Origin of the sequence: Amycolatopsis sp. WAC 04182 (assembly GCF_003947465.1) — a bacterium.
GTDB lineage: Bacteria > Actinomycetota > Actinomycetes > Mycobacteriales > Pseudonocardiaceae > Amycolatopsis.
This window is the reverse complement of record NZ_QHJJ01000008.1, coordinates 1-55,692: the sequence shown is the minus strand read 5'-3', so window position 1 is coordinate 55,692 and position 55,692 is coordinate 1. Positions and strand designations below refer to the sequence as shown.

General features: G+C 69.4%; 52 protein-coding genes (1 of these 52 only partly in view). 17 read left to right on the top strand and 35 right to left on the bottom strand.

Going from position 1 to position 55,692, the window contains the following annotated elements:
• The 3 genes from DMH01_RS35240 to DMH01_RS35230 form a co-directional block, all read right to left on the bottom strand.
• Positions 1–569 carry the start of an ABC transporter ATP-binding protein/permease gene (locus DMH01_RS35240; RefSeq protein WP_125682606.1) on the bottom strand. It extends 1,954 nt beyond the left edge of the window, so only the first 569 of its 2,523 coding nucleotides appear in the window; its start codon is at positions 567–569; the stop codon falls past the left edge of the window.
• Complete coding sequence (locus tag DMH01_RS35235; protein ID WP_125682604.1) at positions 569–1,267, bottom strand: TetR/AcrR family transcriptional regulator; 699 nt, start codon at positions 1,265–1,267, stop codon at positions 569–571. Before DMH01_RS35235 ends, DMH01_RS35240 begins: the two co-directional genes overlap by 1 nt.
• 133 nt (positions 1,268–1,400) lie before the next feature.
• A complete protein-coding gene (locus DMH01_RS35230) occupies positions 1,401–4,241 on the bottom strand; it encodes a LuxR C-terminal-related transcriptional regulator (protein WP_233621786.1) in 2,841 nt (946 codons plus the stop codon).
• 385 nt (positions 4,242–4,626) lie between these two features.
• Here DMH01_RS35230 and DMH01_RS35225 point away from each other — a divergent pair, with 385 nt between their 5' ends.
• Together DMH01_RS35225 and DMH01_RS35220 are read left to right on the top strand one after the other, a co-directional pair.
• Positions 4,627–5,217, top strand: coding sequence for a papain-like cysteine protease family protein (locus DMH01_RS35225; protein WP_034316771.1), 591 nt, complete (start codon positions 4,627–4,629; stop codon positions 5,215–5,217).
• Between the two features lie 4 nt (positions 5,218–5,221).
• The gene (locus DMH01_RS35220) at positions 5,222–5,974 is read left to right on the top strand and encodes a hypothetical protein (RefSeq protein WP_125682599.1); all 753 of its coding nucleotides are present in this window, start codon (positions 5,222–5,224) and stop codon (positions 5,972–5,974) included.
• A gap of 94 nt (positions 5,975–6,068) precedes the next feature.
• Here DMH01_RS35220 and DMH01_RS35215 read toward each other — a convergent pair whose 3' ends face one another.
• From DMH01_RS35215 to DMH01_RS35205, 3 genes are read right to left on the bottom strand one after another with little or no spacing between them, the layout of a single operon-like run.
• Positions 6,069–7,550, bottom strand: a complete 1,482-nt coding sequence (locus DMH01_RS35215; RefSeq protein WP_125682597.1) for an NAD(P)/FAD-dependent oxidoreductase — start codon at positions 7,548–7,550, stop codon at positions 6,069–6,071.
• The gene (locus DMH01_RS35210) at positions 7,547–8,395 is read right to left on the bottom strand and encodes an SDR family oxidoreductase (RefSeq protein ID WP_125682596.1); all 849 of its coding nucleotides are present in this window, start codon (positions 8,393–8,395) and stop codon (positions 7,547–7,549) included. The genes DMH01_RS35215 and DMH01_RS35210 overlap by 4 nt, the downstream gene beginning before the upstream one ends.
• Positions 8,392–9,327 (bottom strand): patatin-like phospholipase family protein, encoded by a 936-nt coding sequence (locus tag DMH01_RS35205; protein ID WP_233621785.1) that lies wholly within the window; start codon positions 9,325–9,327, stop codon positions 8,392–8,394. The genes DMH01_RS35210 and DMH01_RS35205 overlap by 4 nt, the downstream gene beginning before the upstream one ends.
• A gap of 48 nt (positions 9,328–9,375) precedes the next feature.
• Here DMH01_RS35205 and DMH01_RS35200 point away from each other — a divergent pair, with 48 nt between their 5' ends.
• Entirely contained in the window at positions 9,376–10,011 is a 636-nt protein-coding gene (locus DMH01_RS35200) for a TetR/AcrR family transcriptional regulator (RefSeq protein WP_125682594.1), read from the top strand.
• Positions 10,012–10,149: 138 nt separating this feature from the next.
• On the opposite strand, the gene DMH01_RS35195 is transcribed toward DMH01_RS35200, so the two are convergent.
• From DMH01_RS35195 to DMH01_RS35175, 5 genes are all read right to left on the bottom strand, one after another.
• The gene (locus DMH01_RS35195) at positions 10,150–11,103 is read right to left on the bottom strand and encodes a helix-turn-helix transcriptional regulator (RefSeq protein WP_125682592.1); all 954 of its coding nucleotides are present in this window, start codon (positions 11,101–11,103) and stop codon (positions 10,150–10,152) included.
• 94 nt (positions 11,104–11,197) lie between these two features.
• A complete protein-coding gene (locus tag DMH01_RS35190) occupies positions 11,198–12,019 on the bottom strand; it encodes a CoA ester lyase (RefSeq protein WP_125682590.1) in 822 nt (273 codons plus the stop codon).
• A complete protein-coding gene (locus tag DMH01_RS35185; RefSeq protein WP_125682588.1) occupies positions 12,016–12,804 on the bottom strand; it encodes a mesaconyl-C4 CoA hydratase in 789 nt (262 codons plus the stop codon). Before DMH01_RS35185 ends, DMH01_RS35190 begins: the two co-directional genes overlap by 4 nt.
• On the bottom strand, positions 12,801–13,955 hold the full coding sequence (locus DMH01_RS35180; RefSeq protein WP_125682586.1) for a CaiB/BaiF CoA-transferase family protein: 1,155 nt from the start codon (positions 13,953–13,955) through the stop codon (positions 12,801–12,803). Before DMH01_RS35180 ends, DMH01_RS35185 begins: the two co-directional genes overlap by 4 nt.
• A 17-nt stretch (positions 13,956–13,972) precedes the next feature.
• Entirely contained in the window at positions 13,973–15,121 is a 1,149-nt protein-coding gene (locus DMH01_RS35175; protein WP_125682584.1) for an acyl-CoA dehydrogenase family protein, read from the bottom strand.
• Positions 15,122–15,207: 86 nt separating this feature from the next.
• Between DMH01_RS35175 and DMH01_RS35170 the strand changes: the two genes are divergently transcribed.
• The 3 genes from DMH01_RS35170 to DMH01_RS35160 all read left to right on the top strand — a co-directional run bounded on the left by DMH01_RS35170 (position 15,208) and on the right by DMH01_RS35160 (position 18,342).
• Positions 15,208–16,155: a LysR family transcriptional regulator gene (locus tag DMH01_RS35170; protein WP_125682582.1), complete on the top strand. Its 948-nt coding sequence runs from the start codon at positions 15,208–15,210 to the stop codon at positions 16,153–16,155.
• Positions 16,152–16,934, top strand: coding sequence for an alpha/beta fold hydrolase (locus DMH01_RS35165; protein ID WP_125682580.1), 783 nt, complete (start codon positions 16,152–16,154; stop codon positions 16,932–16,934). The genes DMH01_RS35170 and DMH01_RS35165 overlap by 4 nt, the downstream gene beginning before the upstream one ends.
• A gap of 64 nt (positions 16,935–16,998) precedes the next feature.
• Positions 16,999–18,342 (top strand): MFS transporter, encoded by a 1,344-nt coding sequence (locus DMH01_RS35160; protein WP_125682578.1) that lies wholly within the window; start codon positions 16,999–17,001, stop codon positions 18,340–18,342.
• Between the two features lie 434 nt (positions 18,343–18,776).
• Here the strand turns inward: DMH01_RS35160 and DMH01_RS35155 are convergent, their stop codons facing one another.
• Entirely contained in the window at positions 18,777–20,012 is a 1,236-nt protein-coding gene (locus DMH01_RS35155) for an HNH endonuclease signature motif containing protein (protein ID WP_233621784.1), read from the bottom strand.
• 65 nt (positions 20,013–20,077) lie between these two features.
• A complete protein-coding gene (locus tag DMH01_RS35150) occupies positions 20,078–21,130 on the bottom strand; it encodes an NAD(P)/FAD-dependent oxidoreductase (RefSeq protein WP_125682576.1) in 1,053 nt (350 codons plus the stop codon).
• 81 nt (positions 21,131–21,211) lie between these two features.
• On the opposite strand from DMH01_RS35150, the gene DMH01_RS35145 reads away from it, so the two are divergent.
• On the top strand, positions 21,212–21,775 hold the full coding sequence (locus tag DMH01_RS35145) for a TetR/AcrR family transcriptional regulator (protein WP_125682574.1): 564 nt from the start codon (positions 21,212–21,214) through the stop codon (positions 21,773–21,775).
• On the opposite strand, the gene DMH01_RS35140 is transcribed toward DMH01_RS35145, so the two are convergent.
• From DMH01_RS35140 to DMH01_RS35115, 6 genes are all read right to left on the bottom strand, one after another.
• On the bottom strand, positions 21,772–22,767 hold the full coding sequence (locus tag DMH01_RS35140) for a TerC/Alx family metal homeostasis membrane protein (RefSeq protein WP_125682572.1): 996 nt from the start codon (positions 22,765–22,767) through the stop codon (positions 21,772–21,774). The genes DMH01_RS35145 and DMH01_RS35140 overlap by 4 nt on opposite strands.
• Before the next feature lie 39 nt (positions 22,768–22,806).
• Positions 22,807–23,721: a LysR family transcriptional regulator gene (locus DMH01_RS35135; protein ID WP_125682570.1), complete on the bottom strand. Its 915-nt coding sequence runs from the start codon at positions 23,719–23,721 to the stop codon at positions 22,807–22,809.
• A complete protein-coding gene (locus DMH01_RS35130; protein WP_125682568.1) occupies positions 23,718–24,899 on the bottom strand; it encodes a glycine C-acetyltransferase in 1,182 nt (393 codons plus the stop codon). The genes DMH01_RS35135 and DMH01_RS35130 overlap by 4 nt, the downstream gene beginning before the upstream one ends.
• Positions 24,899–25,930, bottom strand: coding sequence for an L-threonine 3-dehydrogenase (gene tdh, locus DMH01_RS35125; protein WP_125682566.1), 1,032 nt, complete (start codon positions 25,928–25,930; stop codon positions 24,899–24,901). Before tdh ends, DMH01_RS35130 begins: the two co-directional genes overlap by 1 nt.
• Before the next feature lie 70 nt (positions 25,931–26,000).
• The gene (locus tag DMH01_RS35120) at positions 26,001–26,681 is read right to left on the bottom strand and encodes a GNAT family N-acetyltransferase (protein ID WP_125682564.1); all 681 of its coding nucleotides are present in this window, start codon (positions 26,679–26,681) and stop codon (positions 26,001–26,003) included.
• A gap of 55 nt (positions 26,682–26,736) precedes the next feature.
• Positions 26,737–27,420, bottom strand: coding sequence for a TetR/AcrR family transcriptional regulator (locus DMH01_RS35115; protein WP_125682562.1), 684 nt, complete (start codon positions 27,418–27,420; stop codon positions 26,737–26,739).
• 88 nt (positions 27,421–27,508) lie between these two features.
• Between DMH01_RS35115 and DMH01_RS35110 the strand changes: the two genes are divergently transcribed.
• Complete coding sequence (locus DMH01_RS35110) at positions 27,509–28,264, top strand: sigma-70 family RNA polymerase sigma factor (RefSeq protein ID WP_125682560.1); 756 nt, start codon at positions 27,509–27,511, stop codon at positions 28,262–28,264.
• 6 nt (positions 28,265–28,270) lie between these two features.
• On the opposite strand, the gene DMH01_RS35105 is transcribed toward DMH01_RS35110, so the two are convergent.
• Positions 28,271–30,010 carry an ABC transporter ATP-binding protein gene (locus DMH01_RS35105; protein WP_233621783.1) on the bottom strand — a complete coding sequence of 580 codons (1,740 nt, stop codon included), beginning with the start codon at positions 30,008–30,010 and terminating at the stop codon, positions 28,271–28,273.
• A gap of 74 nt (positions 30,011–30,084) precedes the next feature.
• Between DMH01_RS35105 and DMH01_RS35100 the strand changes: the two genes are divergently transcribed.
• Positions 30,085–30,654 carry a TetR/AcrR family transcriptional regulator gene (locus tag DMH01_RS35100; protein WP_125682558.1) on the top strand — a complete coding sequence of 190 codons (570 nt, stop codon included), beginning with the start codon at positions 30,085–30,087 and terminating at the stop codon, positions 30,652–30,654.
• Between the two features lie 52 nt (positions 30,655–30,706).
• Complete coding sequence (locus DMH01_RS35095) at positions 30,707–31,576, top strand: CPBP family intramembrane glutamic endopeptidase (protein ID WP_125682556.1); 870 nt, start codon at positions 30,707–30,709, stop codon at positions 31,574–31,576.
• A 127-nt stretch (positions 31,577–31,703) separates the two neighbouring features.
• Here the strand turns inward: DMH01_RS35095 and DMH01_RS35090 are convergent, their stop codons facing one another.
• Positions 31,704–32,753: an NAD(P)-dependent alcohol dehydrogenase gene (locus tag DMH01_RS35090; protein WP_125682554.1), complete on the bottom strand. Its 1,050-nt coding sequence runs from the start codon at positions 32,751–32,753 to the stop codon at positions 31,704–31,706.
• 88 nt (positions 32,754–32,841) lie between these two features.
• On the opposite strand from DMH01_RS35090, the gene DMH01_RS35085 reads away from it, so the two are divergent.
• A complete protein-coding gene (locus DMH01_RS35085; protein WP_125682552.1) occupies positions 32,842–33,444 on the top strand; it encodes a TetR/AcrR family transcriptional regulator in 603 nt (200 codons plus the stop codon).
• Positions 33,445–33,533: 89 nt separating this feature from the next.
• Positions 33,534–34,889 carry an MFS transporter gene (locus DMH01_RS35080; protein ID WP_125682550.1) on the top strand — a complete coding sequence of 452 codons (1,356 nt, stop codon included), beginning with the start codon at positions 33,534–33,536 and terminating at the stop codon, positions 34,887–34,889.
• Between the two features lie 6 nt (positions 34,890–34,895).
• Here the strand turns inward: DMH01_RS35080 and DMH01_RS35075 are convergent, their stop codons facing one another.
• The 7 genes from DMH01_RS35075 to DMH01_RS35045 form a co-directional block, all read right to left on the bottom strand.
• On the bottom strand, positions 34,896–35,357 hold the full coding sequence (locus DMH01_RS35075; RefSeq protein WP_034316847.1) for an ATP-binding protein: 462 nt from the start codon (positions 35,355–35,357) through the stop codon (positions 34,896–34,898).
• 101 nt (positions 35,358–35,458) lie between these two features.
• Positions 35,459–36,070 (bottom strand): TetR/AcrR family transcriptional regulator, encoded by a 612-nt coding sequence (locus DMH01_RS35070; protein ID WP_125682548.1) that lies wholly within the window; start codon positions 36,068–36,070, stop codon positions 35,459–35,461.
• Positions 36,070–36,903: a class I SAM-dependent methyltransferase gene (locus DMH01_RS35065; protein WP_125682547.1), complete on the bottom strand. Its 834-nt coding sequence runs from the start codon at positions 36,901–36,903 to the stop codon at positions 36,070–36,072. Before DMH01_RS35065 ends, DMH01_RS35070 begins: the two co-directional genes overlap by 1 nt.
• A gap of 72 nt (positions 36,904–36,975) precedes the next feature.
• Entirely contained in the window at positions 36,976–39,237 is a 2,262-nt protein-coding gene (locus tag DMH01_RS35060; RefSeq protein ID WP_125682545.1) for a cation-translocating P-type ATPase, read from the bottom strand.
• Entirely contained in the window at positions 39,237–40,145 is a 909-nt protein-coding gene (locus DMH01_RS35055) for a hypothetical protein (RefSeq protein ID WP_125682543.1), read from the bottom strand. Before DMH01_RS35055 ends, DMH01_RS35060 begins: the two co-directional genes overlap by 1 nt.
• Before the next feature lie 45 nt (positions 40,146–40,190).
• A complete protein-coding gene (locus tag DMH01_RS35050) occupies positions 40,191–40,397 on the bottom strand; it encodes a heavy-metal-associated domain-containing protein (RefSeq protein WP_125682541.1) in 207 nt (68 codons plus the stop codon).
• A 235-nt stretch (positions 40,398–40,632) separates the two neighbouring features.
• Positions 40,633–41,118, bottom strand: coding sequence for a hypothetical protein (locus DMH01_RS35045; protein ID WP_125682539.1), 486 nt, complete (start codon positions 41,116–41,118; stop codon positions 40,633–40,635).
• A gap of 243 nt (positions 41,119–41,361) precedes the next feature.
• On the opposite strand from DMH01_RS35045, the gene DMH01_RS35040 reads away from it, so the two are divergent.
• Together DMH01_RS35040 and DMH01_RS35035 are read left to right on the top strand one after the other, a co-directional pair.
• Positions 41,362–42,099 carry a carbonic anhydrase family protein gene (locus DMH01_RS35040; RefSeq protein WP_158633277.1) on the top strand — a complete coding sequence of 246 codons (738 nt, stop codon included), beginning with the start codon at positions 41,362–41,364 and terminating at the stop codon, positions 42,097–42,099.
• Between the two features lie 110 nt (positions 42,100–42,209).
• Positions 42,210–42,650: a hypothetical protein gene (locus tag DMH01_RS35035; RefSeq protein ID WP_125682535.1), complete on the top strand. Its 441-nt coding sequence runs from the start codon at positions 42,210–42,212 to the stop codon at positions 42,648–42,650.
• Here DMH01_RS35035 and DMH01_RS35030 read toward each other — a convergent pair.
• From DMH01_RS35030 to DMH01_RS35015, 4 genes are all read right to left on the bottom strand, one after another.
• On the bottom strand, positions 42,622–45,525 hold the full coding sequence (locus DMH01_RS35030) for an AfsR/SARP family transcriptional regulator (protein ID WP_125682533.1): 2,904 nt from the start codon (positions 45,523–45,525) through the stop codon (positions 42,622–42,624). The genes DMH01_RS35035 and DMH01_RS35030 overlap by 29 nt on opposite strands.
• On the bottom strand, positions 45,525–46,187 hold the full coding sequence (locus DMH01_RS35025) for a response regulator transcription factor (RefSeq protein ID WP_125682531.1): 663 nt from the start codon (positions 46,185–46,187) through the stop codon (positions 45,525–45,527). Before DMH01_RS35025 ends, DMH01_RS35030 begins: the two co-directional genes overlap by 1 nt.
• Positions 46,184–47,350, bottom strand: a complete 1,167-nt coding sequence (locus DMH01_RS35020; RefSeq protein ID WP_125682529.1) for a sensor histidine kinase — start codon at positions 47,348–47,350, stop codon at positions 46,184–46,186. Before DMH01_RS35020 ends, DMH01_RS35025 begins: the two co-directional genes overlap by 4 nt.
• 119 nt (positions 47,351–47,469) lie before the next feature.
• On the bottom strand, positions 47,470–47,841 hold the full coding sequence (locus DMH01_RS35015; RefSeq protein WP_125682527.1) for an MmcQ/YjbR family DNA-binding protein: 372 nt from the start codon (positions 47,839–47,841) through the stop codon (positions 47,470–47,472).
• Between the two features lie 114 nt (positions 47,842–47,955).
• Here DMH01_RS35015 and DMH01_RS35010 point away from each other — a divergent pair, with 114 nt between their 5' ends.
• Genes DMH01_RS35010 through DMH01_RS35000 form a run of 3 tightly spaced genes read left to right on the top strand, consistent with a single transcriptional unit; the run spans position 47,956 to position 51,890 of the window.
• Entirely contained in the window at positions 47,956–49,164 is a 1,209-nt protein-coding gene (locus DMH01_RS35010) for an SGNH/GDSL hydrolase family protein (RefSeq protein WP_125682525.1), read from the top strand.
• 51 nt (positions 49,165–49,215) lie between these two features.
• A complete protein-coding gene (locus DMH01_RS35005; protein WP_125682523.1) occupies positions 49,216–50,601 on the top strand; it encodes an FAD-binding oxidoreductase in 1,386 nt (461 codons plus the stop codon).
• A 26-nt stretch (positions 50,602–50,627) separates the two neighbouring features.
• A complete protein-coding gene (locus tag DMH01_RS35000) occupies positions 50,628–51,890 on the top strand; it encodes a class I SAM-dependent methyltransferase (protein ID WP_125682522.1) in 1,263 nt (420 codons plus the stop codon).
• A gap of 5 nt (positions 51,891–51,895) precedes the next feature.
• Here the strand turns inward: DMH01_RS35000 and DMH01_RS34995 are convergent, their stop codons facing one another.
• The 3 genes from DMH01_RS34995 to DMH01_RS34985 form a co-directional block, all read right to left on the bottom strand.
• Positions 51,896–53,506 (bottom strand): thiamine pyrophosphate-binding protein, encoded by a 1,611-nt coding sequence (locus DMH01_RS34995; protein WP_125682520.1) that lies wholly within the window; start codon positions 53,504–53,506, stop codon positions 51,896–51,898.
• Entirely contained in the window at positions 53,503–54,279 is a 777-nt protein-coding gene (locus DMH01_RS34990) for a cyclase family protein (RefSeq protein WP_125682518.1), read from the bottom strand. The genes DMH01_RS34995 and DMH01_RS34990 overlap by 4 nt, the downstream gene beginning before the upstream one ends.
• Positions 54,280–54,348: 69 nt before the next feature.
• Positions 54,349–55,137: a tyrosine-protein phosphatase gene (locus DMH01_RS34985; protein ID WP_125682516.1), complete on the bottom strand. Its 789-nt coding sequence runs from the start codon at positions 55,135–55,137 to the stop codon at positions 54,349–54,351.
• Positions 55,138–55,692 lie beyond the last annotated feature (555 nt).

The window sequence follows — 55,692 nt, the reverse complement described above, 5'->3', positions numbered from 1 at the left end:
AGCGAGGTCGCGTCGAGGCGCGGCACCCAGTGCACGGTCAGCCTCGCGTGCTCCCCCAGCGGGATCAGGCGGTCGGTCTCGTCGTGCTCTTCGAGGTACAGCTCGATCGGGATGTCCGCCGGGACCACCGCGAGGATCGCGTTGATCGCGGGGATCGAGGCGGAGTCGCCGATCAGCAGGTAACCGGCCGGAGATTCGGCGGGGACCGAGAAGGAAGTGGATCCCAGCGACATCACCGGAACCTTCGCTCCGGGCCGCGCTTCTCGCAGCCACCGCGAGGCGGGTCCGGCAGGCTCGTGCAGGACGACGTCGATGGCGAACGTGCCGGCTTCCGGATCGGCCTCGGTGAGGGTGTACGCGCGCTGGAACTCCGTCGTGCCGCCTTCCGGATCCGGGAACCAGAACCGGAGCCAGGCCGTCGGCTCCACGACGACGTCCTCGAACAACGTCGGTGAGACGAACCGGACTCGCACGAAACGCGGCGTGATCTCTTCTGTTCCGACGACGGTCGCTTCGTGGTCTCTGGCTCCGAAACCCCGCATCACCGCGCCTTGGAACCCGCGCGCCATCACAGACCCTCCCCCGTGGCCGCCAGATCGGCCACCATCTCGGCGACCGGCCTGCCCGGCGGACAGGACCCGATCAACCCGCGGATCGACGCGGTCAGCAGCAGCCGCACGTACTCGGGCCGTGGCACCTCCGGCAACGCGGCGGACGGCCCGGCGAGCCGGTCGTCACGGGACAACCGGTCGCGGACGGCCTGCCGCTCCCGGTCCAGCCCGTCGCCGTCGGCCTCCTCCGCGGCCGTGCTGTTCTCCTCGGACGCGGTCATCGCGATGGTCAGCGACGCGACGGCGCCGCTGAGCACGATCGCGGCGGCGGGCTCGTAACCCCGGCGGACGAGGGCGTCGACCTCGGTGTTCAGCAGGCGTTGACCACCGTCACCGCGGGGGAACAGCACCTGCAGGTACGTGACGAGGCCAGGATGCTCCAGCACGAAGGCCCGCATCTGCAGGGCGAAGGACAGCAGGTGCTGTTCGAGGTCGTGCCGCGGATCGTCGCGGAGCCGCAGCTCGGCCAGGATGCTCTCGCCGACCAGCCGCTCCAGCCCCCACCGGCCGTCGACGTGCCGGTACAGGGCGGTCGCGGTCACCCCCAGCCGGACCGCGACCGCCTTGACACTGAGCCGGCGCATCCCCAGCTCACGACCGGCGCGCAGGATGTCGTCCCGCGCGATCGTCGCCGGACGGCCACCGATCTTCGGCATTTCGCCCCTTCGCGACCGAGGAAAGTTATAGGGGGAAACTAAGGGTGGGCTTAGTTGGTGTCAAGACACAGTTCGGCCGGTGGCCGGAAGCTGCCAAGGGGTTGCCGGCGGAGCATGCACTTGAGGAATGGCGTCAGGCGGTGGTGAAACCCTCGCCTTTCGGGGCACCGAGCAGATCCTCGGTCAGGACGGTGCGCGAAGGCAGGCCCAATTTGCGGAGCGCCCGTCCGATGTGGATCTCGACCGTCCTCGGGGACAGGAACAGCCGCTGGCCGATCTCCCGGTTCGTGAGATTCCGGGCGGCGAGCCGGGCCACTTCGAGTTCCCTGGGCGACAACGCTTCGCCGTACCCTTTGCGGCCGCGCCGGGGCATCTCCGGATCGCACCGCCGCAGCGAACGACGACAGCGGAGGGCGTCCACGGCGGCGCCGAGCTTCGCGTACGTCGTCTCCGCGGTGGTGAAGGACGCGACGGCACGCGCGCGCTCCCCGGCTTCGGAGAAACATCCGGCCGCGAGTTCGCCGGCGTAGGCGGCGAAATACGGGAGAGGCAGCGTGCTGTAGGCCTGCGCGGCACCGAGCAGCAGATCACCGGCGGCGAGCGTCTCGCCACGTGACTGGGTGAGCATGCCCCGGCACAGCAGCGCCGACGCGTTCGCGACCGGGGCGTCCTTGCCGTCGATCCCCTGCCGGTACTCCGCGAGGAGTTCCCGCGCCTCGACGTGCTGTCCCAGCCCGAGCATGGTGCGTACGGCGAACGGCATCAGTTCGGCCGCCCAGACCCAATTGTTCTTGCGGCGCACGGTTTCCAGGCCGAACTCGGCGAGGCGCCCTGCCGCCTGCAGGTCCTTGCCCGCCTGATGGACCGCCACTCGGCCCGCGTACGCCGAAGCCTGCACCGGGACGCTGCCCGCGGATAGCGCGAAGGCCGCGTCGAAACTGCGCAGTGCCGCCGTCGGCCGGTGCTGCCCGTACTCGTACCAGCCGAGCACCAGCAGCGGCTCGGCCGCCAGCGAACCGTCCTTGTCGACTCGCGTCAGCATCGCCCGCGCCTTCTCCGCGACGCTCGCCCACTCCCCCATCGCGAGGTCCAGCCGCAGTTCCGTGCCGTCGGCCAGCGCGTCGAGATAGGGCTGGTGGTCGTCACGGATCAGTCGCCGCGCCGTCGTGAGATAGGCCCGCGCCACCGGGTAGTGCCCGTTCCACGCCACCGCGTCGGCCAGGTTGATGTAGGTGCGGGCCACCTGGCGGCAGACCTCGGCCGATTCCGGGGCCCGCGGCAGGTCGGCGACCTCGTCCCAGACCTCCGGATCGGCGATCTGCATCCGCGCCGAAAGCCGGTTCGCGGCGATCGCGGCGAGCAGCCCCGCATCGTGTTCGCCCTTGCTCACCTGTTCGGCCTCGTCGAGCCAGCGGAAGTTCTCCTCCACCGGGACGGTGCCGATATGCGGGAGCGCCAGGGTGACCAATCCCCTGGCGAGCAGCGCTTGCCGTCTGCCGAGATCGGCCGCGCCCAGTTCGATCTCGAGTCTGCCCGCCTCGACCTTGCCGACCTGATTGATCAGCACCTGTCCGAGATGGACCCGGATCTCGCCCCGCGCCGCCTTGCTCAGCGGCCATTCGCGCAGGATCTCCCGCAGCAGCCGCACCGTACCGGCGTGCGCGATACTGCGCGGCAGTTCCCTGCCGAGCCGGACGGCGAACGATTCGCGCGCGGTCCGAGGGAGCTCCGTGTCCCGCAAGGCCGCTTCGAGCAGACGGCTCGCTTCCTCCGTCCGGCCGTCTTCGATGGCGTTGTCGACCGCGACACCGGTCCACTGTGTCCACGCGGCGATGTCGCCGGCCAGCCGCGCGTGACGGGCGATGAGGGACGCGACGGGTTCGGCGCTCGCGGCGAGCCGGGCGGCGGCGCGCCCGTGCATCGCGCACCGCTGAGGTCCGGGAAGCAGCGCGTAAACCGCTTCGGCGATCAGCGGGCTTCCTGGGACATAGCGGCCGCGGCCGAGATCCCGCAGCAGTCCCGCCTCCACCGCTTCGGTGAGCGCGCCGGAGGTCTCCCCGGGCGACGATGCCGCGACCGCGCCCAGATCCGATTCCCCGGCGGGCGATCCCAGCACCGCGGCCGCGCGGACGACGTCTTGCGCGGCCGCGCCGATGGCCGCCATCAGAACGGAAACCCGGCTTCGCACGAGCGGCGGCACGGTCGCCGACGCCAGCCTGTCCGCCGTCAGCGCCTCGGCGGTGTCGCCGACACTCTGGACCAGAGCCGTCAGGTCGACGGCGATCCCGGACGTGCGCAGGTGCGCGGCTTCGGCGAAATCCGGTGCGCAGCGGCCGAAGGACGCGTCCAGCAGCGTCCGCACCTGGACCGCGGTGAACGCGGCGAGCGAGAAATACGCGGTGGTCCCGCCCGTCGGCGGGAATCGCCGCGGGCCGCCGGCTGCCGCGCTCACCACCACGCTCAGCGACGGCGCCGGGGACGCCGCGAGCCCGCGCAGAAACTCCCCTGTGCCGTCGTCGGCCGAGTGGACGTCGTCGAGCACGAGTACCGCCGGACCGCAGCCGGTCAGTACTTCGCGCACGGCGCGGAACTCCTGCTGCCGGACGGTCTCGGCGTCCGCGTTCTCCGGGAACGGCGGCAACCACGGGGACCATTCGGGGATCAGCCGTCGCAGGACACCCGTCACCGGCGAGAAACCGGCCGCGTGGGCGGCGGCGACGTCGCTCTTCCCGAGCAGCGCGGCGACCAACGGCGCCAACCGGTCCGGCCGGGCGAAGGAGCCGCACCGGGCGGACCAGACCACCCGCGACGCGATCCCGGGATGGGTGGCCAGTTCTTCGAGCAGGCGGCTGCGGCCCACACCCGGTTCGCCCTCGACGACGGCGACCGACGGCGGGCGCGAGGCGAAGCGCACCAGTTCGGCCAGTTCGGTGTCGCGGGCCACGAACACCGGTGCCGCACCGATCGTCGGCATGCTCGGGACCATACCGATCGGACACCCGCCGAAAGGCGGGAACACGAACAGTGACCGGGGTCCGCGCGCTTTCCGCTGGTCCACACCACGGGAGTCACGGTCTCTCTGCACCGTTAACTCGAACGGGCGACGCCGACCTGCGGTGACGGCGACCCCGCAACGGCAATACGGACCCTTAGGTATTGCCGCGAACCTTGCCACGGGCCCACCAGAGGGTGAATCTCAGACTATTCGCAGTGCCCCTCTGTCACTTCACCACAGCGCACGTCCCCTGCTCGCGCCGGTCGGTCACCCAGTCGGGTAGCCGAAGTCCCCACCTGTCCCTTACGGGTAGCCGCCCGCGCCTGCTTTCGCGTTCGACCATCCAGTTAGGAGTGTTCCGACGGTGAAGACCTCATTCAGGCGCGGGCTGGCCACCGCCTTCGCCGGTGTCGCCGCGTTGGTCGCCTTGCAGGCGCCCGCTTCCGCGGCTCCCGCCGTCACGGCGGCCACCACGATCCCGATCAGGATGCAGGCACAGGAGAAGAGCAACTGGTGCTGGGACGCCAGTGGCAACACGATCGCCGCGTGGTGGGGGCATTCCCTCACCCAGACGAAGTTCTGCCAGATCGCGCACAACGAGTCCGGAACGGACTGCGCGAACAACCAGGGCTACCTGAGCGATCAGCAGCGGGTGTTCCGCTGGCTGGGGTTCAGCAACGTCGGCACCTACAGTTCGTCCGGCCAGACGCTGAGCTTCGCCTCCATCAAGAGCCAGGTCGACGCGCGGCAGCCGATCGGCACCCGGATCGGCTGGCGCAACGGCGGCGGGCACATGCACGTGCTCTACGGCTACGACAACACCAACGGTGCGACGACGGTGTACTACGGCGACCCGTGGGGCTCGAGCCCCCGCTACAACCAGATGAGCTACAACGCCTACCGGTCCAACAACTCGTTCACCTGGACCCACACCGTCTACGGGATCAAGGACTGAAACCATGAAGCGAACCTTCCTCGGCGCCACGATCCTCGCCCTCGGACTGTCACTGGCGCTCGGCGGCCAGGCCTCCGCCGCCGACGCCCCCAGCGGCGCGCCCACCGCCGCCGACCTCGCCGCGGTGTCCACTGTGGTCACCAGCGACGCGACCACCCAACGGCTCGCCAAGGCGCAGTTCCCCGGCGCGGCCAAGGCGGACACGGCCGTCGCCGCCAGGACCGCCAAGGCCGATCCGCGGACACCGGTCGCGGTCTACCAGCCGACGGCTGCCTTCATCGCCGGCACTTCGTCCGTCCCGGCCGAACTCGCCTACGTCGCCACACCCGCCACCCTGGGCAACGGCGATGCCGCGACCGTGTGGTCGCAGCGCGAGGGCTCGGGGTGGTCGGTCTACAACGTCGCCTCGGGTGACGTCGAAAAGCGCCTCGCGGCGCGGGCAGGCAAGGGTTACCTCCTGAGTGAACCTCAGGCGGGCGCCTGGTACGCCGTCGACGGGGACACCGTGACGGTCCTCGATGGCTCGTCGGTGGCGAAGACCGGCGAGACGATGACGCTCGCCGCCTACCGCGAGGCCCTGCAGAACCGCTACGGCGACAAGCTGCCCGGCTCGACCTACGACCGCACCGGCGCCGCCGGCGGTTACGGTGCCGCTCCGGTGGGCGACACCGACGTGCCGTGGTGGCCGTACGCGCTCGGCGCGGTCTTCCTCGCCGCAGCGGGCGCGGCCGTGACTCTGCGGCTCCGCAAGCAGTAAGCGCCAGGGGCTGAAGGACGCTTTCCCCGCATGCGATGCAGGGAAAGCGCCCTTCACCTCGTGTTATGCGGTGAAGGACGCTTTCAGCCCGCCGCTAGGCGAAGGTGTAGTCCTCGATCGGGAAACTCCCGGCCTCCTTGATGGCGTTCAGCGTGGAGGACGGGCGGAGCAGCGTCGCCTCCCCGTGCGGGTTGAAGTAGTAGCTGTTCGCCGGGGCGCAGTTCCCGAGGGTGAAGATCGAGTCGCCGAGGCGTTCGGTCATCCGGTCGAGGAACGCGTCGTTGGCCTCCTGCGTGACCTCGAACTCCGTCGCGCCGCCCCGCCGCATGGCACCGAAGAGCCGGTCCATATGCCGCATCTGTGTCTCGATGGTGGTGAAATAGGACAGTCCCGAGTACGAATACGGGCTGTTGAGCGAGATGAAGTTGGGGAACTTGGGGATCGCCACCCCCTCGTAGGCCTGGAAACGGTTCTCCCGCCACCATTTCCCGAGGTTCCGGCCGTCACGGCCGATGATCTCGATCGCCGGGAAGTTCGCCTCCCACAGGTCGAATCCGGTCGCCAGCACCAGGACGTCGATCTCCCGCCGCCCGCCGACGGCGGTCTCGATCCCGGATTCGTCGATCTTCGCGATCGAGGTCGTCTCCAGGTGCACGTGGTCCTTGGTGAAGGCCGGGTAGTACTCGTTGGAGAACGTCGGGCGCTTGCAGCCGAACGAATAGCGCGGCGTCAGTTCCGCGCGCAGCCGCGGATCCCGCACCTGACGGCGCAGATGCGCCTGGCACCACAGCTTGCCGAGCCGGTTCGCCAGCGGCAGTTGCTTGTAGTGCAGGACACCGGACACCATCATCAGCTCCAGCAGCGCGGTCCCGGTCAGCCGGGCGGCCCGCTGGGTGAGCGGGACCGCGGCGAACGCCCGCCGGACCGCCTTGGGCACCGGGAAGTCCAGTTTGGGGCTCACCCAGATCGGCGTCCGCTGGTACACGGTGAGCTCCCGCGCGACCTTCGCGATCTCGGGGATCAGCTGGACCGCGGTCGCGCCGGTGCCGATCACCGCGACCCGCTTGCCCGCGAGGTCGTACTCGTCGTCCCAGGCGGTGGTGTGGATGACCTTGCCGCCGAACGTGCCGATCCCGGCGATGTCGGGTTTCTTCGGCTGGGAAAGGAAACCCGTCGCGGTGAGGAGGTACTTGGCGGTGACCGGCCCGCCCTCGGCGAGCGACACCGTCCAGTGCGCGTTCGCCTCGTCCCAGACCGCGCCGGTGACCACCGAACCGAACCGCATATAGCGCCTCAGCCGGTATTTGTCCGCGACGTGCTCGGCGTACCGCTTGAGTTCCGCGCCCGGCGCGAAGAGCCGCGACCAGTGCGGATTCGGCTCGAACGAATACGAGTAGGTGGCCGACGGGATGTCGACGGCCAGCCCGGGATAGCGGTTCACATGCCAGGTGCCGCCGAGGTCGGATTCGCGTTCGAGGATGAGCAGGTTGTCGTAGCCGAGCCGGTTGAGCTGGATCGCCGCGCCCATCCCGCCGAAACCGGCCCCGACGATGACGGCGTCGTACTGCGCGTTCATGCGTTTTCCTCCCGGTGGGTGTCCTGGTCCAGGCGGGCGCGGTAGCCGTCCCGCTCCGGTGAATCGGGCCGCAGGGCGCGGTCGTCGCGGACGAGCCGCCGGACCGCGTTGAGCGCCGGTTCGGGTGCCACGGCCGCGAGCGTGGCGAGCGCGCCGACGTAGCCGGGCACGGCGATCTCCGCCGCGCGGGTGCGGACGGAAGCCACGACGGCGTCGGCGATCCGGCCCGGTTTCACCTTGGGGATCGGCCGCATGTCGAGCCCCGAGGCGAGTGCGGTGTCCACCGCCGACGGCAGTACGGCGGAGACGCTCACGCCGTGCGGCGCGTACTCCAGCCGGGTCGCCGCGGTCAGCCCGACCACGGCGAACTTGCTGGCGTTGTAGATCGCCAGCCCTTTGACGGGGAACTTCCCGGCCAGCGACGCGACGTTGACGATGTGGCCGCGGCCGCGTTCCAGCATGCCGGGCAGGGCCAGCCGCATACCGTGGACGACGCCGAAGACGTTGACCTCCATGGTCGCCCGGTTCAGTGCGTCGGAAAGGTCGAGGAAACCGCCGTTCGGCATGATCCCGGCGTTGTTGACGAGCACCGTGAGCGGCCCGTTCGCCTGTTCGGCGGCACCGAGGAAGGCGGCGAACGAGGCCGGATCCGCGACGTCCAGGGAGTGCGCGGTGCCGCCGACGTCGGCGGCGGTCCGTTTCGCGGCTTCGAGGTCGAGATCGCCGATGGACACGCGCGCGCCCAGCGCGGCCATGCGTTCCGCGGTCGCGCGGCCGATGCCCTGTCCCGCACCGGTGATCGCCACGTGCGCACCGTCGAGGTCGAGCTCCGGGTACTTGCTCATGCGCGCACTCCCTCTCGTGCGAAGGCGTCGGCGACCAGGCCCGGCGCCGTCCTCAGGGCCGTGGCGAGCACGTGCTCGCGCCGCCGTCCGTCCATGAAGTTGGCGCCCATGGCGGCGAGATCGGCGGGCCCCGGTTCGATCCGGACCACCCGGACGCCTGCCGCGCGCAGCCGCCGTGTCTCGTCGTCGACCCGCCTGGTCATCGCCGTCCGCAGCAGGCGTTCCAACCGGGCCGGACCGCGTGCCGGTGCTCCGCCTTCGCTGCTCATCGGCGCGATGAGGACCACTTCGCCCACGTCGTGGCCGAGCAGGAGATCCGCCGAGGTCGGGGAGACCGTGCCGCCGTCGACCAGCGGCCGTCCGTCCACAACGGACGGTGGGAACCAGCCGGGGATCGCCCACGACGCGGCGATCGCCTCACCGAGGCGCGCGGGCGGCGCGTCCGGGGAGCCGAGCGCGATCCGCTTTCCCGTCGGATCCGCGGCCATCAGCCAGGTCGCCGGATGCGGGACCCAGCCCCCGGGCGCCAGCGCGTCGCCGAGTTCGCGCAGCCAGCCCGCGTCTCCCCTGCCGCGCGGCAGAAGGCCCGCGAGACCGGCGAGCGTGTCGACCTCCCGGCGCAGCGCGGCCCGGACCAGTCCTGCCGCCGGCCAGCGCGGATACGGCACCGGGGGCAGCCTGTTCGGCATCCGCGCGACGTGTGCGGCGACGACGGCGTCTCCGCCGGGTGCGCCGGCGACCGCGTCGAGGATCGCCTTCGCCGGGATGCCCGCCCCGAGCATGGCCACCGCCTCGGCCCCCGCCGAGGTTCCGACCAGGACGTCCGCCTCGCGGGGATCCCAGCCGAGCGCGTCGAGGACCGCGGCGGTCCAGGCGAAACCCAGGGTCCCGCCGCAGCCGAGCACCAGCGCTCTCGCGGAATGACGTGTCATTTCCGGAACGGTATGTCATTTGAACGCGCCGGGCAATAAGCTGGCGGGATGACGACGGAGACCCCGGTCAGCAGGGCCGCACGGAAGAAGCAGGAACTACGGCGCGAGATCGTGGAGACCGCGTTCGACTGCTTCGCCGAACGCGGCTACCACGCGACGGGGATCGCCGACATCGCCGCGCGGCTGGGCATCGGGCACGGCACCTTCTACCGGTACTTCCAGAACAAACGGGACATCGTCGACCACGTCATCACGGACCTGGTCGAGAAGGTGGTCGGCGCGCTGGCGGCGGACAACGCGCCGGACGCGGTCAACAGCCTCGCCGAGTACCGCAAGCAGAGTGCGCGGATCGGCGACGCGCTCGCCCGGATCTTCGGCAGCGACCCGCGGATGGCGCGGTTCCTCCTGCTCGAAGCGGCGGGTATCGACGCCGAAATGCGGGAGCGGGTGCTGGACTTCTACGAGACCGCCGCCGAACTGACCGCCGGCTACCTGCATCACGGCGTCCGCCTCGGCTATCTCCACGAGGACCTGGACATCGACTCCACCGCCCGCGCGATCAACGGGATGATCCTCGCGTCGATCCTGTCCGAACTGCGGGACCCGTCGCCGGAGCGGCAGGCCGCGATGAGCCGCGCGGTCCGCCGGGTCATGTACGACGGGATCGCGGCGGTGCCCCGCTGAGGCGACCGGCCGGCCGGCCCGGTCATGACGTACCGGTGAGCGGGGGCTGGGCCCACCGGTGGTCAGGATTCATGGAACAGGCTCCGGGCACCCGGCGCTAGCGGCGAAAACGCACACTCGCACCGACGAAAGCGAACGTCAGGGTCCCCGCAGGGTGCTGCTCGGCGATTCACCGAAGGCGGCGCGGTACTGCGCGCTGAACCGGCTGCCGTCCAGGAAACCCCATTTCGCCGCGACCCCGGTGACCGTCGTGCCATCGCCGGGCCCGGCGGCACGGAGCTCCGCTCGCACCTGCTCCAGCCGGACACGGCGCAGATACGCCATGGGGGTGGTGTCCAGATGCCGCCGGAACGCCAGCTGCAGGGCACGCACCGAGACCCGGCAGGCGCGGGCGATGTCGGCGACGCCGAGGTCGAGATCCGGATTCGTCTCCAGGAACGCGACACCGCGGCGCACGGTGTCCGGGACCCCGTCCCGCCGGTCGCACGGGCGGCCTTCGCCCTCGCCCGTGGTGAAGGTGTCCAAGGCCATGGCCGCCATCAGCCGGCCCACCGCGCCGAGCACCAGCGGCCCGCTCTCGACACCCGGTTCGGCGAACAGCCCGGTCACGTATTCGACCGTCTGACACCACCGTCGCGCCTTCTCCGCACTCACCGGCTGGTACCACAACCGTTCGACGACGGCGCCGTCCTGAGCCGGATCGGCCGCGGTGAACAACGCCAGGTCGATGCCGGTGACCTGTAGTCGCGTACCGTGCATGCGCGTCCGATAGTCGTGACCGGGATGCGGGCCGGCGAATACGTCCCCGGGGCCGAGCCTGCGGTCGTTGATGCCGTCGTCGATCTCGATTTCGCCGCCCAGCACCCTCAGCAGCACCATCCTGTCGAGTGGCTGGACGGCGACCTCCGTGGTCAACGTGTTGTGCAGGAAATCGAGATGCACGTCCCCGAGATCACAGCGGTTGTGCTCGAATCGGTAGTTTTCGACGCTGCCCCGGACCCGCAACCGGTTGTCGCGGTACGCCTCGGCGATCAGGGCGCACGCCTGCTCCGGATCGGCAGTCGCGAATTCCGTCAGTACCGGTTCGTGCATCAGACCATGCCTTCTTTCCGTTCGCCCGTAACGAAAAGTCCGCCGGCCGGAACGCTACCTCCACCCGGCGGGCCCTACCAGGGGCATATCGGCGTCATCCGGCTGGTCGGAACGGAGCACCCGCGCGATCGAGGATCGCCTTGGCCCGTGCTTCGACCGGCTTGTCGACCATCTGTCCGCCCGCCACGGCCACCGAGCCGTCTCCGGCGTGCGCGATCACGTCCCGTGCCCACTCGATCTCGCTCGCGGACGGGGCCAGCCCACGGTTCGCGGGGGCGACCTGGCGCGGATGCACGCACAACTTCCCGGTGAACCCGAGGGTCTTGGCGTGGCCGATATCCGCGGCGAGCGCGGCCTCGTCGTCGAGTGCCGTGGTGACACCGTCGATCGGGGCCGCCCGGCCCGCGGCGGCCGCGGCGACGACGAGCGCGGACCGCGCGTACCGCAACGCCTCGTGCGACCGGTGGTCGACACCGAGCTGCGCGGCCAGGTCCACGCTGCCGAAGGCGGGCCGCACCACCGCGTCCGCCCGGCAGACCTCCACCGCGAGCGCGATCCCGGCCGCCGTTTCCACCAGCGGGAGGATCGGGACACCCGGCAACCGCCCGGCGAGGGAATCGATCTCCGCGCGGTTCTCGGCTTTGGGCAGCATCACCGCGAACGCGCGTCCGATACTCGCGACATCCTCGTCGTACCAAGCGGTTCCGGCGGCATTGATCCGGACGACCGCCTGCCGGCCTTCCGCCAGCCACGCCCGGACGTGTTCGCGGGCGGCCTCCTTCTTCTCGGGCGCGACGGCGTCCTCCAGATCGAGGATGACGACGTCGGCACCGCTCGCCGCGGCCTTCGCGAACCGGTCCGGCCGATGTCCGGGAACGAACAGGAAGGTCTTCGCGCCGGCCAGGAACGCGTTCATCGGCCGAGGCTCCGCACCGTTCCGGTCGCCGTCCGTCGTCCATACCGATCACGCACGGCGGTGCCGGTCTCGTCCGCTCGCACGATCATGCCCTGATGGTCGAACAGCGGTGAGACGAGCCGGTAGTCGAAGGCCAGTCTCCCGCCACTCCCCCGGCGCCGGGCGGCTTCGGCCATCGCGAGCGCCTGCAACGGGCCGTGGGTGAGCAGCCCCGGATAGCCCTCGACGTCGCGGGCGTAATCGCGGTCGTAATGGATGCGGTGGGCGTTGTAGGTCAGCGCCGAGAAGCGGAACAGCAGCGTCGGCGAGACGTCGATCGCCCATTCGTCCTCGGCCACCGGCACTTCCGGCTCCTCGACGGGCGTTTCGGCCTGCCCGGAAGCGGCGTCACGGTAGACGATGTCCTGCTCCTCTTCGACCACGATTTCGCCGCCCTGGACGATCTTGTGGCCGGTCACGACGAAGGTCAGCCGTCCGGTGCGTCCCTGCTTCTCCTGTGTGGAAAGCACTTCCGTCTGCCGTTCGGCGGGCAGTCCGCACCGCAGCGGGCCGAGCGTCCGCACCCGTCCGCCCGCCCACATCCGACGGCGCCCCGGCTCCGGCGGAGCGGGGATCGTGCCCCGGACCGGATGCCCGTCCGGCCCCAGATCCGCCTGCGCGGGCCGGTCCAGCAGGTAGAACCAGTGCCACAGCAAGGGCAGGCCATCGCGGTCGAGATCCGGGGGCTCGACGCCGAGCAGCGACGCCAGCGCCTCCGCGGGGCCGGACTGCAGGATTTCCTTCACGTTCGCACCTCCTCGCGGGCACCGAACTCGGCCCGGATCGACTCGTTGTGCGCTCCCAGCGCGGGCACCGGCCCCATGACCGGTTCCCGGCCCGCGACCTCGACGGGCGGGAGCAGCGCCTCCAGCGTGCCGGCGGGGGTTTCCACCGTGCGCCACCGATTCCTCGCGGCCAGCTGCGGATGGCGGGTGAACTGCTCCGGCGTCCGCAACCGGGCGTTGGCGATCCCGGCGCGCTCCAGCAGGTCCCCGACCTCGTCCGCGGTCAGGCCGATGAAGGTGTCCTCCAGGATCGCGGTGAGTTCGCCGTCGTTGCCGACGCGGTCGTCGTTGGTCCGGAAGCGCGGATCGTCGACCAGTGCCTCCCGTCCCAGGACGTCCCGGCACAGCACGATCCACTCCCGTTCACTTTGGACACTCAGGAACACCCTGTCGTCACCGGTGCGATACGGGCCGTACGGCGAGATCGACGGATGCGCCGCCGCCGTGCGCCGGGGCGGTTCCTGGCCGTAACGGGAGAAATAGGCGGGCTGACTCATCCATTCGCCGAGCGAGTCGAGCATCGCGACGTGCAGGGTCGCTCCCTCACCGGTGCGCTCGCGGTCGTACAGCGCGGTGAGGACGCCGCTGTAGGCGTACATCCCGGTGGCGATGTCGGCGATCGAGATCCCCGCCTTGGCCGGTGTCTCCGGGGTTCCGGTGGACATCACGAGCCCGGTTTCGCACTGCACCAGCAGATCGTAGGCCTTCTTCGTCCGATATGGACCTTCCGGGCCGTAGCCGGAGATCGAACAGTGGACCAGTTCCGGACGGTCCGCGCGCAGCGTCCCGGCGTCGAGGCCGAGCCGTTCCACCGCGCCGGGCGCGAGGTTCTGCAGGAACACGTCCGCCTCGCCGATCATCGCGCCGAGCAGCGCCCGGTCCGCGGGTTCCTTGATGTCGAGTTCGACGCTTTCCTTGCCCCGGTTGAGCCAGACGAAGTAGCTCGACTGCCCGTGCACGGTGCGGTCGTAGTCACGGGCGAAGTCGCCGACGCCGCGGCGTTCGATCTTGATGACGCGCGCGCCGAGGTCGGCGAGCTGACGGGAAGCGAACGGAGCGGCGACGGCCTGTTCCAGCGCGACGACGGTGATTCCCTCGAGTGGTGGGCGCATACTGCCTTCCTCGGTGTTCAGGACGGGATGCGGTGCCGTTCGATCAGCTGGCGGGCGATCACGCCGCGCTGGATCTCGTTGGTGCCCTCGCCGACGATCATCAGTGGCGCGTCACGGAAATACCGTTCGACGTCGAACTCCGTCGAGTAGCCGTAGCCGCCGTGGATGCGGACCGCGTCGAGCGCGATCTCCATCGCGGCCTCGGAGGCGAACAGTTTCGCCATGCCCGCCTCCATATCCGCGCGTTCGCCCGAGTCGTAGCGTCGCGCCGCGTGGTGGGTCAGCTGGCGGGCGGCCTCGAGTTTGGTCGCCATGTCCGCGAGATGATTGCCGACCGACTGGTGCTGCCAGATCGGCTTGCCGAAGCTCTCGCGTTCCTGGGCGTAGCGCAGGGAATCCTCCAGCGCCGCCCGGCCGACGCCGAGTGCCCGGCAGGCGACCTGGATCCGGCCGATCTCCAGGCCCCGCATCATCTGGCCGAATCCGCGTCCTTCCACCCCGCCGAGCAGCGCCGTGACCGGCGCACGGAAGTCGTCGAAGGAGAGCTCGCAGCTCTCGACACCCTTGTAACCGAGTTTGGGCAGATCCCGCGAGACCTCGAAACCCGGACCCTTCTCCACCAGCAGGACGGAAATCCCCTTGTGCGCGGGTTCGGCGGCGGGATCGGTCTTGCACAGCAACGCGACCAGCTGGGACCGGCGCGCGTTGGTGATCCACGTCTTGCTGCCGTTGACCACGTACTCGTCGCCCTCGCGCCGCGCCGTGGTGCGGAGTGCCTGCAGATCCGAGCCGCCACCGGGTTCCGTGAGCGCCATCGTCGCGCGGATCTCGCCCGTCGCCATCCTCGGCAGGTAAGCGTCCTTTTGCTCCTGGGTGCCATATGTGGCAAGGAGTTTCGCGACGACGGTGTGGCCGCCCATCGCGCCGGCGAGGCTCATCCAGCCGCGCGCGAGCTCCTCCGTCACCAGCGCGTAGCACTGGGCGGAGACCTGAGTCTCGCCCCACGGCTCGGGCACGGCCAGCCCGAAGACACCCATCTCCTTCATCTGGTCGATGAGCTTCCCGGGATAGGTGTTCGTATGGTCGAGCTCCCGCGCGACGGGCCGGACCTCGCGATCCACGAACCCGGCCACGAGCGAGACGATCTCGGTCTCTTCCTCGGTCATATGGTTATCATGAGCGATGATGTGAGGGTATGTGAAATACCGAATCATGATGGTCGCATACCGGTCCGCGATGAGCAGGGGTGCAGGTGGACTTCAAGCAGCTCAAGGCGTTGGTGACGGTCGCCGAGGTCGGCAGCGTGACCCGCGCGGCCGAGCTGCTGCACCTGGTCCAGCCGGCCGTCACCCGGCAGATCCGCACCCTGGAACAGGAACTCGGGGTGCCGTTGTTCGAACGGACCCGCCACGGGATGCGCCCCACCGAGGCGGGCGCGACGCTCGTCGAACGGGCTCGCCGGGCGCTCACCGAACTCGACCGGGCCCGGGCCGAGCTGGCCCCGAAACCCGGGGTGGTCACCGGGATCGTCACGGTCGGCCTGCTGGAGAGCGCCGCCGAACGGCTTGCCGCACCGCTGACCACGGAAGTGCTTCGCAAGCATCCGGGGATCGAACTGCGGCTGCTCACCGCGTACTCCGGGCACCTCCAACGGTGGATCGACGACGGTGACGTCGACCTGAGCCTGCTCTACAACCTGACCAGCACGCCGTCGCTCAACGTCCGTCCGCTGGTCCGCGAACGGCTGTGGGCGGTCGCTCCTCCGTCGGCCGGGCTCGATCCCGCATGTCCTGTCCCGTTCGCCGAGGTGGCCGCGCATCCGCTGGTGATGCCCTCCGAGGGGCACGCGCTGCGCACCCTCATCGACGGCGCGGCCCGCGAGGCGGGTGCCGAGGCGGAGGTCACCGTGCAGACCAACGCCATGACCCTGCAGAAACGCCTCGTGCTCGGCGGGCACGGCTGGACGATCCTGCCCGGTATCGGCATCGCGGCGGACGTCGCCGACGGCATCCTGAGCGCGGCTCCGGTGTGCGAACCGGAGGTCTGGCGCACCGTCGTCCTCGGTATGCCCAGGACGGGGCGCGTCACGCCCGCCGTCGACACTGTCGCCCGGGCACTGGTCCGGCAGATCCACCGGACCGTGCGGGAGGGCGAGTGGCCCTCGGCACGGCTCTGGGAAGACCGAACAGGAGAAGAATGAGCACGCTCCCCCGCACCGGCCACGCCGTCGCCGCCGACGGCACCCGGCTGGCCTACCAGTGGCACGGCACGGGCAGGCCGCTCGTGCTGCTGGCCGGGCAGGCGAACGACCACACGTGGTGGGATCGCACGCGCGGGGACTTCCCGAGCACGATCACCATGGACTACCGCGGTACGGGTGACAGCGACGCGCCCGATTCCGCTTACTCCACACCGGGTTTCGCGGACGACGTGATCGCGGTCCTCGACGAGCTAGAGGTCGGCGAGGCCGATGTCTACGGCACTTCGATGGGCGGGCGCGTCGCCCAGTGGGTCGCCGCGCGCTATCCCGATCGGGTGCGGCGACTCGTACTCGGCTGCACCTCGCCGGGTGGCAAGCACGGGGTCGAGCGGTCGAACGACGTACGGCTGGCCCTGGCGCGGCGGTCCTCCGTGGAAGCGCGGGAGACGCTGGAGAATCTGATGTACACACCCGCCTGGAGAGCGGCGAATCCCGGCCCGTACCGGGTGCTGGGCGCGCACGGCATGCCGCCGCACGCGGTGCGCGGACATCTGGTCGCGAGCAACACGCACGACGCCTGGGAGGTGCTTCCGGAGATCACCGCGCCCACTCTGGTCCTGCACGGTGACGACGATCTGCTCGCACCCGTGGCGAACGCGCCGCTGTTGACGGACCGGATTCCCGACGCGCGGATGCATCTCTTCGCCGGGGCGCGCCATGCCTACTTCGACGAGTGCCGTCCCGAATCGAGCGAGCTGTTGAGCGACTTCCTCGGGTAGACCATGCCGGCCGGGTATGCGCCCATCGCGGATTTCTATTTCTCAACCGCAGGGATCACAGCTCATGATGGTCGGCGTTCCCGGAGCGAAGGAGCTTCCCTTGCCGCACAAGAAACCCGGCGTCGTCGCGAACGTGGTCCGCGGCTGCCTCGGCAACCTGGTCGAGTGGTACGACTGGTTCGTCTACGCCTCGTTCAGCATCTACTTCGCGGCCAGCTTCTTCCCCGAGGGGAACCTGACGGCCCAGTTGCTTTCGACCGCCGTCGTGTTCGCCGTCGGTTTCCTGATGCGCCCGCTCGGAGGCTGGCTTCTCGGCCTCTACGCGGACAAGTTCGGCCGCCGGGCCGCGCTGACCCTGTCCGTGACGCTGATGAGCTTCGGCTCACTGGCCATCGCACTCACGCCTGGCTATTCGTCGATCGGCATCCTCGCGCCCGTGATCCTCGTGGTCGCCAGGCTCGCGCAAGGTCTGTCGGTGGGCGGCGAGTTCGGTTCGAGCGCGACCTACCTGTCCGAGATCGCCACTCCGCGGCGACGCGGGTTCTACTCGAGCTTCCAGTACGTCTCGATCACCGTCGGGCAGCTTTCGGCGCTGCTGGTGATGATCGTGATGCAGTCGCTGCTCACCGAAGCGCAGATGTACGCGTGGGGCTGGCGGGTGCCGTTCGTGCTCGGCGCGATCGCCGGACTCGTGGTGATGTACCTCCGCCGCAGCATGGTGGAATCGGAGCACTTCCAGCGCTCTGCCGACTCGCCTTCCCGCGGCGGCCTGCGGGTCCTGCTGCGCGAGCACCGCCGCCAGGTTCTCGCCGTCCTCGGCCTCGCCATCGGTGGCACGGTGGCGTTCTACACCTTCACCAGTTATCTGCAGAAGTACATGGTGAACACGGCGGGAATCCCCAAGCCGACCGCCTCGCTCATCGGTTTCGCCGCCCTGTTCCTGTTCATCTTCATGCAGCCCGTCGCCGGCGCCCTTTCCGACCGCTGGGGCCGCCGCCCGGTCATGTTCGGCTTCTCCATCGGCGGCATGCTGCTGACCGTGCCGATCATGACGCTCGTGGGCAGGACGGGGAATCCGTGGGTCGCCTTCCTGCTCATGATCACCGCCATGGTCTTCCTCAGCGGCTACACGGCTTTGTCGGCCATCATCAAGGCGGAGATGTTCCCCACCAACGTCCGCGCGCTGGGAGTCGGACTGCCGCACGCCCTGGCGACCGCGGTGTTCGGCGGGCTCTCGGAACCGATCGCGCTGGCCCTGAAGCAGGCCGGACACGAGAGCGTGTTCTTCTGGTGGGTCACCGGGTGCATCGCGCTGACGTTCGTGGCGACCCTGGTGGTGCGGGAGCCCTCGCGTGACTCTGCTCTGGAGATCGGTGCGGTGCGTGCTCGGGATTCCGTTGTGAGGTAGCGGGGACACGGTTACTGTTGATCGGTTTCTTGGGAGCTTGTCCTTGCGGTTGGGCGTCGCCGAATTTTGGCGATGGGCCGCAGGTCTTCGCGGTCACCGTTCCGTGAACCTTGCGGGAAACCCCGCCGGGGCGAGCGAACCGTGGCCGGATTTCGGCAACGGGCAGCTGCGGGGTTCCTCCAGCTGGAGGCTCGGTGGATGGGTCGCGGCGTCGTGGGTACCGCAGCGGCTGTCGCCGTAGCGCCGATCCACACGGAGTCCTGTCCGCACGCGCTTCAGCGGTCGCCGTATTTCGGTAATGGGCGATGTGGTGGCGATATCCCAGCCCACGGCATGATCATGACCGGAGTCCATCCCGACCGAGCCGTAGCCGTATTTCGGCGACCAGGCGGTGCCGATCGTCGTGGAAGCGCTGCCGTTTTTTGGCGACGGACTCAGAACGGTGGCTCTTCAGTGCGGGGTTCGTGCAGTGGCGGTGGCGAGCTGTCGTAGCTGTGTCCCGTGGGTGTGGTGATGGTGAGGGTGCCGTCTTCGGTGAGGTGGTAGATCCAGCCGGGTTCGTCTTTCAAACGGTGGTCGCGGCGGCACAGATCGATCAGTTCGGTGTTGGCGGTGTGGCCACCGTGCTGCCAGGGCACAGTGTGGTCGAGGTCGCAGGCTTGGGCGACACGGTGGCAGCCGGGTCTTCGGCATTCCCGGTCCCGGACCCGCACGAACTCACCCAGTCCGGCGGTGGGCCGATACCGGTCCCGGCCCAAATCCAGGACCTGTCCCGACAAGGGGTCGGTGATGATCCGCCGCAACACCGTGTCCGGGCCGGACGCGATCTGCCGGGCCAACGACGCCGGAATGTGCCCGTGCCCGGCCAACTCGGCCGGATCCTCGTTCACCCCGAGGTAGGTGTTCAGGTCCATGTAGAGGAACACTTCGGACCGTTCGCTCTTGCCGCCTTGGCCGCCCAACATCAGATCGAGGGCGATGTCGGCGCGCAGCTGATCCAGGGTCCGGGTCTCGTCCCCAGTCTTGAGCGCCCGCGCCTCACGATCGATCCGCGTGTAGGCGGCGGCGACTTTCTCGACGGGGCCGTCTTCGACCTCGATCGAGGCGACCCCCATCTCGCCCTGCCGGATCGACAACCGACGCCCGCCACGATGCCGCTCCGCCCGTCGAGCCGCGCCGTCACGGTCGGCCATCACCGCCGCGTGATTCGCCGCCTTCCGGATCTGCTCCGAATTCCGGCCCGGCAGGCGGTCTTCCAGGACCGCGTCTACCGCGCGGGCATCCTCGTCCGACAGCCACGCCGTCGCGGTGGCGACTTTCATCGCCCCGTAACCACCCACCTCGCCGCGGTCCAGCAGCCCGAGTGTCCGGGGCAGGCGGGTGGTCAACGCCGCCGCCGTCGACACCAACCCAGCGGCGTGACCGTCCACAACGGACAAAGCGAACGCGACCTCCTGCACCACACTCGACGCCCCGCCACGGTGCCGGTTCAGCTGAGCCAACGCGCGGAACCGGACCGCCTCCAACCGCGCGATCCCCTCCGACGCCGCGACAGCCGCGTCGACAGCATCACCGTCGCCCAACGAATCCAGCCCGGCATTGACCTCCTTCAGTGCATCAGAAGCAGTGATTTCCTTGAGTAGCGCCACAGTGGCGTTGCATGTGTCCACACACAAAAGCTACAACCGACCACCGACAGTTTCCGCGCCGACGAGCTTTCCCTTACACACCAACGCTAATCGACATCGAGCAACCCCTGAGCACCATTCTCCAGCTGCCGCGCGATCTCCTCCGACCGCGGCAACATGGTCTTCTCATACAGAGCAACACCCTCGCCGACAGAAGCAGACCCGGCCAACGCCAGTGCAAGGTCGCAAGCGTCGACCATGGCCAGATTGACGCCGACACCGAGCGGCGGCATCAGGTGAGCCGCGTCGCCGAGCAAGGTCACCCATGGCTTGTGCTCCCACGTGTGCGGGACGGGCAGGACGTACAACGGGCGGTCGACGTACGGGCCGTCGTTGTCGGTGATCATCCGCACCATCGACGGCGACCAGCCGGAAAACGCGTCGAGCAGCCGGCCGCGGACGTCCGGGTTCGACCCGATCCAGTCCGCCGGCAGCCGCTGGATGATGTAGACCCGGATATGGTCCCCACTGTTGCGCTGCGCGAAAAGGCACCGCTCGCCGTCCGCCGCCATCGCACTGCCCTGGCCGACGAGTTCGGCGAGTTCGGGGTGCACGTTCTCGACGTCGTCGAACCACGCCTCCAGGAAGGTGATCCCGGCGTATTCGGGCACGGCCGCCGAAACCGCCGGACGAACCCGTGACCACGCGCCGTCGGCGCCGATGACCAGATCCGTCTCGACCGTCGTTCCGTCCGTGAACCGCAACAGCCCAGGGGCCTCGACCCGGTCCAGTGTCCGTCCCCAGTGGACGGTGCCCGGCTCCAGCGAGTCGAGCAGGAGCTCGCGCAGCTGACCGCGGTCGATCTCCGGTTTGAACATCTCCCCTTCGGCAGGGACATGGTGCTCCACGAGACGCCCAAGCGGATCCAGTTTGCGCATCTCCTGCCCTTCGGGGCGGGCGAGGGCGAAGAACTCGTCGAGAAGGCCGGCTTCGCGCAGGGCCAGCTGCCCGTCGTCCGCGTGCAGGTCGAGGGTGCCGCCCTGGTTGCGAGCTTGGGGATGCGGATCGCGGTCGTACACCGTCACGGGGACGCCGTGTTTCTGCAGGATGCGAGCGCAGGTCAGACCTCCGGGGCCCGCTCCGATGATGCTGATCGTCATGACCCCAGAAAAGCAGAACGAGTTAAAAAGTGCAACGAGTCAACTTAGTGACCGTGACAACTCATGCGGTAGGGTGCCTGCATGGAGACACCGGGACGGCGTGAACGCAAGAAGGCGGCCACCCGCCGAGCGCTGGCGGACGCCGCGCTGAAGTTGTTCCTGGAGCGCGGCTACGACCAGGTGAGCATCCGCGACATCGCCGAGGCGGCCGACGTCTCGACGACGACGCTGTTCAAGCACTTCCCCAGCAAGGAGGCGCTGGTCTTCGACGAGTCCCAGGACCGCGAAGAGCGCTTGGTCGCCGCCGTCCGGGACCGCGAAAAGGGCCAGAGCATCGTCGAGGCGCTGCGCGCGTACGTGCTCGCCACCTGGCTTCCGCTGACGACGCATCCCCAGTACGCCGAGTTCACCGCGCTGGTGAGCGGCACACCGGCGCTGCAGGAGTACGGCGAGCGCATGTGGACCCGGCACGCCGCGGCCCTCGGCACCGCGATCGCCGAAGAGACCGGCGTGGACTCCGACGACATCGCCTGCCGCGCGCTCGCGCGCTTCGTGCTGGACATCCCGGCACTCACCAGGGGCCGCCCGGATCCGCGGGAGGACGTCGAGAAGATCTTCGATCTCCTCGAGCGCGGCTGGCGCTAGTCCTCCTCGGGACGGGAACCGCGCAGCGAACCCGGATGCGCCTTGGCGGAGGGATCCTTGCGGGTCTTGAGCAGACTCGCCACCGTCACCACGACGAGGATGCCGATGATCACCGCGAGGCTGACCGGCGTCGAGATCTCCGGAACGCTCTCGTCGATGTCGACGTGTGCCCAGTGCAGGATCAGCTTGATCCCGATGAACCCGAGGATCACCGCGAGCCCGGCCGACAGGTACACCAGGCGATCGAGCAGGCCCTTCACCAGGAAGTACAGCGCCCGCAGGCCCAGCAGGGCGAAGGCGTTGGCCGCGAAGACCAGGTACGGCTCGTCGGTGACGCCGAAGACCGCGGGGATCGAATCCAGCGCGAACAGCAGGTCGATCCCGCCGATCGCGAGCAGCACCACGACCAGCGGCGTGCCGACCCGCTTCCCGTCCACGCGAGTGAGGAGCTTGCCGCCGTCGTATTCGGTGGACAGCGGCAGCAGACGGCGCGCGGACCGCACCACCACGTTGTTCTCGACGTCCGGATCCTCGTCGCGATGCCGGAACAGCTGGATGCCGGTGTAGATCAGCAACAGCCCGAACAGCAGGAACATGAAGGAGAACAAGGAAAGCAGCGTGGCGCCGAGCGCGATGAAGATCGCCCGCATGATCAGCGCGACGACGATGCCGAACGTGAGCACCTTGTGCTGATGTTCCTCGGGTACCGCGAAGGTGCTCATGATGATCACGAACACGAAGAGGTTGTCGACGGACAAGCTCTTCTCGACGATGTAACCCGCGAAGTACTGCTGCCCGAAGTCGCCACCGTGCGCGAGTGTCAGCCAGACACCGAACGCCACCGCGACCAGGATGTAGCCGACCGACCAGGCCACCGCCTCGCCGAAGCCGACCTTGTGCGGGCGCACCGCCGCGAGGACGAGGTCGAGTGCCAGGAGGCCGAGCACCAGCCCGATCGTGACGATCCAGGTGAGACCATCGATCTGGAGCATCCGCACCCTGTCTTTCCGTGGACGGCAGGTGCCAAGATCCTAAGTGCGACTCCCCCGGTCCGCATTCGCATGACCCGGCGCGGCGTCCAGCAGTGCGGCGAGCACGGTCTTGAGCAAGGGGTGGTCCGCGCTCCCCCGCCGGACGGCGGCGAACACGCGGCGCAGCGGCGGCTCGCCGCGCAACGGGACGGCGACTGCGCCGGGCACGGCGGCGAAAGCGTTGCGCGGCACCAGTGCCACGCCCTCGCCCGCGGCGACCAGGGTGGTGATCGCGTGGAAATCGTCGGACACGTGCCGGATCGCCGGGTTGGCGCACACGATCATCAGCACGTCGCGGCACGGATTCCCGGGTTTCGGCGCGATCCATTCGTCGTCGGCGAGGGCGTCGATGTCCACTTCGGACGCTTCCGCGAGCCGGTGCGCGGTGGGCAGCACGACGTCGAAGGGCTCCACGTACAGAGGGAACCGGGTGAGCCTGCTTTCATCCGTCCGTGGCGAGAGGCGGTACTCCTCGGTGATCGCCAGATCGACCTCGCCGTCGAGCAGCAGCGGGATGCTCGCGTGCCCTTCGACGTCCTGCACCTGCATGGTGACCCCGGGCGAACCGGCGCGCAGGGAGGCGATCGCCGGCGCGACGACCATCGTGATCGCGGAGGCGAAACTCGCCAGCCGCACCAGGCCCTGGACGCCGGAATCGAGCGCGGCCAGCGTCGCCCGCGCCCGTTCCAGCTCGGCGGCGACGGCGTTGGCGTGCACCACCATCAGTTCACCGGCGGGGGTCAGCGAAACCCGCCTGCCCCGGCGGCGAAGCAGCTGCTGGCCGCACTCGGCTTCGAGTGCGGCCAGCTGCTGGGAGACCGCGGACGGCGTGAGGTGCAGCGCCTGGCCCGCCGCCGTCACGGTGCCGTGGTCGGCGAGGGCGCGCAGCACGCGCAGCCGTCGCGGATCGATCATTCGTCCATCATGGACCTTGCTGTCACGAACGCGTCGACGGCCCGGTCGACGTCCTCGGTCGAGTGCGCCGCCGACATCTGCGTCCGGATCCGGGCCTTGCCGTGCGGCACCACGGGGTAGGAGAAGCCGATCACGTAGATGCCCTGGTCGAGCAGCAGATCCGCCATCTTGCCCGCCTTGGCGGCGTCGCCGATCATCACCGGGATGATGGGGTGCTCACCCGGGAGCAGGTCGAAACCGGCCTCGGTCATCCGGCGCCGGAACAGCTCGGTGTTGGCGCGCAGCTTGTCCAGCAACTCGCCGGAGGAGTCCAGCAGTTCCAGCGTGGCGAGCGCGGCCGCGGTGATCGACGGCGCCAGCGAGTTCGAAAACAGGTACGGCCGCGAGCGCTGCCGCAGCATCTCGACGATCTCCGCGCGGCCGGAGGTGTAGCCGCCGCTCGCGCCGCCCAGCGCCTTGCCGAGCGTGCCGGTCAGCACGTCGACCTTGTCCTGGACGCCGAACAGCTCCGGCGTGCCGCGTCCGGTCGGCCCGGTGAAACCGACGGCGTGCGAGTCGTCGACCATCACCAAAGCGTCGTAGCGCTCGGCCAGTTCGCAGATCTCGTCGAGCGGCGCGAGGTAGCCGTCCATCGAGAACACGCCGTCGGTGGCGATCATCCGGTACCGCGCGCCGGACGCCTCCTTGAGCCGGGCCTCCAGGTCCGCCACGTCGCGGTTGCGGTAGCGCATCCGCTTCGCCTTGCACAGCCGGACGCCGTCGATGATCGACGCGTGGTTGAGCTCGTCGGAGATGATGACGTCCTGTTCGGTCAGCAGCGTCTCGAAGAGCCCGGCGTTGGCGTCGAAGCAGGAGCTGTAGAGGATCGTGTCCTCGGTGCCGAGGAACTCCGACAGCTTCGCCTCGAGCTCCTTGTGCGGCTGCTGGGTCCCGCAGATGAACCGCACCGACGCCATGCCGAAGCCCCAGCGATCCAGCGCCTCCTGGGCGGCCTTGATCAGCTTGGGGTGATCGGCGAGACCGAGGTAGTTGTTGGCGCAGAAGTTGAGGACGTCGCCGTCGCCGACACTGACCGAAGCCCGTTGCGGCCCCTGGATCACCCGCTCGCCCTTGTACAGCCCGGCTTCCCGGATCTCGGCGAGCCCGGCCTTGAGGTCGTCGCGCATCGCGCCGTACATCAGTTCTCCGTCCAGTCCAGAATGACCTTGCCGCAGCGGCCTTCCCTGGCCGTCGCGAACGCCTTCTCGTATTCGGTGTAGCCGAACCGGTGGGTGACCACCGGCGAGATGTCCAGCCCGGCCTGCAGCAGCACGGACATCGAGTACCACGTCTCGAACATCTCGCGTCCGTAGATCCCCTTGATCTGGATCATCTTCAGCACCACGGACGCGATGTCGACCGACACGTCGGAAGCGGGGAGGCCGAGCAGCGCGACGCGGCCACCGTGCGACATGTTCGCGATCATGTCGCGCAGTGCCTCGGGCCGCCCGCTCATCTCCATGCCGACGTCGAAGCCTTCGGCCATGCCGAGCCGCTCCTGCGCGTCGGCGATGGTCGAGGAGGAGACGTCCAGCGCGAGGTCGACGCCGACCTTGCGGGCCAGTTCCAGCCGGTGCTCGCTGACGTCGGTGACGACGACGTTGCGCGCGCCCGCGTGGCGCGCGATGGCGGCGGCCATGATGCCGATCGGGCCGGCGCCGGTGACCAGCACGTCCTCGCCGATGACGGGGAAGGACAGCGCGGTGTGCACGGCGTTGCCGAGCGGGTCGAAGATCGCGGCGATGTCGAGGTCGACCTTGGTGCGGTGCACCCAGGCGTTCATCTCGGGCAGGACGGCGTACTGCGCGAACGCGCCGTCGGTGTGCACGCCGAGACCCTTGGTCCTGGCGCACAGATGACGCCGCCCGGCCTTGCAGTTGCGGCAGCTTCCGCAGACCAGGTGGCCCTCGCCGCTGACCAGGTCGCCCACCTTGACCGTCGTCACCGACCGGCCGATCTCGACCACCTCGCCGACGAACTCGTGCCCGATGACCAGCGGCGCGGCGATGGTGCGCGCCGCCCAGTCGTCCCAGGAGTCGATGTGCAGATCGGTGCCGCAGATCCCGGCGCGCAGCACGCGCACGGCGACGTCGCCGGGGCCGACGACGGGGTCCGGCACGTCGGTGAGTTCCAGCCCGGGTGCTCGGTCGGCTTTGACCAATGCCTTCATGGCGCGAAGTCTGGCCCGCCCGCGCTGTTCAGTCCATCGCGAGTTTCTGAAATCCCTCGTTAGAGCAACTTCACAAGGAGCCCGGCACGCGGACCGACACGAAGTCCGGCCGCGGCGCCACCTCGAACCCGATCGACCGGTAAAGCCGGATCGCCGAGGTGTTCGTCGCCGCCGCGTGCATCATCGGGTGTTCGCCGCGAGCCCGGATCCCCGCCGCCACCGCGCGGATGAGCCGCGTCGCCAGTCCTCGGCCGCGATACGCCGGGTCGGTGCAGACGGCGCTGATCTCGGTCCAGCCGGGTGGATGCATCCGTTCCCCCGCCATCGCGATGAGGGCGCCATCCCGCCGGATACCCAGGTATGTCCCCAATTCGATGGTCCGTTTCCGGAACGGCCCCGGTTGGGTCCGCTCCACGAGGTCGAGCATCTCCGGGACGTCGTCCGGCCCCAGTACGACGGCTTCGGGATCTTCGGCGGCTTCGAGCGCGACGTCGACCAGCCGGACCCCGGCGATCCTGCCGAGCACTTCCCAGTCCGCCGGGACGGGCAGCGCGTTGTGGACGGTGACCGTCCGGCCGGGACCCGCCAGCGCGGCGACGTCGGCCCACACACCGTCGTCCGGCTCGGGCGGCAGGGCGAAGAAGGGCGCGACGTCGACCTGGTAGCGCAGCACCTGTCCGAAGCGTTCCGCGAAGTGGGCGTGCGGCCCGGTCAGCGAAGCCCAGGCCGGGTCGTCGAAAGGGGTGACCATGACGGCACCGACAGCGGACGGCGGGCTTTCATTCCCGCTCCCACATCCTGAGCGCTCAGGTGCCCGGCACCAGCAGCGGGGAGTGCGGATCGAGCTCGATCCCGCGTTCACGGAGCGTGTCGTCGATGACCCGCCAGATCCAGCGCACCAGGAGGGCCGCGAGCTCCGGCAGATCGATGCCGCCCGGGTTCTCCAGCCAGCGCGCGGCACTCGCGTCGACGAGCCCGACCAGCCCGAAGGCGAGCGGTTCGGCGATCCGGCCGTCCAGGTCGAAGGTGTCGAGGTAGTGCTCGAACAGGATGGAGAGTTGCTTGGCGATCGACGTTTTGACGTCGATGATGGCGTCGCCGCCGCGCCGCCCGGCTTGGGAATGCCTGGCGAGATAGCGGTAGAGGTTCCCGTATTCGGCGAGCCAGCCGGTGTGCGCGCCCACCGCGACGGTGATCAGCTGCATCGGTGTCCCGCTCGGATCCCACAGCGGGGCCAGTTCGGCGGTGATGAGCCGGACGGCGCGGTCGGCGATCGCGCGCTGCAGGTCGGCGGCGTCGTCGAAATGCTTGTACACCCGCGTTCTCGCGACTCCCGCCTCGTCGGCGATCTGTTCGGTGGAGACCTCCGGACCGTGCGCGGCGATCGCGCGCAGCGCCGCGTCGACGAACTCCCGCCGGCGGCGCTCACGCTGTCCCGCCCAGCGCGCCGCGCGGCCGTCCGGCCTCGGCGCGTCGGCTTCAGGCGTCATCCCCCGGAGTTTATCGGTGGACGGTTAGCGGGTACACTGCCGTACCCGTTACTTTGAGTATGCAGATCGGCCCGTCCGGGAGACCGCGATGAGGGAAGACGTCGACACCACAGCGGACGCCACCCTGCTCGACGCCTTCCGCGCCGGTGACATCGCCGCCGGCGAGACACTCTTCCGGCGGCACGCCGAGCCGCTCCGCCGGATCGCCGCGGGCTGGGTCTCCGAGCCCGCCGAACGGGACGACCTCGTGGCCGAAGCCTTCGTGCGGGTCCTGAGCGTCATCCGCGACGGCGGCGGCCCGCGGGAGAACCTCCGGCCCTACCTCGCGGTCACCATCCGGAATCTCGCGGCCAAGTGGAGCCACCACCACAAGCGGGTCGAGTTGTACGGCACGACCCCGGCGGTCGAAGAGGCCGCCGGGACGATCGGCGCCGAGGAACTCCTCATCCTCCGCTCGAACGCCCGGCTGGCGTGGACCGCCTATTGCGCGCTCCCCGGCCGCTGGCGGACGGTGCTTTGGCGGACCGAGGCCGAAGGCGACTCGCCGAAAGTGGTCGCTCCACTGTTGGGAGTCTCGCCCAACGGCGCCTCCGTCCTGGCACTGCGGGCCCGCGAAGGACTCCGCCAGGCGTTCTTGCAGGCACAGGTCCCCGAAACGGGAACGCCGTGCTGCCAGGAGGCGCGGCGCCGGATGGGCGCGTGGCTCCGCGGCGGCGTACCGGGCCGCCGGGCGGACCTGATCTCCGCGCACCTGGCGGACTGCGAACCGTGCCGCACCGTCGCCACCCGGCTCGACGAGATCAACCGCGAGATGCCGCCGGGTGTCCGCGCCGTCTCCGCCTGAAGCGGATCAGCCGGGAACGGGGGCGCCCTCCCCCGCGATCCGCAGCGCCTCCACCAGTTCCCGGTACAGCGTATCGGTGGCGAGCAGGTGCTCGTGGCTGCCGCTCGCCCGGACGCGGCCTTCCTCCATCACCACGATGGTGTCCGCGTCGATCACCGTGGACAGCCGGTGCGCCACGGTGACCACGGCGCCCTCGCGCGCCAGCCGCCGGATGCAGTCGTGGATCGCGCTCTCGGTCCGGCCGTCGACCTGCGCGGTCGCCTCGTCCAGCAGCACCACGTCCGGTGTGCGCAGGATGGCCCTGGCCAGCGCGATCCGCTGCCGTTCCCCGCCGGACACCGACGTCGACGAAAGCGGCGTGTCCAGTCCGTCGTCCAGCGCGGCGATCTTGTCGCTCAGCCGGACTTCTTCGAGTGCTCGCCGCACTTCTTCTTCGGTCGCGTCCGGATGGGTGAAGAGCAGGTTCTCCCGGATCGTCCCCGGCACGATCGGCGTCTCCTGCTCGACGTAGGCCAGCCGGGTCCGCACGTCCGCGTACGGCAGGTCCGCGTACTCGCGTCCGTCCAGCAGCAGTGAACCCGAATCCGGCCGCACGAACCGCATGATCAGCGACAGCATCGTGGTCTTGCCCGCGCCGGACGGTCCGACGATCGCGGTGTGCCCGCGTCTCGGGATCTTCAGCGACACGTCCCGCAGTGCCGGATCGCCGCCGTAACCCGCGGTCACCCCGCGCAGTTCGACTACCGGGCCGCTCTGTTCGCCCGACGGCTTCGTCCGGACGGGCACCCGGTCCTCTTCCACCTCGAGCGCGTCCATCTCCCGGATCCGCCCGGCCGCGGCGATCCCCGCCTGCAGCGCGGTCATGTTCTGGCTCAGTTCGGTGATCGGCTCCATCAGCGCGAACGCGTACAGCAGGAACGCGATGAGGCTCGACACCTCCAGCAGGCCCGCGTCGACCCGCCAGGCGCCGAGGCCGAGGATCACCAGGGTCGCGGCCTGGATTCCGGTCCAGGCCACCACCCAGGCGACGGCCTCCCGTCGCACCGCGCGGACACCGTGCGCGGCGGCGGCTTCCGCGTCGACCAGGATCCGCTCGGACTGCCGGGCTTCGGCACGGCTGGCCTTCACCGTGCGGATCGCCCGCAGCGCGCCTTCGAGGACGCCGCCGAGACGGCCTACGCGGTCCTGCGCCTTTTCCTGTTCCTTCGCGATGGCAGGCATGAGCCACGTGAACAGCACGATCACCACGAGCACGGCCGCCACCGTCGTCGCCAGCAGCACCGGGTCGAGCACGCTCATCAGCACCAGGGTGCCGACGAGCATCACCACGCCGTTGATCAGGCCGATCACGCTGGACGACGCCGCCTCGCGCAGCAGCACCGTGTCCGAGGTGACGCGCGTGACCAGCTCCCCCGTCGGTCGTTTCGTGATCGCCGGGATCGTCGCGCGGAAGAACCGCCGCACCATCGATTCCCGCGCCTTCAGCACCACCCGCTCGCCGACGGTGCCGAGCAGGATCCACTGCCCCAGCCAGATCACCGCGCCGATCACCATCAGGCCCGCCAACGCCAGCACCGGGCCCGCCAGCGACGCCGACGAACCGAGCGAGTCGAGCACCCACTTCGTGACCATGGGCGTGGCGAGACCGGCCGCCGAACCGAGCAGGGCGAGTACCAGGCCGATCGCCAGTGCCCCCTTGTGCGGCCGCGCGAACGACCACAGCACCTTCAGTCGTGGAGTGTTCATGGTTCTCAATGGAACACGAGTGTTCTAAAATCGTCAAACGAGTTCCATATCGGGAGCGAGGTACGGTACCGGCCATGAGTGAGGGTGTGGTCACCGAGACGGGTGTCCGGGCGAGGACCCGGCGCGCGATCCTGGACGCGGCCATCGAGACGTTGACCAAGCAGCCGAGCGCCACGCTGGCCGACATCGCGGCGGCGGCGAACGTCGGGCGCACCACGGTGCACCGGTACTTCGCGGAGCGTTCGGATCTCATCGAGGCCATCAGCCACGACGCCCTCGACAAGATCTCCCAGAGCACCCAGCGGGCCAGGCTCGACGACGGCCCGGTCCCCGCCGTGCTGGCGCGGTTGTGCCAGGAGTACTTCGAGCACGCCGACATCTTCCAGTTGCTGTTCACCATGCCGGATCTGGTGACCCGTCCCGAATGGGCGGAGGAGAGCGACGACGACCGCCGCCTGATGCGGCTCATCGAACGCGGGCACGCCGAGGGCTCGATCGATCCGGCGATGACGAAGGAGTGGTTGCTGCAGTTGCTCTGGAGCCTGCTCTACACGGCGTGGGAGCTGGTGCGCGACAAGACACCGAAGCACGAGGCACTCACGTTGTGCCTGCGCAGTCTGGAAAAGGTCATCGCGGTCGGCTGAAGTCCTCCGAAGTGATGACGCGAACTCGCGCGGCTTCGAAGATCCTGGCCCGGTGAAAGAAAAACCTCTACCCGCCCGGGGAATCCTCTTCGGCGGGCTCGCGGTGTTCGTGGCCGCGCCAGCGCTGCTGCTGGCGACCGGGCACGACACGATCAAGCCGTCCGCGGATTCGGACAAGGCACTTTCTTTGGCCGGAGCCCTGATCCCGGCGCTGGCCGGGATGCTGCTGATCCGCGGGATCCCGCTCCACGCGCCGAGACTGCTCCCCGACGCGACCGACCGGGCCAGACTCCGGAAGCAGGCGACGGCCTTGGTGCTCATCGCCTTCCTGTGGCCGCTGGCGTTGTTCCTGGTGTCGGCGGCAGGACAGCAGGCGCTGGTCCGCGACATCTGGGCGCTCGCCAAGCCGCTCGTGTTCTTGGTGCTGCCGCTGCTTTTCCTGCGCACGCGAGGGGAACCCGATCCGTTCCGGCTGACGTGGCGGCCCCGGCAGGCCTGGCAATGGCTCGCGCCGATCCCGGCCGTGCTCGTGTTCGGCTGGCTCTCCGTCCTCGGCCCGCTCGCGCCGCCGCTCCCCACCTCGGAGGACTACCCCGACCCGGTGTACCTGGCCGTCGGCGCGACGCTGACCTTCTTCACCGCGAACGTCCTCGAAGAGGTCTTCTTCCGCGGCATGCTGCAGACCCGGCTGGAGGCGCTTTTCGGGCGGTGGCCGGGAATCCTGCTGGCCGCCCTGCTGTTCGCGTGGCTGCACCTGCCGACGCACGGACAGGGATCGCTCCCGCTCACACTGGGCGCGATCGTGGCCTTCCAAGGGTTCTTCGGCCTGTTCACCGGCTACCTGTGGTCGCGCTACCGCAACCTGTGGGCACCGATCGCCGCGCACACCGCGATGAACACCGTGCCCCTGCTGCTGATGTGAGCCGGCGGCTCGGCGCTCGTTTGCTGGAGCCGGTGTCGCGAAAGCCACTTTCGGGACATCAGACGTCCCGAAAGTGGCTTTCGCGACATGATCGCCAGGGCCAGCACTCACCAGACGGCTGGGCGGATCACGCGCCGATGGTCGCCGCGTCGATGACGAACCGGTACCGGACGTCGCTGTTCTCGACCCGGTCGTAGGCCACGTTCACCTGGTCGGCCGAGATCGTCTCGATCTCCGCGCCGATCCCGTGCTCGGCGCAGAAGTCGAGCATCTCCTGGGTCTCGGCGATCCCGCCGATCATCGAACCGGCGAGCACCCTGTTCCCGCCGAGCAGCGAGAAGGCGTTGTAGGACAACGGTTCGCCGGGCGCGCCGACGTTCACCATCGCGCCGCCGACCCGCAGCATGCCGAGGTAGGAGTCGACGGGCAGCGTCGCGGAAACGGTGTTGAGGATCAGGTCGAAGCGGCCGCGAAGCGACTTGAACGTCGACGCGTCGCTGGTCGCGAAGTAGTCCTTCGCCCCCAGCTTCAGGCCGTCTTCCTGCTTCTTCAGGCTCTGGCTGAGCACGGTGACCTCGGCGCCCATGGCGACCGCGATCTTCACCGCCATGTGGCCGAGTCCGCCGAGGCCGACGATGGCGACCTTCTTGCCCGGCCCGGCACCCCAGCGGTTCAGCGGGGAGTAGGTGGTGATGCCCGCGCACAGCAGCGGAGCGGCGACGTCGAGGCCGATCCCTTCCGGGATACGGCAGACGAAGGCGTCCTTCACGACGATCTGCCTGCTGTAGCCGCCGTAGGTGTTCTCGCCGTCGAAACCGACACCGTTGTACGTCTGGATGTTGCCCTTGACGCAGAACTGCTCGGTGCCCGCGAGGCAGTATTCGCACTCACCACAGGAATCGACCATGCAGCCGACCCCGACGCGGTCGCCCACCCGGTACTTCGTCACGTCGGAGCCGACCGCGGCGACGACGCCGGCGATCTCGTGACCGGGGACCATCGGGAAGATCGCGCTGCCCCAGTCCTCCTTCACCTGGTGGATGTCGCTGTGGCAGATCCCCGCGTACGCGATGTCGATCAGCACGTCGTCCGGACGCAGGTCGCGACGCTCGATCGTCGTCGGCGACAGTGCGGCGCCCGGGGACGGCGCGGCGATGGCGTGCGTGGTCGTCGTCATGAAACCCTCCGAGAAACAGTGAGACCATGTAAGAGGTCACTTACAACTAGCGTAAGAGGGCTCTTACATATTCCGCGACCGGGACGGTGTGATCCACGACATGGGCGGCAAGTACCATCACGGCGACCTTCGCGCCGAACTCGTGCGGGTCTCGCTGGACCTGATCGCCGAACAGGGGCTCGGCGCGTTCTCGGTCGCCGAGGTCGCCAGGCGCGCGAAAGTCAGCCCGGGCGCGCCCTATCGGCACTTCCCCGACAAGGAGAGCCTGCTGGCCGCGATCGCGGCCACCGTCGCCTGCCAGCTGGCCGACAGGGTGCAGGAAGCCGTCGAGGCCGAGAGCGAACCCGTCGCCGCGCTCGCCGCGGCCGCGGGCGCGTACACCGAATACCTCATCGAACGCCGGGCCGGGATGAACATCATCTACTCGGACGGCCTCCAGGGTCCCGAGCACGCCACCCTGCACGAGCAGACCCGCCGCCTGACCGACCAGTTCGTCATGCTCTGCCTGACGGTCGCGGACCGGCCGCAGGACGGGCTCGAACTGATGGAGCAGTTGTTCACCCAGGCGCACGGCTACGGCACGTTCTATCTCGACGGCGTCTTCACGAAACAGGGCTATTCCACGGAAGTCGTCGTCCGGAAGTCCGTCGAGGCCGCCCGCGCCGCCATCGAAGGCCGCACGAAAATGTGACGTGATTCACGTCTGATTTGTCCGATTACCGGGGCTCCTCGCGCCGACAGGATGCGAAGCGCAATCCTTTCGACAACGAGGAGAATCGCGTGAGCATCGGGCAAGAAACCGGATCGTGGCGGGAACTGGGCCGCCATACGAGCACCGCGGCGGTGCTGGCGGGTGGCGTGCTCGTCGGCGCGATCACCATCTACGTGGCGGCGAGCCTCCTGCCGACCGCCGTCCAGGACATCGGCGGGCGGCCGCTGTACGCCTGGACCATGACGGCGTTCCTGGTCGCCCAGGTCGTCGCGACCACGGTGGTGGGCCAGGCCCTTTCCCGCTTCGGCGGCAAGGCTTCCTACCTGCTCGGTTTCGGTGTCTTCGCCGCGGGCTCGGCCCTGTGCGCGGCGAGCCCGTCGATGCCGGTCCTCCTGATCGGCCGCGGGACACAGGGACTCGGCGCCGGCCTGCTGACCGGGCTGGGTTTCGCGCTGATCCATTCGGCGTTGCCGCCACGGCTGTGGAGCCGGGGCAGCGCCCTGATCTCCGCGATGTTCGGGGTGGGGAACTTCGCCGGCCCCGCGCTCGGCGGTTTCTCGGCACAGTTCGGTTCGTGGCGGTCGGCGTTCGCGATCCTCGCCGTGGCGGCGGGAGTGCTGGCGATCTTCGTGCCCCGGGCACTCCCCGACGGCGAACGCCCGGCACAGTCGCCGCCGGTCCCTGCCGTTTCGCTGGTCCTGATCGTCGGCGCCGCCGGGGCGGTGAGCGTGGCCGGGATCCTGTCCGACGTTCTCGCGATGGCGGCCTTCATCGCGCTGGGTCTCGTGCTCGTGTGCGCGTTCCTGGTGACGGAAAACCGTGCGGCGACGAGTGTGCTGCCCGGTTCGGTGTACCGGCGGGGCTCGCGGCTGCGGTGGATCTACCTGACCATCATGGTGCTGGCGTCCGGCGTCGCGGTGGAGACGTTCTTGCCGCTGTTCGGCCAGCGGCTGGGCGGGCTTCCGCCGGCGGCGGCTGGATTCTTCGCCGCCGCGCTGTCCTTGGGCTGGTCGGTGAGCCAGCTCGTCAGCGCGTCGTCGCGGAAGACACGACGGCTCGTGCTCGCCGGTCCCGCCTGTCTCGCCGCCGGGTTCGCGCTGCTGGGGCTGCTGCAGACCGAGCAGCCGTCGCTGCCCGTCGTCCTCGCCTGGCTGCCGGTGCTCTTCCTCGGTGGCACCGGAATCGGCATCGCGATGCCGCATCTGTCCGTCGCGGCGATGACCTCCGCCCCGGACGGCGAGGGCGGGCAGGCGGCGGCCGCGATCGCGACGATCCTGACGATGTCGACCGCGTTCGGCGCGGCGGTCGCCGGTCTGCTGGTCAACTTCGGCGGCGCTTCGGTGGTCACGTCGGCGAGGTGGCTGTTGTTCGGTTTCGCGGCCATCTCCGCGCTGGGACTGCTCACCGCACGCCGCGCGGTCTGAGTCGGGTCAGTTCCGGGAGCGCCTCGTGCGCACGCGCGGGAGCGCTTCCGGACAGCCGCCACCGCACCGGATGTGCGCCCAGACGATCTTCCCGCCCCGCACCGACTCGCGCCGGACGCCCCACTGCACCGCCACCCCGTCGACCACGAGCAGCCCCCGTCCGCGGGGGTCCTCGATCTGCGAACACCGCGCCCGGGGTTGCTCGACACTGACGTCCGCGACCTCGATCCGCACCGCGCAGGGAGTCACGCCGCGCCACAACTGGATGTGGCGTGCGCCACCCCCGTGCACATAGGCGTTGGCGACGAGCTCCGTCGCCGCGAGCAGGACGTCGTCGAGGTGCTTCTCGCCGAGATCGGGAAGGCATCTGACCACCCAGGCACGCATGTCCGGCAACGCCCGTGGCGTCGTGGCTCGCAGGTCAAGCACCCAGGTCCCCGGCACCGGATGCTCCGCGATACTGATCATGGAGCCACCCTTCCCGTCGCGCGCGGCCTCCCTGCTGAAGTCGCACATCCGGGTTACCCAGAACACCCGCCGATCAACCCGTGTCGAACCCGACACTCCGGTCATCGGGCAGCGATACCCTCCAGCACCGTCTTGACCACGGCTTCCACCTCCGGCGAAACGGTCACCGCCGGGCCGTGCGGAAGCAGCGCGGAGAGCACCGTTTCGTGGCAGACGCCGACCAGCATCGCCGCCGCCGCGTCGACATCGCCGTCCAGCCTGCCGAGTTCCTTTTCCGCCCGCAGGTATCCGGCGAGACGATCGCGCCACGTCTCGCGGTCTCCGGCTCGTTCCCCGAACCGCGCGAGCACGACGGGACGGGCGAGGAGCCCGGCGAACGCGGGCAGGATCTCCTTGTGCAGAGCCAACCCGTATGCCAACTGGGTGCGGAGATTGGCCTCGACCGTGGCCGAACCGGGCTCGGGCAGCTCGCCGAGCCCGTCTTCGACCCTCCGCACGTGCTCCGCCAAGGCGTCGGCCAGCAACTCCTCCTTGTCGGCGAAATGGTTGTACAGCACGCCATCGGCGACTCCCGCAGCCCGCGCGATCGCCCGCACCGTGAGTTCCGCGGTGCCGTGCGCGGAAATCAGGTCCGCGGCGGTGCCGGTCAGATGCTCGCGCAGGCTCCGGCCGTCTTCCGTGTGGCGCAGGGCCGCCGCTTTTCTCGGTGACATCAGGATTTCGCCCTGACCAGCCACGCGGCGCCGCGCAGCCGGACACCGCCGGGTCCCTCGAAGGGCCGCAGCGCGGCCGAAAGCGCTTCTCGTGCCGCCTTCGCCGCTTCGGCGCCGGCCAGATCCAGGTGGTACTTGACCGGCCCCCAGTCCCCGATGAATCCGGCCGCGTCGGAAACGTCGCTCCCCCAGACCTGATCCGCCTCGACACGGTCGCAGGCGACCTCGGCGAATCCGGCGGCGGTCAGCACCGAGCGAACCCGTGCCGGGTCGGCGAACGCCGTCGGCCCTGTGCCGTCCTCGCCGGTCGGGGTCGGCAGGAACGGTGCCAGCGCGCCGAAAACGGCACCGAGATCGGTTCCGGCGAGTGCGGTCATGCACAGGAACGCGAGCTTTCCGCCCGGTCGCATCGCGCGGTGCACGTTGGCGAAAGCGGCGACCGGATCGGCGAAGAACGTCACCGCGAACCGGCTGAGCACGACGTCGAAAACCCCGTCGCCGAACGGGAAGACCTGGACGTCACCTTGCTCGAACACCACGTTCGCGACATCTTCGGCCTCCGCGCGGGCCCGCGCCGTGGCGAGCATCGGCTCGGAGAGGTCGATCCCGGTCGCGCCGCCGAGCGGGGCACGGACGGCGGCGAGCCTGGTCACCTGACCGTTGCCGCAGCCGATGTCGAGCACCCGGTCGCGCTCGCCGATTCCGGCGGCGTCGAACAGGAATTCGTTGAACCCGCTGTTCACCGCGTCGTAGCGCTCGTCGTGCTCGGCCCAGTGCCGTCCCTCGTAACCGTTCCACGCCTCCGCCTGCGCGGTGTTGACGATGCCGGGCATACCAGAACCTCCTCCGTTATGAACGTGCGTTCATGAACACGTGTTCATACTGGAGGAGGTCTGGTCCGCTCGTCAAGCGGTGATGCTCCGGAACCCGCGCAGGCGCAGGCTGTTGAACACCACGAAGACCGAGCTGAAGGCCATCGCGGCGCCGGCGATCATCGGGTTGAGCAGGCCCGCCGCCGCCAGCGGCAGCGCGCCGACGTTGTAGGCGAAGGCCCAGAACAGATTGCCCTTGATGGTGCGCAGCGTCCGCCGGGAAAGCCGGATCGCGTCCACCGCCGCCCGCAGGTCGCCGCGGACCAGGGTCAGGTCACCGGCCTCGATGGCGACGTCGGTGCCGGTGCCCATCGCCAGGCCGAGGTCGGCCTGTGCCAGCGCGGCCGCGTCGTTGACGCCGTCGCCCACCATCGCCACGACCTTGCCCTCGCCCTGGAGCCGCTTGACGACGTCGACCTTGTCCTTCGGCAGCACCTCGGCGATCACCGTGTCGATCCCGACCTCGGCGGCCACCGCCTTGGCCACGGCTTCGTTGTCGCCGGTCAGCAGGACCGGGGTGAGCCCCAGTTCACGCAACCGGGAGATCGCCTCGGCGGACGACGGCTTCACGGTGTCCGCGACGACCAGGACCGCCCTGGCCTCGCCGTCCCAACCGACCACGACCGCCGTGCGGCCGAGTTTCTCTTCCGCCGCCTTGGCTTCCGCCAGCCCGGGCGTCAGGTGGTGACTCCACTGCTCCAGCAACGCGCTCCGGCCGACCAGCACCGCCGAACCGTCGACGATTCCTTGTACACCAAGGCCTTCGAGACTGGCGAACTCTTCGACGGCCGGGAGTTCCCCAGTGCGTTCCCGAGCCGCGCGGGCGATGGCCTGCGCGATCGGGTGTTCCGACGCGTTCTCCAACGCGCCTGCGAGCCGCAGCGTCGTCTCCTCGTCGACACCGTCGGCGACGTGGACCGCCACCAGTGACATCTGCCCGGTCGTGACCGTGCCGGTCTTGTCGAGGACGACCGTGTCGACCGCGCGGGTCGATTCCAGTACTTCCGGGCCCTTGATCAGGATTCCGAGCTGCGCGCCACGGCCGGTGCCTACGAGCAGCGCGGTCGGTGTCGCCAGGCCCAGCGCGCACGGGCAGGCGATGATCAGCACGGCGACCGCCGCGGTGAACGCCGCCGCCACCGAACCGCCGGTGCCGAGCCAGAACATCAGCGTGCCGGCGGCGAGCGCGATCACGATCGGCACGAAGACCGCCGAAACCCGGTCCGCCAGCCGCTGGACCTGTGCCTTCCCGGTCTGCGCCGCCTCGACGAGCTTCGCCATCTGCGCCAGCTGTGTGTCGGCGCCGACCCTGGTGGCCCGGACGACGAGCCTGCCGCCCGCGTTGACCGTCGCGCCCGCCACCGTGTCACCGGGGACGACCTCCACCGGAACGCTTTCCCCGGTCAGCATGCTCGCGTCGACCGCGGACGCGCCTTCGGTGATCACGCCGTCGGTCGCGATCTTCTCCCCCGGCCGCACCACGAACTCCTCGCCCACCGCGAGTTCGCCGATCGGGACACGCACTTCCTCGCCGTCGCGGAGCACCGCGACGTCCTTCGCGCCGAGTTCCAGCAGGGCGCGAAGGGCCGCGCCCGCCCGCCGCTTGGACCGCGCCTCGAAATAGCGTCCGGCGAGGATGAACGTCGTGACGCCGGCGGCGACCTCGAGATAGATGTTGCCGTCGCCCGCCATCCGCTGGACGGTGAGCTCGAAGGGATGCGTCATCCCCGGCGTTCCCGCGGTGCCGAACAGCAAGGCGTACAACGACCACAGGAACGCGGCGAGCGTGCCCATCGAGATCAGAGTGTCCATTGTGGCCGCGCCGTGGCGCAGATTCGCCCACGCCGCCTTGTGGAACGGCCACGCCGCCCACACCAGCACCGGCGCGGCCAGCGTCAGCGAGATCCATTGCCAGTAGGTGAACTGGAGCGCCGGCACCATCGCGAGCACGATCACCGGCACCGACAGCACCGCGGACCCGATGAGCCGCTGCCTCAACGGCGCGATTGGGTCGACCGCGGTGTCTTGTCCGACGGTTTCTTCCTTCTCCACCGCGGGCAACGCGGCCGAATAACCGGCCGCCTCGACCTGTTCGACCAGCTGCCGAGGCTCGATGCCGGCCGGGTAGCTGACCTTCGCCTTCTCCGTGGCGTAGTTGACCGTGGCCGTGACACCGTCGAGCTTGTTCAGCTTCCGCTCGATGCGCATGGCGCACGAGGCGCAGGTCATCCCGGTGATCGCTAGTTCGACCTCCGAGTTGGACGCTGTGGCCACCGAAGTGGTGTCCGTGCTCATCAGTGGCTCCCTTCCCCTGTCGTGACGGTGAATTCGGCGGTGCGGACCTTGCCCTCGTGCTGGAAGTCCAGGAACAACCGGTAGGTGCCCGCCGTCGGGACCTCGGCGAAGAACGTGACCGCGGGGCCCGCCGGGGTCCGGCCGTCACCGGGTTCGCCGTCCGGGTGGACGTGCAGGTACGCGAGGTCGCCACCGCGCAGCGCGACCAAGTGCCCGTAGGCGCCCAGGTACGGCTGGAGATCGGTGACTTCACGGCCGTTCTTGGTGACGGTGAGGGTCACCTTCGACGACGTTCCCGGCTTGAGGTCACCGTCGAGGTGAACCTGGTAGCCGTCGACCTCCGCGACGTGCGCGCTCCGGTACTCGGCGGGGCGGAAGTCCCCGCCGGCGAAGAGGTCCGCCCCCAAGGTGATCGCTTCGCCGCCGCTGGGCTTGAAGTCGGCGAAGACGCGGTAAACCCCCGCGTCCCCGATGGCCAGTGGCACGGACCAGGTCCCGTCCGCACCGAGTTCGGGGTGGATGTGCTGGAAACCCGCGGTGTCGCGGCGGACGACGATGAGGTGCATCCGCTTCTCGTGTTCGACGTCGTAGGCGGTCACCGGCGCGCCGTCGGCGCCGAGGATCCGGAAGGTGAAGGGAGCGGTCTTCCCGGGGGTGAGCGTCGTGGTGGTGGGCGTGAGGGTGTAGCCGCCCTTGGCCGACGCGAGCCCGGCGGGTTCGTGCTCCTGCTTGCCGTGCGCCGCTTCCGCGACGGTGCCGCCGTGGGTGTCCGAGTGCCCGGCGTCCTCGCCACCGGGCACGCCGGCCGCGCCGGCGAACGGACCGACAGCCTTACCCGTCGCCCAGCCGCCACCGGCGACCAGGGCGAGTACCACACCGTAGGCGGAAAGCTTCGCTGCTGTGTTCATCGTGGAAGTCCTTAGTGCGGGTGCCACCCGCGATCGTGGAGCCGCTCAGGCGGTCAGCTGATATCCGGCTTCTTCGACGGCGGCGCGCACGTCCGCCACCGCGGGTTCACGGGAACCGGTGACGGTCACGGCGCCGGTCGGCAGATCGACCCGGACGTCGGTGACGCCGTCGATCTTGGAGACCTCTTCGGTGACCGAAGTCGCGCAGTGGCCGCAGGTCATCCCGGTGACGGTGTAGGTCGTCTCGCTCATCGTGACTCTCCTCGTGGTTCAGGCGGCCCGTGCGCCGCTCATGGACCCAACGTACATACCCCCGGGGGGTACCGCAAGCGCCTGACGGTACCCAGAGGGGGTATAGGTGAGCGACGTGCGTCACATACGGGGCGGGGGTAAGGCTGCCGGGGCTGGCCATTCCTTGACCGGAGGGTGTCGCGAAAGCCACTTTCGGGACGTCAGATGTCCCGAAAGTGGCTTTCGCGACATGCTCTCAGCACCGGGGCGGGAGCCAGCCGGGCGTGGTCACGACCTGCTCGGGCGACACCGGCGGCTGCGAAGTCCCGAAACCGAACCCGACGAGCCCGCCCGGGCAGACCCGCACCGCGCCGGGCCCGCCCTGGGTGCCGGATTCGCGCCACGCGACGGGATCCAGCCCGACGCGCCACACCTTCCAGAACGGCGCGCCCTCCCGATGACCGGTACAGGCGTCGTCGCCGGGAAGACCTTCGATGACGCAGACGTAGCGAGAATCCCCGTACGGCCCGGTTCCGCTCCCCAGTCGCACGGCGAGCCCCGAACGCTGGAGCGCCGTCCGCGCGTCGCCGGGTGAGCCGGGTACGCATCGCACGAGCACTCCGGATGCCATGCCGACCGCGACGGTCACACCCTCGGTTCCCGCACAGGCACCGGTTCGCGAAACCGGCTCCACCGCGGGAAAAAGGCTCACCAGGGCGAGAAGCACAGACAAGATCGACACCCGTCGAATACTACGGGTGCCCGCCCGGATGCGCACAGTGAATCTTTCGGAGAACACCGACAAGAATCACGCTCCGTTTCGCACGGAAAGAGAGAATATGTCGGAAATTGGCCCGATCAGGGGGCTTGCGCATTCTTCGGCACAGGAAAAAGATGTGTTCTTCTCGTCCGCGCCACTACCTCGGGTGCGGCCGACTTTGTCCGGATGATCATAGTTCGTCCGGGTCCTCGAAAGGTTCAGAGCGTGACGCGCAGGCGCCTTACCGCATTCGTCGTTCCCCTCGTCCTCACCGGATTCCTGCTGGCCGCGGGCGGCACCGCCCAATCGCGGCAGCCGTCGCAGAGCCCGGTCGACATCTCCCCCGGCGCCCTCAGGTTCGATCCCGCCCAGCCGCGGCTGGAGATCGCCTACGACCATTCGGATCTCGACCTCGAATACATCCGGAAGGACACCTCGGACACCAACGGGTGCGGTACGAGGAATCACGAAGAAACCGAAGAGGCCTTGGTCCGGCCGGGCACCGGGCACGTCACGCTCGCCGGGGTCCGCTACGAACTCGAACAGTTCCATTTCCACACCCCGTCGGAGCACCGTTTCCAGGGCCGCTCCGATCCGCTGGAAATGCATTTCGTGCACCGCAGCGCCGCCGGGAAACTGCTGGTGATCGGCGTTCCCCTGCGCGCGGGCGCCGGGTCGCCGGTGGATCGCGTCCTGGCGACGCTCGCACCGGAATGCGGCGAACCGGTGGCGCTGGCGGACTTCGACCTCGACACGCTCCTGCCCCGGAACAGGAGCACGCTCCGGTACGAAGGCTCGCTCACCACGGCCCCGTTCTCCGAAGGCGTGCAGTGGTTCCTGATGTCCGAGCAGACCGTCTCGCCGTCGACGATCGCACGGTTCCGGGGCCTGTTCGGCGACGGCAACGCCCGCGAGCCACAACCGCTCAACGGACGGAAGCTGACCGTGGTGCCGCAGAGCTGACCCCGGGTCGGTCGAGACCCGGCTTCGTTTCATCGGGATTTCATGGCTCCGTTTTACGGTTCCGGGCACGGATCCGCGGCCGCGGACCGGTGGTCCACGAGGAGACGTGCATGAGCCCGGCGAGCCGGACCCCGTACAACATGGTGCTCCCCCGGGACGACGCGCCGAGTCCCGGGGAACGGGACGGACTCGTCGGACCCGGCTGGAGCTGGGCCGCGTTCTTCACGCCGTGGGCCGACGGTCGCCCGTCGCCGAAGTACCGGTGGACGTTGTTCGAGACCGCCGCCCATGCCGTCGAAGACCTCCGCCGCTGCCTCGACGACGGCACGGTCGGCAGGCGCGGCACCCTCTGCTCTTCCGTGCTCCGCAAGCGCGGGGCGCCGCGGGAACTGGTGCTGTGCGACGGCGCGGAATGGGCTTGCGTCGTCCACGAAGTCCGTGCCGGGGTACACCTGGCCGACGCGGCCGACGCCTACTTCGCGCGCTGGCGGACGAGCATGGCGGGGCACCGCTTCACGATCATCAACGCCGGCGTACCGACTGTCTGGTGAGGTCCAGACCTTCCAGCGCGAGGGTGCGCTGGAGGGGATCACCGTCGGTGCCGATGTTGGTGAGCACCCACTCGAAGTGTTCCCTGGCGGCCACCGGATCGCCCGCGGCGAGATGGGTGCGGCCGAGCCGGTTGCGGATCTCGGACTCCATCCCGATGATCGTCTCCTCGGTGACCGCCGTCAGCGCCCGCCGCTGGAGTTCGAACGCCGCGTCGAGGTTCCCCAGCTCCAGTTCCGCGGCGCCAAGGCGGGCGAGAGCGGTCGCGATCAGCAGGCCGTCCGTGGTCTCCTCGGCGAGTTCGACGGACCGCCGGAAATCCAGCGCGGCTTCGGCGAACCTGCCGGTCTCCATCCGGACGGTGCCGCAGTGGCACAGCACCCTGGCCAGCATCCCCGGACTGCCGATCTCTTCGCTCAGCTCCCGGGCACGGCCGAGGTGGGCGAGTGCCTCCTCATGGTCGCCTTGCAGGTAAGCGAGATAACCGAGCGCGGACAGCGACCGTTCGGCGAGCCATCGGTCCCCCACCTCCTCGGCGAGGACCATCACCCGCCGCGTGCCGGGGATCGCGAGATCGTGCCTGCCGGCGATAAGGTCCGCCATGGCAAGCCCGCCCAGTGCCCGCGCCTCCACCCCGCGGTCGCCCGAGGCCTGCCCCGCCCGCAGCGCGTCGTCGAACCAGCCGCGCGCGCGGTCCAGCTGCCCCTGCGCGGCGTGGACGTAGCCGAGGCAGAACCGCAGCGACGAGACGAGGCGTTCGTCTTCGGCCTGTTCCGCGAGCGGCAACGCGATCTGCAACGCCGTCCGGCATTCGTGATACCGCTGCTGCCGCGCGAGATAGTCGACCAGCCCCTCGGCGACCGAGCAGGCGAGTTCGGCCAGCCCGGCTTCGGCCGCTTGCGACACCACCTCCGGCAGGTCGCCGGCCGCGTCGAGCCAGGCGGAAGCGTCACGCTGCCCGGTGAACGGTCCCCCGGTCTCCACCGGGAACCGCGCGACACCCCACTCGCTCGCCCGGCGGGCGGCGCTGAGGTAGAGCCGGTACACCCGTTTCCGAGCCGCGTCGGCGGCGTCCTCTGGCATCTCCCCGGCGAGCCGACGGGCGTAAACCGCCACCAAGTCGTGCAGCCGGTAGCGGCCGCTCGCGGGTTCCTGCACGAGGCTGGCGTCGACCAGGCTTTCCAGCTGCCGCTCGGCTTCGGCGGGCGAGCAGTCCAGCAGGGCGGCGACCGACAGCCGGTCGAATTCGGTCGTCGGCGACAGGCCGAGCACGCTGAACGCGGTCTGCTCGGCGGGCCGCAACTGGTCGTAGGACAGGCGCAGCGCCACCTCGACGCTGCGATCCTCGGCCGTCAGTTCGCCGAGCCTGCGCTCGTCGTCCGACATCCGGTCGACCAGGTCCTTGAACGTCCACATCGGACGGTTCTGCAACCGGGCGCCCGCGATCCGCAGCGCGAGCGGCAGCCGCCCGCACAACCCGGCGAGCGCGCGCACGGCGAACCGCTCCCCCTCGGCCCTCGGCGCTCCCACGATGCGGCCGAGCAGCCGCTCGGCGGCTTCAAGACCCAGCGCGCCAAGGGAAACGCGGCGGTCGGCGTCCAAACCGGACAGCCGACGGCGGCTGGTCACCAGCACCCGGCTGCCCGGCCCGGAGGGCAGCAGCGGCCGCACCTGGCCCGCGGACTCGGCGTTGTCGAGCACCAGCAGCAACCGCAGCTGCGCGGTCGCCGCCCGCCACGACGCGGCCAGTTCGTCGAGATCGTCCGGCATCGCCCCGTCCTCGACACCGACCGCGCGCAGCAATCGCCGCAGCGCGCGCTCCGGCGTCACCGGCTCGCGGCCTTCGGTGTAGCCGTGGAGATCCACGAACAACGCACCGTCCGGATAGGACTCGCGAAGCCGGTGTGCCGCGCGGACCGCGAGCGTGGTCTTCCCCGCTCCGGGAACACCGTCGACGGCGTCGACCGAGACCGACTCCGGATCGCCGTCTTCGACGAGCAACGCGAGTTCCCGGTCCCTGCCGACGAGTTCGCCGTTGGTGGCGGGCAGTTCGTTGCGGATCCGGCGGGACGGCTCGCGGCGCGGCGCGACACCGAGCAGCGTCTCGTCCCCGCGCAGCACCGCTTCCTGCACCTGACGCAGTTCCTCACCGGGCTCGACGCCGAGCTGCTCGATCAGCCGCTCGCGGACGTCGGTGAACACCTCCAGCGCCTCCGCCTGCCGCCCGCCGCCGTAGAGCGCCCGCATCAGCAACGCGGCCAGCGGCTCGCTCGGCGGATCGGCGGACACCAGCGCCGACAGCTCGCCGATCACCTCGTCGAACCGGCCGAGTTTCAGCTGGGCCCGCAGTTTCCGGCGCAGCAGCAGAAGCCTGCGTTCCTCCAGCCGTCGCCGTTCCCCCTGGACGAACGCGCCGGGCAGCCCCGTCAGCGGCTCGCCGTGGAACAGCCGGAGCGCGTCGGCGAAGGTTTCCACCGCGGCGACCAGGTCACCCGACTCCTCGGCGGCGGCCGCGCCGGCGGCGACCTCCTCCAGCCGGACCACGTCCAGCCGGACCCCGCCGCTGGCGAACCGGTAGCCGCCACGATCGGACACGATCACCGAGTCCCGGGGCTTCTGGCCCGAGGTGTCCAGGCATTGCCGCAACCGCCGGACGTACACCGGCAGCACATTGGACTCCGGCGGCTTTTCCCAGAGCCCGTCGGTGAGTTCGTAGTGGCTGACGGTCACGTCCGGGCGCAGCAGCAGCGCGGCCAGCACGGCCTGCTGCCGGACCGGCCCCAGGTCCAGCCGGGTCTCCCCGTGCCAGGCCCGCAACGGGCCGAGTAGTTCGAAGCGAAGTCGCGAGTCCGGCATGATCCCCCCATCGTTGCGCATCAGCCCGGCACCACGATCCCGTGGTCGAACGCGTACACGATCGCGGCCGCCCGGTCCCGCAACTGGAGTTTGGTGAAGATCCGGCCGATATGGCTTTTCACGGTCACCTCCGAAATGACGAGGGTCGCGGCGATCTCCGCGTTGGTCAGCCCTCGGCCGATCGCCCTGAGCACGTCCTGTTCCCTCGGTGTCAGCAGTTCCGGTGAGCGTCCGCCGCTGCCGTTCCCGGCGGCCTGCCGGTACGCGGCGAGCACCCGCCCGGTGACGCCGGGGTCGAGCCACGCGTCACCCGCGGCGACCGCGCGCACGGCCCGGATCAGGTCCTCGGCCGGGGAATCCTTGAGGACGTACCCGGCCGCGCCCGCACGCAGCGCGTCGGCCAAGAGGTTGTCGTCGTCGAAGGTGGTCAGCGCGAGCACCGGCGGATGCCCGCCGGACCGCCGCAGCCGCCTGGTCGCCTCGACCCCGCCGACGTTCTTCATCCGCAGGTCCATCACGATGACGTCGACCTCGTGCGCGGCCAGCGCCGACGGCACTTCCGAGCCGTCGCCGCATTCCCCCGCGATGACGAACCCGTCGCGACGGCGCAGGATGCGCCGCAGCCCGGACCGGACCAGCTCCTGGTCGTCGACCAGCAGCACCTGGACCTCGGCGGCGGTCACGGGTTCACCCCCGGCACGGTGACCTGCACGATCCACTGCCTGCCGCTGGGCCCGGCGCTGAGATCGGCGCCGAGCTGGGCCGCGCGGACGGCCATGCCCGCCAGTCCCGAACCGTCCTCCGCCGCGCGCCGCACGGTCGCGGGGAGGGAGTTGCTGACGATGAGCTTCAACCCCGAACGGCCGGCGTTCAGCCGGACCTCAGCCGTCGCGCCGGGGGCGTGTTTGACGACGTTGACAAGTGATTCCTGCACGATCCGGTAGAGGCCCAATCCTTCCGAGGCGCCTACCCGGCCGAGGTCGCCTTCCTGTGTATAGCGCACCGCCAACCCGGCGCTGCGAGTGCGTTCCACCAGCGTCGCGATGTCCTCCACCCCCGGCAGCGGGGCGCTGCCCGACGGGGAGTCGGCGAGCAGGCCCACCGTGCGGCGGATGTCGGCCATCGCGGCCCGTCCCACCTGCTCGGCTTCGGTGAGCGCTTCGATCGCCTCGTCGACGTCGCGATCCTGCTGCAACGCGTGCCGTGCCCCGGTCAGGTGCAGCAGTGTGATGCTGAGCGAATGGCCGACGACGTCGTGCACCTCACGCGCGATCCGCTGCCGTTCGGCCAGCAGGGCCTTGTCGCGGGAGGCGTCCCGGTTGCCGCGTTCGGCGTCGAGCACCCTGGTGTACCAGCGGACCATGAGCCCGCCGCTGAGGCCGAGCAGGATCGCGACCATGTACACCGGCCCGCCGATCAGCCCGCCCCAGATCCCCGCCACGACCAGGACCGCCTCGCCCGCGACGGTGACGATCGCGATCCCCCACGTCGTCCGCAGGACACTGCCCGCTTCGGTGGCCGCGACCAGCAGCAGCAACGGCGCGAAATCCGGCAGGACGGGCTCGATGAGCAGCACCGAGGCGGCGATGATCAGCGCCGTCATCCGCACCCACGGCATGATCCAGTCGGTGATCGTCCAGATCACCGACGGCGCGATCACGATCAGACCGGCCAGCGCGATCGGCTCGGGCGGCAGCAGGGCGTCCCGCTGCACCAGCGCGACCGCCGTGAACACGAAGCTCACCGCGCTCGCGCACAACGCCCCCCACCACGGCAGGGTCAGCCCGGCACGGGTGAGACTCGCCTGCACCCGTGCCCGGAACCGGTCCCGCAAGATCCTCAGCACGGCATCAGCCTAGGAAGTCCCGCCGAGCGCGTCATCGTGCGGCGGGCGGCACCCGTCTCCGCCCACGGTAGGAGGCCGGACGAGCATGGTCGGATGAAATCCGGATGAAACCCCGGCGCTCATTCCCGGCTGAGCGCGACCCAGTTCAGTTTCTCCTGTTCTCGTTTCGGCAGGCCCGCGACGACGAGATCGTAGGAGTCCTCGATCATCTCCCGGACGAAGCCGTCGGTCAGTGAGCCGTCCAGTTCGACGGTGTTCCAGTGCTGTTTGTTCAGGTGGTAGCCGGGGACGATCGCCGGATGCTCGGCACGCAGCCGGACCGCCAGATCGGGCTCACATTTGAGGCTGATCCGCAGCGGCTTCGCCTTGAGCGGGCCGAGCGCGAAGATCTTGCCCGCGACCTTGAACACGCTGATGTCCTCGCCGAACGGGAACTCCTCCCTGGCGCCGGGGAGGGCGAGGCAGAGCTTCGCGAGAGCAGCAGGTTTCATGGCGTTCAGGCTAACGGCCCCCACCGACAGAAACCTGTCCTGTCCAGGGCGTTGACCGGTTGTCGGTGATTCCTTGACGATGAGTGGAGCCGAACTGGGTGGAGGCGGACCGACATGCGCGTGAAGTATCTCGCCGTAGCGGGAATCCTGGTGCTGGGCTTGGTGCCGAGTGCCGCGGCGGCCCCGGTGGAGAGCCTCGCCGGCAGCGGCTGGGTGGGCACCTGGGCGGCGGCGCCCGCTGCGGGGGTGGCCGGGACCGACAACGGCTACCCGAATTTCTCGATCCGCAACATCGTGCACACCAGCGCCGGCGGGCACGAGGTCCGCGTGCGGCTGTCCAACGCCTTCGGCCGCGCTCCGGTGCTGTTCGGCCGGGTGACCGTCGCGGTCGCGGCCGGCCCGGACACCCCGCAGGCCGTGCCCGGCACGATGCGCACGCTGACCTTCGGCGGAGATCGCGAGGTCACCGTGCCGCCGGGCGCCGACATCGTCAGCGACGGCGCGCCGCTGACCGTGCCGAGGGACGGCGACCTGCTGGTCACCACGTACACCCCGACACCGTCGGGTCCGATCACCTACCACCCGCTCGCGATGCAGAACTCGTACTTCACCCGGAACGGCGACAAGGCGGCCGACGAGTCGGCGGCCGCGTTCCCGGAGAAGACCGCGGTCTGGCACTACGTGTCCGGAGTGGACGTCCGCGGAGCAGGATTGCGGGGCAGCGTCGTGGCGATCGGCGACTCGATCACCGACGGGGCCCATTCGACCTGGGGCGCGAACCTGCGCTGGCCCGATCAGCTCGCCGACAAGATCAGCGCGCGCCTCGGCGTGCTCAACGCCGGGATCAGCGGGAACCGCCTGCTGCTCGACGGCGGCAACTACGGGGTCAACGCGCTGGCCAGGCTCGACCGGGACGTCCTGAACCAGTCCGGCGTGCGGACGGCGATCGTGTTCGAGGGCATCAACGACATCCAGCAGACCCCGCACCAGGCCGATCCGAACAAGATCATCTCGGCGCTGAAACAGATCGCGACGAGGGCGCACGACCGCGGGCTGCGGGTGCTGGGCGCGACGATCACGCCGTGGAAGGGCTGGGGTTCGTACACTCCGCGGCTCGAGGAGACCCGGCAGGCGGTGAACCGGTTCATCCGGACCAGCAGGCTCTTCGACGGCTACATCGACTTCGACGCGGCGATCCGCGACCCCGCCGATCCGCAGCGGATCAAACCCGAGTACGACTCCGGCGATCACCTCCATCCCGGCGACAAGGGCTTCACCGCCATGGCGAACGCCGTCCCGCTACCCGGACTCCGGCACGAATAAGGGCTGCGCCAGGCGGTTCCGTGGGGCACGATGAACTGATGGCGATCAGGAATGACTAGCGGAGACAGCGGTACCCGAGCGACGGCGCGGCTGGTCCGGTTCGCCGAACACGACGCACGCGCCGAAACACTCCGCGCACAGCTCGCGGATCTCCACGGGACGATCCGGCTGGCGAAGCGGACGTCGAACCTGTTCCGGGCACGGACGGCGACCACCACCCCGGGTCTGGACGTCTCGGGTTTCACGCATGTCCTCGACGTCGATCCCTTGGCACGCACGGCCGACGTCGAAGGCATGGTCACCTACGAGCAACTGGTGGACGCGACCCTGCCCCACGGGTTGATGCCGCGGGTCGTGCCGCAGCTCAAGACGATCACGCTCGGCGGCGCGGTCACCGGCCTCGGCATCGAGTCGTCCTCGTTCCGCAACGGGCTCGTGCACGAGTCGGTGCTGGAGATGGAACTGCTCACCGGCGACGGCAGGATCGTCGTCGCGCGGCCGGACAACGAGCACAGCGACCTGTTCCACGGCTTCCCGAACTCGTACGGGACGCTCGGCTACGCGCTGCGGCTGAAGATCGAACTGGAGCCGGTCAAACCGTACGTGCGGCTCGACCACATCCCGTACGACGACACCGAGGAGTACTTCGCGGCGCTGGGTGAAGCCTGCCGCAACGGATCGGCCGACTTCGTGGACGGAACGGTCTTCGGACCGGGCGAGCAGTACCTGACGCTGGGCACGTTCACCACCTCGGCGCCCGCGACCAGCGACTACACCTGGCTCGACATCTACTACAAGTCGATCCGCTCCCGCGAGACGGACCATCTGAGCGTCCGCGACTACCTGTGGCGCTGGGACACGGACTGGTTCTGGTGCTCGCGGGCGTTCGGCGTGCAGCACCGGCTCCCCCGGCTGCTGCTGGGCAGGCGGCTGCTGCGGTCTTCGGTCTATTGGAAGGTCGTGGCGCTCGACCGCCGGTTCGGGATCGCCGCGAAACTGCTCAAGCTGCGCGGGCTTCCCCCGGAAGAGACCATCGTCCAGGACATCGAAGTCCCGCTCTCGCGAGCGGCGGAGTTCCTGGACTTCTTCCGCCGCGAGATCCCGATCAGCCCGGTGTGGATCTGCCCGCTGAAGCAGCGGCCGGGTGGCGTGAACTCGCCGCTGTACGAAATGGACCCCGAAACGCTGTACGTCAACTTCGGGTTCTGGTCCTCGGTCCCGCTGGACCCCGGCGAGGAGCCGGATACGCACAATCGGCTGATCGAGGCCGAAGTGACCCGGCTCGGCGGGCGGAAGTCGCTGTATTCCGACAGTTTCTATACCGAAGACGAGTTCTGGCGGCTGTACAACGGCGACGCCTACCGGAAACTGAAGACGGCCTACGACCCCGACGGCCGACTGCTCGACCTGTACGCGAAATGCGTGCGGCGGCGGTGACCCGGGCCGGAAGAAGAGAGACGACCATGGCTGAGACGACGACCGTCGGCAAGATCTTCGAGCGGTTGCTCGGCCCGAGCACCGAAGTGTCCATCACCGCCTATGACGGAAGCACGAGCGGGCCCGCGGACGCACCCGTGTCGATCGAGGTGCGGTCGCCGCTGGCGTTGACGTACCTGATGTCGTCCCCGGGGGACCTCGGTCTCGCGCGGGCGTACGTCGCCGGCGCGCTCGACGTCGACGGTGACCTCTACACGGCGTTGCGTGCGCTCGTTTCCCAGGTCGATCAGCTCAGCGCCGCCGACCGGTTGTGGCTGCTGCGCAAACTCGGCCCCACGCATCTGCGCCGCGTCGCCCCGCCCGCCGAGGAACTGCCGAGCCGTGCCAAGCGCGTCTTCGACGGGCTGCGGCACTCGAAAGCGCGGGACAGCAACGCGATCTCCAACCACTACGACGTCTCGAACCGGTTCTACGAACTGGTGCTCGGGCCGTCGATGGCCTACACCTGCGCCGCGTATCCGTCCGCCGAGTCCTCGCTGGAAGAGGCACAGGCGCACAAATTCGACCTGGTGTGCCGGAAACTCGGCCTCCGGCCGGGGATGCGGCTGCTGGACGTCGGCTGCGGCTGGGGCGGGATGGTGGAGCACGCCGTCGCGAACTACGGCGTCGAGGCGCTGGGCGTGACCCTTTCGCGCGAGCAGGCGCAATGGGCGCAGAAGGACATCGTGACCAAGGGGCTCGCGGACAAGGCCGAAGTACGGCATCTCGACTACCGCGACGTCACCGAAACGGATTTCGACGCGGTGTCGTCGATCGGGCTCACCGAGCATATCGGCGCCCGCAACCTGCCGTCGTACTTCCGTTTCCTCGCCGGGAAACTGAAGCCGCACGGGCGGTTGCTGAACCACTGCATCACCAACCCGGACACCTCCGTCGCGCACCGGTCACGCGGGTTCATCGACCGGTACGTCTTCCCCGACGGCGAGCTGGAGTCCGTCGGGGAGATCGCCACCGCGATGCACGACAGCGGGCTGGAGGTACGGCATTCGGAGAACCTCCGCGAGCACTACGCCACCACGCTCGGCGCGTGGTGCGCCAACCTCGACGCGAACTGGGACGCGGCCGTCGCCGAAGCGGGTGCCGGGCGGAGCCGTGTCTGGGCGCTGTACATGGCCGCGTGCCGTCTCGCCTTCGAGCGGCGGGAGATCGAACTGCACCAGGTGCTCGGGGTGAAGGTCGGTCCGGACGGTGACTCGGGTATGCCGCTGAGGCCGGACTGGGGCGTTTAGCGGACTCAATGCCGGAAGGCTTCGGCGAGCCACCACGAGCCGCCGTCGTCGGCGATCTTGGCGTCGACGACGAGCGGCGCGTCCCGTGGCCCGCCGAGCCAGTCCTCGACGGCGGCCAGGTCCTCGACCGACCGCACGGCGATCCCGGCGCAGCCGAAACCTCGCCCGATCGCCGCGATGTCGGTGTCGGGGAATCGGACCGTGGTCATGTCCGCGTCGCCGAAATGGTGGATCTCGGCGCCGTACGCCGCGTCGTTGTAGACGATGACCACGAGCGGAATCCGTAGCCGTACGGCGGTTTCCAGTTCCGAGACGGCCATGTGGAACCCTCCGTCGCCGACCCCGAGCACCGGCAACCGGTCCGGCCGGGCCAGCGCCGCGCCGATCGCCGTGCCGAGACCGAGTCCGATACTTTGGAACGCCTGGGTGAAGCAGAAGCCGTTCTCGTCGGGGACGGACAGATACGCGCTCGGGTAGCCCATGAAGTTGCCGGAGTCGATCGAAACCACGCGTTCGGCGGGCAGGATCTCGTCGAGACGCCGGCTGAGCGTGCGTGGATCGATCCTCCCGCCGCCGGATAGGTCGTTATACGGCACGTCGTTCCACCGTGTGCTTTTGAGCGTTTCGCGACTCCTTCGGTGGCCACGCCTCTCGAGTTCGGCGTGAACGTCCACAGCCGTGCCGGCGACATCGCCGACGACGCCGAGGTCGATCGGCCGGTGCGCGCCGAGCGCGGCCTGGTCGACGTCGACCTGGACGAGCCGGGCCTCCGGGCCGAGGAGCGTGCCGTGCCGGGTGGTCCACATGTTCAGCGCGCAGCCCCAGCCGATCACGAGGTCGGCGTCCCTGATGGGTCCCGCCGTTCGGGGTGACGAAAAGCCGCCCGCGATCCCGATCGAGAAGGGATTGTCGTGGAACAGTCCGTGCGCCACCGCCGAAGTCGCCAGCAGCGCCCCGGAAACCTCCGCGAGTTCCTTCAGCGGTGCGGCACCGTCCCGGGCACCGCGACCGGCGATGAACACCGGCCGCCGTGCTTCGACGAGGAGATCCGCCAGTTTCGCGACCGCGTCGACATTCGGCCGGATCGGCGCCGGGCCGGTGATTTCCGGAACCGGGACCGCTTCGGGCGCCTCCTGGGCTTGGACGTCGAGCGGGAGGTTGAGCAGGACGGTGCGCCGCTGCTGCACCGCCGTCCGGTAGGCGCGGACGGTGTCGGCGACCGCACTGGCCGCGCCGTGCACGCGCTCCGGCACGGCGCCGACGGCGGACGCGAGCGCGTCCTGGTCTATCCGGAAGTTCGACAGCACCGCCGATGCCGCGGTGTCCCCGGCCAGGACGATCATCGGGGTCCGGCTCTTGGCGGCCTCGGTGATCCCGGTGAGGGCGTTGGTCAGCCCGCAGCCCTGATGGAGACTCAGCACCGGCACACGGCCGCTCATCCGCGCGTACGCGTCGGCCATGCTCGCCGCGCCGCCCTCGTGCCGCGCGGCGACGAACCGCACCCCGCCGGACCGTAAGCCGTTGGTGGCCTCGAAATTGCCGCTGCCCACCACCCCGAACGCGGCCCCCACCCCGAGTTCCGCCAGCGTGCGGCCGACCAGCTCCGCGACGTTCATGCCCGTTCGACCAGCGCGTACACCCTGGCGGGGCTGCCGGAACCGCCGACGATCGGAAGCGGGCTGACGACCAGCAGCGATCCGGTGGGCGGCAGGCTCGCCAGATTCCGCAACTGCGTCAAACCGTGCTTTCCCGCGCCCAGAAGGAGTTCGTGGCAGGGGAAGGCGGGTTCGAGGGCCAGCGCCTGCCCCGCGTCCGTGCCCACGGTCTCCACCCCGAACCCGGTGATCGGCGCCTCCTCCGCAAGCCAGCGGGCACATTCCGCCGAGACGCCCGGCGAATGCGGACCGTTCTCGTCGTTGTTGAGGAAGGCCTCCTGCTCATGCGACCGGGCGTCCCAGCCCGTGCGGTAGAGCAGCCAGCCACCGTCCGGCAGCGGCCCGTTCTCCCGTTCCCACTCGCGGATGTCGTCGATGGACAGCAGGAAATCCGGATCCTCGGCCGCGCGGGCCGTCGCGTCGAGTACCACGGCCGGGGCGACCAGCGTGCGCAGCGGCACCTCGGAGACGTCGTGGCCGTCCTTTCCCGACACCCAGTGCACGGGAACGTCGAGGTGGGTCCCGGTGTGCTCGCCGGTGTGGATGTTGTTCCAGTACCAGCGCGGCCCGCGTTCGTCGTACCGGCTGATCTCCTCCAGGCCGAACGGGATCGTGTTCGCGAACGGCTCCGGCAACTGGAGGATCGGGGTGCTCGCGCTCAACGGGGCGGTGAGGTCGACGACCTCGATCGTGCCCGTGGTGATCGCGGCGTTCAACTGGGCCAACAACGACATGCGTGCCTCCCGGGAGTGACTGCGGCGTCCTCGGTCACTTTAGGCGGGTTTCGGGGGTGGCGGGATCTGTCAGTGGGAGCGTGATCCCAAGAGTCTGCCGCGGATGCCGTCGAGGTCGGTGTTGCTGACACCGGCGGCGAGAAGATAGTGCTCGACGTCGAGGTCCTCGAGGGTGCTGAGGATGGCGGCTTGGGTCGTGGTGCCGCGGTTGGTGAGGATCGACTGGATGCTCGGTCCTTGGTCCTCGGTGCCCATCGCGGCGAACAGGGGTTTCAGGGCCTCAGTGGACAGGTCGTAGTCCGCGGCGATGGCCTCGGGCTGGACGTCGGCCAGCGCCAACAGCAGGAGGGTGATCAGGCCGGTACGGTCTCGGCCCGCGCCACAGTGGAACAGGACACCGCCAGGTCTGCAGCGGGCGAGCGCAGTGATGACAGCGGCGCAGCGGCTGGCTTTCCGTTCGAGGAAGGGACGGTAGTAGAGCGGACTGCCGTTGAGTCGCTCATTGTTGATGTGCCGCCAGAACTCGATGTCCTCGATATCGTCGAGGGGTACCTCGATGCGGTCGACGCCGGTCGGTGTGGTTGCGCCCGCGGTGGTGGCGGTGAAGTGCCCCGAGCCCGCCAGCGCTGTCGAGGACTTTGCCGTCGCAGGCCGGATCTCGTCGGCATTGCGCAGGTCGACGATGGTTCGGACACCGGATTGTCGCGCCTGGGACCAGCCCTCGTCGGTGACAAAACGAAGATCAGCCGCCCTGAAGAAGGCTCCGTAGCGAGTCGCCTGGCCCGACCTGGTCGGCAAGCCGCCAAGATCTCTGGTGTTGTAGAAGCCTTCCCAGCTCACTGCTCTGCTCGTGCTCATGGTCGAGCATTATTCCCTCGGTCCGCCGGTTATTGAGAGCCAAGGCCAGACGTGTCTTGTCGGGCAGGGTGCCCTGAAGGCCACCTGGGGACGTTGGATGTCTCAACGGTGGCCTTCAAGACATCGCTTCTGTCCAGGGCCGGGTGCGCGGGGTCGTGAGTGGTAATGAGCGCTCTAACCGTCATTACCACTCACGACCCCCGTCGAAAATCGCATTTTTAGCCACTGAACGGCATTTCACCGCCCAAAGATGTCCTTCACCGCAAAGTCTCGGCCACGCCACCTTCGACCTACCCCTCAAGAGAACACGCTCGTGACGAGAGCCAGTTGGCAATCACCGACAAATCACACACCACCAGAATGCGAACCCGTTTCCTGGAACACTTTTCATATTCGCACACCTGTTCGAACACTGGTATTCTTGTGGGGGTGGTTTCAACTGGTGAGTGCACCGCCTCTAGTCTAGCAACACTTTGCTGAACGCTTCGATCGGCTTAAGCCAGCCCAGCGTCTGCCGCGGCCGGTCGTTGAGTTCGTCTGCGATGGCATCGAGTT

What these genes read in the sequence shown, in the direction of transcription:
- DMH01_RS35235 (WP_125682604.1), bottom strand. Translation starts at nt 1,267, where the DNA reads ATGCCGAAGATCGGTGGCCGTCCGGCGACGATCGCGCGGGACGACATC.
- DMH01_RS35230 (WP_233621786.1), bottom strand. Translation starts at nt 4,241, where the DNA reads ATGCCGACGATCGGTGCGGCACCGGTGTTCGTGGCCCGCGACACCGAA.
- DMH01_RS35220 (WP_125682599.1), top strand. Translation starts at nt 5,222, where the DNA reads ATGAAGCGAACCTTCCTCGGCGCCACGATCCTCGCCCTCGGACTGTCA.
- DMH01_RS35215 (WP_125682597.1), bottom strand. Translation starts at nt 7,550, where the DNA reads ATGAACGCGCAGTACGACGCCGTCATCGTCGGGGCCGGTTTCGGCGGG.
- DMH01_RS35210 (WP_125682596.1), bottom strand. Translation starts at nt 8,395, where the DNA reads ATGAGCAAGTACCCGGAGCTCGACCTCGACGGTGCGCACGTGGCGATC.
- DMH01_RS35205 (WP_233621785.1), bottom strand. Translation starts at nt 9,327, where the DNA reads ATGACACGTCATTCCGCGAGAGCGCTGGTGCTCGGCTGCGGCGGGACC.
- DMH01_RS35200 (WP_125682594.1), top strand. Translation starts at nt 9,376, where the DNA reads ATGACGACGGAGACCCCGGTCAGCAGGGCCGCACGGAAGAAGCAGGAA.
- DMH01_RS35195 (WP_125682592.1), bottom strand. Translation starts at nt 11,103, where the DNA reads ATGCACGAACCGGTACTGACGGAATTCGCGACTGCCGATCCGGAGCAG.
- DMH01_RS35190 (WP_125682590.1), bottom strand. Translation starts at nt 12,019, where the DNA reads ATGAACGCGTTCCTGGCCGGCGCGAAGACCTTCCTGTTCGTTCCCGGA.
- DMH01_RS35180 (WP_125682586.1), bottom strand. Translation starts at nt 13,955, where the DNA reads ATGCGCCCACCACTCGAGGGAATCACCGTCGTCGCGCTGGAACAGGCC.
- DMH01_RS35175 (WP_125682584.1), bottom strand. Translation starts at nt 15,121, where the DNA reads ATGACCGAGGAAGAGACCGAGATCGTCTCGCTCGTGGCCGGGTTCGTG.
- DMH01_RS35165 (WP_125682580.1), top strand. Translation starts at nt 16,152, where the DNA reads ATGAGCACGCTCCCCCGCACCGGCCACGCCGTCGCCGCCGACGGCACC.
- DMH01_RS35160 (WP_125682578.1), top strand. Translation starts at nt 16,999, where the DNA reads ATGATGGTCGGCGTTCCCGGAGCGAAGGAGCTTCCCTTGCCGCACAAG.
- DMH01_RS35150 (WP_125682576.1), bottom strand. Translation starts at nt 21,130, where the DNA reads ATGACGATCAGCATCATCGGAGCGGGCCCCGGAGGTCTGACCTGCGCT.
- DMH01_RS35145 (WP_125682574.1), top strand. Translation starts at nt 21,212, where the DNA reads ATGGAGACACCGGGACGGCGTGAACGCAAGAAGGCGGCCACCCGCCGA.
- DMH01_RS35140 (WP_125682572.1), bottom strand. Translation starts at nt 22,767, where the DNA reads ATGCTCCAGATCGATGGTCTCACCTGGATCGTCACGATCGGGCTGGTG.
- DMH01_RS35135 (WP_125682570.1), bottom strand. Translation starts at nt 23,721, where the DNA reads ATGATCGATCCGCGACGGCTGCGCGTGCTGCGCGCCCTCGCCGACCAC.
- DMH01_RS35130 (WP_125682568.1), bottom strand. Translation starts at nt 24,899, where the DNA reads ATGTACGGCGCGATGCGCGACGACCTCAAGGCCGGGCTCGCCGAGATC.
- tdh (WP_125682566.1), bottom strand. Translation starts at nt 25,930, where the DNA reads ATGAAGGCATTGGTCAAAGCCGACCGAGCACCCGGGCTGGAACTCACC.
- DMH01_RS35120 (WP_125682564.1), bottom strand. Translation starts at nt 26,681, where the DNA reads ATGGTCACCCCTTTCGACGACCCGGCCTGGGCTTCGCTGACCGGGCCG.
- DMH01_RS35115 (WP_125682562.1), bottom strand. Translation starts at nt 27,420, where the DNA reads ATGACGCCTGAAGCCGACGCGCCGAGGCCGGACGGCCGCGCGGCGCGC.
- DMH01_RS35110 (WP_125682560.1), top strand. Translation starts at nt 27,509, where the DNA reads ATGAGGGAAGACGTCGACACCACAGCGGACGCCACCCTGCTCGACGCC.
- DMH01_RS35105 (WP_233621783.1), bottom strand. Translation starts at nt 30,010, where the DNA reads ATGAACACTCCACGACTGAAGGTGCTGTGGTCGTTCGCGCGGCCGCAC.
- DMH01_RS35100 (WP_125682558.1), top strand. Translation starts at nt 30,085, where the DNA reads ATGAGTGAGGGTGTGGTCACCGAGACGGGTGTCCGGGCGAGGACCCGG.
- DMH01_RS35090 (WP_125682554.1), bottom strand. Translation starts at nt 32,753, where the DNA reads ATGACGACGACCACGCACGCCATCGCCGCGCCGTCCCCGGGCGCCGCA.
- DMH01_RS35075 (WP_034316847.1), bottom strand. Translation starts at nt 35,357, where the DNA reads ATGATCAGTATCGCGGAGCATCCGGTGCCGGGGACCTGGGTGCTTGAC.
- DMH01_RS35070 (WP_125682548.1), bottom strand. Translation starts at nt 36,070, where the DNA reads ATGTCACCGAGAAAAGCGGCGGCCCTGCGCCACACGGAAGACGGCCGG.
- DMH01_RS35065 (WP_125682547.1), bottom strand. Translation starts at nt 36,903, where the DNA reads ATGCCCGGCATCGTCAACACCGCGCAGGCGGAGGCGTGGAACGGTTAC.
- DMH01_RS35060 (WP_125682545.1), bottom strand. Translation starts at nt 39,237, where the DNA reads ATGAGCACGGACACCACTTCGGTGGCCACAGCGTCCAACTCGGAGGTC.
- DMH01_RS35055 (WP_125682543.1), bottom strand. Translation starts at nt 40,145, where the DNA reads ATGAACACAGCAGCGAAGCTTTCCGCCTACGGTGTGGTACTCGCCCTG.
- DMH01_RS35050 (WP_125682541.1), bottom strand. Translation starts at nt 40,397, where the DNA reads ATGAGCGAGACGACCTACACCGTCACCGGGATGACCTGCGGCCACTGC.
- DMH01_RS35035 (WP_125682535.1), top strand. Translation starts at nt 42,210, where the DNA reads ATGAGCCCGGCGAGCCGGACCCCGTACAACATGGTGCTCCCCCGGGAC.
- DMH01_RS35030 (WP_125682533.1), bottom strand. Translation starts at nt 45,525, where the DNA reads ATGCGCAACGATGGGGGGATCATGCCGGACTCGCGACTTCGCTTCGAA.
- DMH01_RS35015 (WP_125682527.1), bottom strand. Translation starts at nt 47,841, where the DNA reads ATGAAACCTGCTGCTCTCGCGAAGCTCTGCCTCGCCCTCCCCGGCGCC.
- DMH01_RS35010 (WP_125682525.1), top strand. Translation starts at nt 47,956, where the DNA reads ATGCGCGTGAAGTATCTCGCCGTAGCGGGAATCCTGGTGCTGGGCTTG.
- DMH01_RS35005 (WP_125682523.1), top strand. Translation starts at nt 49,216, where the DNA reads ATGACTAGCGGAGACAGCGGTACCCGAGCGACGGCGCGGCTGGTCCGG.
- DMH01_RS35000 (WP_125682522.1), top strand. Translation starts at nt 50,628, where the DNA reads ATGGCTGAGACGACGACCGTCGGCAAGATCTTCGAGCGGTTGCTCGGC.
- DMH01_RS34995 (WP_125682520.1), bottom strand. Translation starts at nt 53,506, where the DNA reads ATGAACGTCGCGGAGCTGGTCGGCCGCACGCTGGCGGAACTCGGGGTG.
- DMH01_RS34990 (WP_125682518.1), bottom strand. Translation starts at nt 54,279, where the DNA reads ATGTCGTTGTTGGCCCAGTTGAACGCCGCGATCACCACGGGCACGATC.
- DMH01_RS34985 (WP_125682516.1), bottom strand. Translation starts at nt 55,137, where the DNA reads ATGAGCACGAGCAGAGCAGTGAGCTGGGAAGGCTTCTACAACACCAGA.